This window comes from Alteromonas antoniana, assembly GCF_019249295.1.
GTDB classification, from domain to species: Bacteria; Pseudomonadota; Gammaproteobacteria; order Enterobacterales; family Alteromonadaceae; genus Alteromonas; species Alteromonas antoniana.
Genome location: NZ_JAESDH010000003.1, coordinates 168,568 through 226,238, shown reverse-complemented (window position 1 = coordinate 226,238; position 57,671 = coordinate 168,568). Strand labels below are relative to the sequence as shown.

The window sequence follows — 57,671 nt, the reverse complement described above, 5'->3', positions numbered from 1 at the left end:
GGCATTAATTTCCGCCTTGGCTTTCTCAAAATTATCAACTCCGTCAATTTCACTATCTCTGGGAAGTTGGCTGTCACCAGTTCTACGCATCTCATCCCAGCGAACCAGTGTTCTTAGGCTTTCTTCGCCAGGCTCGATAACGTAAGTCATTATCGCCCGACGGACGGCATCTGATTCAGATATTCCATCCTGGTTCACTCGCATATTTTTCTGTATTTTCAAGCATGACTCATCAACGGGTTGAGTGCGCATTCCCATTCTGGTTTCATACAGAGCTTTCTTCGCCTGATTTACGTTGTCGACATAGGAGAGTTTCTTTTTTCGGCCATCGGTATTGTCTCCCGTAATCAGCTCCAAGACTGACTCAACAGACATATCGGTAACCATTTTTTGAACAATACCAATAACTTCGCCAATCGCTGTACCAATCGCCTCTGCAATCGCCATTAAGTCACCTCCCGAGAGGTGACAGCCAATGAAGCCGCAGTCATTCTCTGCCTCTGCTTTTTTAATCTCAGATATTCTTCCTGAAAGGCGTTTCCCGCAGCTCGCACAACTAACAATTTTTTATAGAGCGGTGTGGGTTTTGGCTTCGCTGATAGTGATGCGATGTTCCATGGAGTAAGTGAATAGCGATTGGCCTCATACACCAACATATCTACATGTGAAAGACCATCGAAAGCTATCTCCTCAGCAAGCGCCCGCGCTTGGTCATCGGTCTGAGCACCGATGAATGTGTCAATAAAATCTTCAGACTTTATTCTTCGACTTACCAGTTGCGATAGTGCATTTCTTGCTTGATGCTTGACTGCGTGCAAATGCATGCTGTCGGGCTTTACCGGGTTCTCAGTGTCTGATGTAACACCTGTGAGCAATTGCAAAGCATCCATTGCGATTTTTTTCTCTTCAAGAGTTAGGCCTTTTCTACCGATAAGCACATCCATTTGAGCCATGATAGTTCGAGCACTACGAGTGAAAGCATCTACCTTTACTTCCTGGACCGTTTTACCCCCGACTTTTTCCCTGTTTTTCCCAGGTAGTTCAGAAATCTCTCGCGCTAGACTAGATTGCAGTTCTACACTTCTTTTGGTCGACGCATCGGATAGGCGTCCCATTGATTTCATGTCACATGCATCGTCTGGTGGATCGTAGTCCGCCATAATCTCTGCATTAGCTATGACATGCTCCCCCATATTGACGTAGTCTGCGTACTTTGCCTGTACAATTATCTCATCCTGATTGTTCTTATCATCGTTTTCTAACTGCTTTTCCAGCCACGATTTAACTGATTCACTAACATTGGCCAAATATCGCCATGCGTAAAATAATGCTATGCCAACGACCGCTGCCTGAAGGAGTTTTTTAATAACCGAAAGAAGGGAGTCGAACATACCGGCCTGAGCTGGCGCGGATCCAACTCCCACGACGCCTCCCAGTCCAAGATACCCAGCTCCTCGAAGAAACTTTCTACGCCCGCTTTTATTCACAGTGACCTTTGCCTTAAGGGTGTCTTCCGCGGTCACTGTGTTGCGACTTTTTTGAGCCATCTACAAGCCCCCCTAGTTGTGTGTTGAGGAATTCAGCTCCCGATTTCGTGAGGCTGACATGTAAACCGAGCGATTTCTCGAAATCCTTGTTGATCTCTTCGAAGGGGATGCCAGCGTGCTTTACTCGGTTTACTACAGTACGCTTGTTAGCCGTTGATCCATCGTTTTTGTAACCATCCTTCATTTCTGAAAGAGTGAGTAAAGCCTGTCTCTTATAAGCGCTTGCTAAAGATTGACCTGCTTTATCCAACGCTGATTGGAGTACCATCACCTTTGACGACCTTGACGGATTGAGCCCTTCACCGTCCATTATCTTTTCGTAAATAAATCCGGCCCCGCCGACTAGCATTTCTGCCAACCTATGACTATGTGCTTCAGGGGCCGTAAACCAGCTGAACCATTCCAACTCTGTGACAACAGGCTGCATGGCTTTCATGATGCTGCAGGTTATTGCGCTCTCAGACTCAGGGTTAAAGTCATCTTTCTCGCCGAGGCTTAGCAACCCGCTAAGCTCATTCATTTTTTCCCGGGTACTTGCTATGAGGTCACTAACCATGCCCTCATTACCTTTACTAAGGTCTTTGGGAAGCTTCCCAGTAACAGAGCTCAGAATGTGACTGAAAAGCTCTTTCGTTGTTTCAATATCAATTTTTTTTGCATGTCGATATTGATTGGATAAGTTTTCAGAAACTGTCGCAAGAATTTGTCTCAGGACCCACCTGTGCTTTTCAGACTCAATTGGCAATCCGGCGTGTTTGATTTCCTCGACCAGATGTGTCACCAACTCTGTAGATGAACGGACAATTTGTGTTAACTCGACCATCGAGTCTTCCATGCTTACCTCTGAGCGTGAGGTAATGACGGAAATCATTGGAGACCACACTTTTGCCGCGGTTAACATCAAATTTATTTTTTTATTGTCGCTGCTTTGTGCAAAAAGAGACTCTACCTCTTCTTCACGTTCTTCTTTGGCTGAGTTTTTCATCGCCTCGGCCAAAATTTTCTTCCTCGATGAATCGTCTGTAACCGGGGTTTCTTTTGTAGGCATAACTGTTTCAGCCTTTTGGTAACCACCACTAAGCGCATCATCCAGAGTAAAACTTTCGCTATTTACTACATTTCTCACGGCTTACTGACCTCCGCAGCACGATCAAACGCAGGATTGTCATAAACGAGTTCATCTGCAATTCCTTCCAATCCAGTTGGGATAATTTTGGAAAGAACGTCGAAGTGAATAATCGTACGGGGGGATTCGGAAAGAGATAGCGTTTGATCAGGCTCTAAGTTTTTTAAAGATGCCAACCATTCATCAGTTAACGGGGTCATATCTAAAAAGCCATCACAAAGCTCACCTTTAGTAGCTAAGTGCCTCGCCATCAGAGTAAGCAAAACTCGCTTTTTGTCGTCCTTAACTTCGGCAGCCAACGTCCCATCATTCGACACATCGCCGATGAAATAATGGTCTAGTTGCAACATTTCGCATAGCCCGTTCACATAAAACGCAGCAAAACTTGCCAAGCCAGGTGTGTCCCCCATTCTCGAAAATGAGGTCACTCCATCGATAGATAGAGCCGCGACCGGCCATACGTCTTCAAGCTGTTCCATAAGTCCTGACCTGATTTGTAAATGCTTCACAATAGTTATATTATAAGCATAACTCAACAAAGATGATACAAGCATGAACCACTTAGATCAAAAATTAGATAGAACAATGCTTCTACAATTTATTATGGAGTGTGAAAGTGTTGGTGAAGGGCATTGGCTTATAGCGCCAGCGGACTCTAATGTAGATCAGATGTTTGTTGTTACCGGCCCACAGAAACGAAGCTGGGTGATAAGAAGAATTGAGAACCACGTTCAGATGTATTGTTCTGACTCAATTTATGCATGGGCAAGCACCGTTAAGATGGCCTACGTTTCTATCAACTATGCTGCCAACTCCATTGACTTTAACTATGGCATAACCAACGACAACGAAATCACGACCTTTGGTATTCGTCTCCCGTGTACTGAGTTGACGGTCTCTCAGTTGAAAGAGACTGAAACCCTTCAAATAGCGCGAGCACCTGAAAATTTTGAAACATCTAACAGTGCGCAAACATCAGGGATAGCGATCCCAGTGCGCCACGCTTTCTTAGGAGAACCAGCATGAAAGAGCCGAAAGTAATTACAAACGGCGGCGAAGGCTACGCAAAAGTCCCACAGAGAACGATTAATGCTAGTAATGTAAGCGACGTCACAAAGAAATTTGGTGCAGTTTTGACAGATGCTAATGCTGAAATGATGAGCTTGGCGGAAGTACAACAGCATTTTCAGCAGGGGAATGACCAGTATCGCCCAAGCATGTAAAAAAAAGCCTAGAGGCTTTCTCTAGGCTTGCTCTAAAGCTAATGAAATTCTCTTCATGGTGTTAATCCCATATCATAATCATCTTGAATCTCCGCAAGATTGACAATGTCCTGCTCCAGGGAAAAGTTAAGACCGGATTGCCAAGAATCGCTCGTTACCCTTCCCTCCACCATTGCATAGGTGATTATCTCTTTTACGAAGTCACTATCATAGAATTCGTCATCTTCAAGCGAATGAAATGATAGGTCTTCGTCAGAGTAAACTTCAGCAATCGGGAGACCATTTGGGGTAAGACAAACTTCAGCTTGTGCGGTTATTGGTTTTCTACCAGGTACCGTAATTGTGATCTTACAAGATTCTGACATGCCGCCTCCTGGTAAATCTACCTATGACCTAATACCCCCTCATGTGGAGGAGATGAAATTATGTTTTTTCTAAAACAAAGCTTTTTTGAAACTGGCTGAACGCGCCTTTTAATGCAGGGGAACCTTCACTTTGTACGGCAGTTGCCAACCTGTTAAATTGATGCACATCGGAAACAAACATGAGGTTATCGAGCAAAGCTTCATCAGACTCTGCGGAATTTACTATTTTTCGGTTCAACCGGTACAGAGAAGCAATCACTGCTTTAGCATCATCTACAGTTGCGTTCTTTTTGTGCTGGCACTTTTGCTTCAACCACCGAAAACTAATTAATGGAAGGCGCAAAAGCTGCATCGAAGTCTCGGATAGATTCATCAACAATACGAATTAACTTGTCACTAATGGGCATCTTAGCATTATTACGCTCACCGTTAACGATCCGGATGACACGAAGATATGGTTTATCAATGCGACTCGTATCAAGACCGTTCACTGTGAAGAATGAGTCATTGTAGACGAACGACTTTCCCAGCCATTCCACATTGAGCCCCAAACTGTCAGCATTCGATAAGTAAGCGCTATGGTAGCAGTCTAGCCCGTTGAGACTGACGGATGAAGCTGTAACATTAATCACTAGGGTAGTGTTGGTGTTATCGACATTAATGGAAGGAACGTCCATGCCGTATTTATCTACAACAGCTACCAGAGCATCTTGTAGATCTTTTCGAACAGAAGCTCTTATCTCTTCTGAAATTATCGGACTTGTAGAACCAAGCATCTTGAGCTGCTGTTCAGTCACATCGCGAATTTTCGCCAGATCTGACTTTTTTTTCTGCGGATTATCTAAAACTTTAAAGCTCTTCGCTGACTCTGCCATATCTCACACCAATAATGCATATTATGTATCTTTTGAGCATTATATAAGCTTTAAAATTAAAAGCAATAAGGGAGGCTATGCCTCCCTTATTTAGTATTGATGAGGAGAGCTAGTTCAAAGCCTTATCCAGTGCACTCAATTCATCATCTGTAATCAAGAAATCGTCTTCTTCTTTTTCTTCTTCAGGAATATCCAGCGCGTCAGTTAAAGCAGACAAGTCATCTTCAGTTAATGCAGTGTCGTCATCAGGACGTGGAGCCTCCTGTTCAATTGCTCCTAACTCTGACTCGACTGCTATCGCATTGTTAGTCAGTTCTTCTTTCGACGGACCAGAATCAGCTTCAGTCTCGATGTCTCTCAACTGACCTACTGAGGGCGTTTCTTCTGCCAATTGTTGAAGACGCTCAATAGTCTCACGATATTTCGATGCGTTCTTCGCAACAGCATCGTGCTCAAAACTGTTTTCTGTTTTTGCTTTGTTACTAATTACATCCGTGAAAGTAGTGTCGTACAGGCATGCATCCGGAACCGATGGATGAGGGGATCTTGCGATTGGATTTTGCCCGACTACTTCAGACATCATGGCAGTAAACTTTTCAGAAACGATAGTCATGCCATCTTTGTTTACGTTGCCTACCTTTGCTTTCGCATCGACACTTCCGATCAAGATGTCTTTGAACTTAGTCATGCCCAAGGCGATCTTGTCTTCCCGGATACCATAGTTATACAGGCCATCGACGAAATTTTTCAGAATTTTCTTGAGGTCTGCTGAATTAGCATCAAGCGTTTTACCTTGCTTAAACTCTCCCACCAGCATAGTAGATGCACTTCGCGCCAATGCCATTGCGTAATTAGTAGAAAACTCACTTCCATCAACAGTGTTCACTTTTTCCTGGGTAAACTTATCGAATAGCTTTCTTTCGCTTGGCTTAAACTCACCATTTTTCATCTGGGACAGTGCACATGGCAGAGCGCCACTTATCCATGACCGATAATGATTATGAACAACGGGCCCTGCTTCTTTTCCTACCTGACCATTCGCCCGTAGCTGAATGCGCTTTAATACACCATCAATTGGCATATCCATTTCTATCAATTCCATCGCATCTTCGACTTCAACAGAAAGTTGCTCAGCAAGAAGTGAATGCGTCCGAGCTCCCGGCCACTGAGCATCACCGGTTTGCCCAGGATTTTTGTAATAATATTCGTCACCATAGTTGATGATGAAACTTTCCAGAATATCAACAATAGGCCGCCCCTCATATCGAGTGAGAATATGCTCCAGCCAGGTGTCCGGACCAGTTTTCACTTCAAGCTGCAAGCCACGCGTCACTTCGGCCACACTCGTTTTGCTGGTGTGGGTTCCGTCTAACTTACCGCGGTTACGAGTAGTTCCGATGAACTTGCCAGAAAGATCTATCGAGTTGCCACGCTTCTGCTGTAACATCGGCAGCATCGCATTTCGTACATTGGGTAGAGCATTACCCAAGTCATCCAGTAACAGCATACCTCCCGCAGCATACTTGATCGCCGAATACTTAAGCCCTGGCGCAGAAGTTGTGTACTCGTCCCCTTCCATTGTAGTTTTTGTGGGCATGCCGCCTGTTGAGGTCAGCGCAGATGTTTCACCAGCAAGTTCCTGACTTATGTATACAAATGTTTCAGGAAACTTTTTATTTTCTGAAAGAGCAACAATCTCAGAGTCGCTAGGGTTTTTTACATATTGCAGGCCAACACCGCGTGCGAACATCTCAGATGCCTTCTCAAAGCAGAATGTTTTCGCCGTTTGAGGAGGACCTACAAGTGAAATTGGTGATGACTCGCGTTGACGATATGTCGTGCCCCGCATTTGCTTCCAAAACTTTTCGATTCGCTTATCCAAGTCTCCGTTGTCACCTTTGTAATGTGAATGACAAAGCTCTTCCATTATCAATAGCTGTACGAAAAACGGATCCACTTGTTCTACATCAGATTGCGCTGCCATGGCGACCTCTTTTGTTGCTGCAACTTAATTATGCATATATAGTATGTTTTAAGTCATATTGATGGATCAAGCCATGCAAAGTCAAGAAAAGTTAAAACAATTGGATTTAGCCCAACGCTTTCCACCTCAGTCGCTAGCCAGATATGTAGCTAATTCGGACCCGAATGAGACAGCGCCACGCAACACTCTGGAGATTTCACTATACAAACTTAATGACACAGCGATGCCGGATGAAGTTGTAATGCTGAACGGCGCTCTTCGCACTCTTATAGAGAGAGGTCTTGATATAGACAGACAGGTTGAGTTGTTGCGGTTTAGTGGTGAAGAGTTCGAAGCGCCCAATGTATTGCAATGTGCTTCCAACATTTTGAACGTCGACCCAGGACTGATCACTACACTCATTGAACAGACTACAGACTTATCAAAATCACCCAATTCTGGTTACAACACGTTATTGGGCTGCATTCGAAGAGAAGACTATGTGAATTTCGAAAAACTGTACAACGAAGGCATGAGGTTCTCGCAACAGGACGGTGAGTATGCTCTAAAGACCTTGACCCTTACATGTAGTGCTTCTGATGCGCCAGAATTAAAGGCCTCAAAGATGGATGCCGGAAAGAAAATTTTGGAGATGGGAGTCAACCTGTACAACATCAGAGTTTTTAACGATGCTCCCTTCGAAAATGAGCTTACTAATCGTGGTCAGGCGAAACTCGCTGCCTTAGTTGAGTCGTTAAAAATAGAAAGCAGCATTAACCAGCAGAAAACAGACGCGGCGCCAGAAGACATCGACACCATCATTGAATCGACTTATCAGCGAGGACTTTAACCATGAATGACGTTGCAATCGGGAAAAGTAAAAAAACCGGTAAAGATGTCACTATGAGTCAGGGTTCGCTGTATAAGGGCGATCCCAAGTTGAGTGATATATTCTACCGATTTGTTGATTGGTACTGTGGGTACACGGAAACATCGGCATCTCGCCACGGTATCTATTCCGTAATGGGCAGAAGACGAAACTCGTACCTCTATGACCACCCTGCACTGAAAAATCTTTGCGGTACAGCCTTTACTAATGGCGATGCGATTTTCTTCAACGCTGACTTTTTCCAAGAACTACTTGCCCTAAGACACAATCCCAATGGCCCATCATTCAACACTCTTGAATTTGTATACACACATGAGCTGTGCCACATCATAAAGGAACACTTTAGCCGGATGGGCCAATACTCTATGGCTGATGCCAATATCTTCGGGGATATGAACATAAACCTCGAAATAATGCGTACCTTCCCGTGGGCATTGCCAGAGGAGTGGGCTAAAAAATTCATCGGGTTTAGAGATGCTGACCCTGAGACCGGGCGCAAATCTGATAAGGAGCGCTTTGATGATTGTTCGGAAGAAGCCATCGCTCGAGTTCTGATAAAAGACCGAAATGACATTTTAAAAGACAAAGGAATTAAACCAGAAGATGCTACAGATAAGGAAAAATCTGACGCGATGGCAGAGGCTTTGGGAGCGGATAAAAATCCGGGCGAAGACCACGATCATACGATAACCTCTGAAGAACTAGCAGAAGCGCTCATAGAGGCCGGTGACTCTGAATTAGCTAAAGCTCTGGGCGTTCACCCAGACATGACAGATGATGAAAAGACAGAGGCTATCCAAAAAGCTAAAGACAGGCTGTCTAACGACCTTGCTGAAGCACAGAATGAGCGAAAGCAGCAACAAAACAGGGCTGGTGCACCACCTATCCCCGGTGGCCACATGGAAGATTTCCTGGACACGCAATTGCGGGCAGACCGAAAACCAAAATTAGAGTGGAAGCTTGCGGTAACTGAAATGATAGCTGGTGAAGGGATGCATACATTGTCGGATGATGGTATCCCTGATGACATTTATTTTGTCGACCCGGCTACCACTGGCTTTGGGGATGAAGTTTACCTACCAGGTATCATCCCCTCTACACAGTCTGCGGGGAGTTACCTCTGGATTAATGACACGTCCGCATCGATGTCTGACATTATGATAGAAGACAACAACTCTGAGCTACGCGGTATATTCGACCAGTTTGACGATGACGAAACAAAAGTCTTTATGACCTCTGCAGATACTATAGCCAGAGGGATTGCTCTTGAGGTGAACGCAGATAACGTCGACGAGGTGTTACAAAAACTTGTCGTCTACGGACGAGGAGGCACGGACCTAACCAGCGGAATAAACTCAAGCATCAAACTTATTGAGGAGCAGTTTCCCGATTTTCCAATAAAAGGGATCATCTTTTCCACAGACTTAGGCGATGTGGCTCCTCGTAGAAATGATTTACCAACAAATCTCCCACCGGTGCTTTTCCTGACTCCTCCTGAGTGTTATAACGCCAACTTTGTTGTCGCTGTAGAAGATTATGCCAGAGTAGTGCCAGTAGACGGTGGTGTTGTTGCTGATATGGAGTTTGAGCCTGAATCCCTTCCAGTTCCGTAGAGCAGGCCCCTATTGGGGTTTTGTTAACTAGTGCCTATCAGGTTTCAAAGTAGAACCTGTCTATATCCGAAAAGAGCAAGAAACAGTGAGCTTGCTCTTCTCCGACCGTTATTGATGTGACACCATCCTCATTTGGACCATCAATTATTCCACCGCGATCTTTCGCCCATGTTGTCGCTAGCAACAGTCCTTGTGCGTAAGAGTGACGCTGTTTTCTCAGAAGCATAAGATAGCTATCCAGACCTAATGGATCATCGTTCAACGCTCTCATCCTTTATAACTTTTCGTAAATGCACTTAAAATGCCCTCGCTTCTCGATACGTCTCAAAGCGGAATACATCAATCTGAGTTCATCGTTCTTATTGCCGTTGAACGGTTTTTGCGTCTCATACATTGTGTTTCCAGGCACTCCGAAAACTTGTTCAATTCTCTTTGGGTGTGCCCAAAGAAGCCCCCACCCCTCTGGCAAATCTTCAATGTTTATTACACCCGGAGGGCACAGGTAAAACCGCCAGTCGCCGACACCGAGGGATGGGGATTTCCTGAATCGCTTTCGCTTATCGGCAAGGAAATCACTACGTGAGGTTTTGCATTCAATCAAAATTGAGCAATTACTTCTAAAACCTAAGGCATCAGGTTGTTCTCCGCTATGTGTTGCAGCCTGAAACTTGTCATTGAAAACGACGCCACAGTTGCGGCTTTTTAGCCAACGTTCCGCCCGAAGGCAAAGGTGATCATGCAATTCAGATGGCATTACTTACCCTCGGAATATACTTTAAATTGCCCGCGCCCAGCAGTTTTCGCCTCATACATAGCTTTGTCTGCTCTTTTCAGTGCGAGCGACACATCAACGACGTTGTCAAACACACAAACCCCTATCGAGACTCCGGCATTATGCTCAACACCATCTATCTCCAGTGGTAATTCAAGGGACCTCAATATTCTGGCTGCCACTCTTTCAGCGTCCGTTGGTAATTGAAGTTCATCCAGCACTACAGCAAACTCGTCGCCACCGATACGCGCTGGCAAGTCATGATCTCTCAACTGCCCAGCTATTCGCCCTGAGACTGCTTTCAAATACAGATCACCAACATCATGCCCGTAGAGGTCATTAACTTCCTTGAACTTATCTAGGTCTATGTACAGAACACCGGCGTACTTTTCATCGTCAAGGTTAAGATTCCCCAAAAAGCGATTGAAATGAGCTCTGTTGGCCAGACCGGTAACCGCATCAAAATTTGCCTGTTGATACGTTTTTGACTGCAACATATTTTGTCGATATATCGTTGATAACGCTTCACCAGCAGATTGCAGGCAAGCGAGATCAAGCCCATTGAATGCTTCTGAGCAGTTTGAGCTGATACTCAACGCTCCGGAATGCTCGCCAAGATCCATGGGGAGAATATACGTTGCTGCCGATTCCGAGCGATGGATATTTACTTTCTTAAGAGCCTCATGACTTTCCGATTTAGTCATTAGCAGTGGTAAACCGGTCTCTATGACTCTTGAGATTGGGCGACCATTCAATACAGATATAGGGAACTTGTCGTAACCCAGTGACATTTTCCCCTCTTCCAGAACGGCCGGCATTTCGAAGGTATTATCCTTGAGGTCCCATTTAATGACAGACATCGAGGTTATAGGGTTAGACATAAATACATTGAGCTCTTCCACCAGCTCACTCAAAAACCGGTCAATAACGCCTTCCTCAAATATATGGCTGGAAAGCTTAAGCATCATTTGAGATACCAGGTAGCGTTTATCATACTGTGCTATTTGATAGGCACTTTGCAAAATCGCCAGCTCTGCAGATAAGTCAGATACAACAGATTCAACAAAACTCGCACTGTGCTGCTTTAAGAAGTCTTCAGTATCCTGCGCGTCATTATTTACTTCCAATCTGACATGGAGCCCTTCGGCCAAGCTCATCGAAGAAATTACTATGTTTCGGCCTGCACCTACTGCTTCTCCAACTGATATGGTTAATAGTGTTTCGCAGGCACTTTTATTTTCATTTTGGCTAAATGTGATTGCCCAGCCACTTGCTTTACGCAATGTACGGTAATCTTTGGCCACCTGTATGATATGGGTACTCGCAAGATCGCCGGCCTTTATCGCCAGACAACTCTGAGGCGTAATAGCTACTTGTACCGAGCTGTTCATTTTTGTTTGTATAACTTGCTCTGATGACATGCCTAAACCTTATAATTGTTCTGTTGAAACAGCGTTAAACAACGTCTGCACCTGGTCTTTTGCGTATCCTGGAGTGAGTTCATTTATCATTCCCTGTATTGGACTAACACCGCTTTCGTCGACGTCGCACTTTTTCATCTTGATCTCGTTTAGTTCTCTCAAGCGCTCAGTGAAAGAGAACGTCGTTTTAGGCAGTTCGGGTAACGACATATCGCACACCATTGCTGCATCCTCGAAGGAGGAGGCGTAACGTTTTGGGTTTATCCCACCAGTAAGAACCGTGGCTTCCCCTGCTCTTCCCTCACTACTCTGTAGGCTTGGATACAAAACATGCGTGCGTACATCAGATGAGCGGCCATCCCTGAAACGAATATAAACCTGATGATCAGCGAAGAGCAGGTGTTTTTCCCCACCAGCTATGTCGCCTACATCTGGACCGATGACAAATCTACTACCCGCCAATGTGTGCTCACCAGGCTCAATAGCCTTAATGCAGTTCATATCTAACAGTGCAGGGTGCACCTGGCTCGCATCAGTGGAGGTGACAAAAAGCGGTACCCGCTCTTTGAGTTGCATAAGCATTAGGGCATGTCGAATTGATACCTGTTTAATACTTGTCCCGGTAAACAGGACACCTAACCCCTGACTTGAGGCATACTCCGCATACTCCATGAACACAGCCAGGCTATGATCCTCGAAAGATAAATCGTCACGGAAATTTGGCTTTCGCTTTTGGAGATACATGTCGTGAACAATCACGACTCCTCTACCTAAATTCATGAGTGCAACTCCTGCTGTGAAACGGCTTGGCCACACTGCGGGCAAAAATTTTCTTCACTACCCAGCGTTTTGATAAGCGAGCCGAGTTCATCGCCTACGTTCTGCTGGGCGCACGGTAATGCGACAGCCTGCAAAGACGCTATGGTTTGCAAATCGAAAGTCATATCCTGACTTTCTAAAACATCTATTAACTGCGCAAGAACTTTGCCCCGCTTCACCGCACTGCTCGTAGTGTGATCAAGCTCTATTAACGGTTGCAAGCTAATTGCTCTGTCACTCTCCAGTACTCGCAAAGCACGGTAGCCTTTGACTGAGACATTCTGAACTTCAGAGACAGCACTATCTAAAGAACGCAGTGAGAAAACTGTATCAGCAACAGACTGTAGCTTTGACTTACTCGAAAGCCAGTTAACGGTCTTCTCCAGATCGCTTGAAAAATTCGAAATGTCTGTCGTCGATATACACTCTTCGAGTGAATGAAGTTGTGCTATTGGCTGTAGTATTGAAAGCTGCTCTGTGGTTTCCGCCAACTCTTCACCTAGATAACGGACTCTGGCTCTGCAGTCTGTCAGCTTTTTCTGGTGCTCCGCCATCATTTTGGTTACAACCTCAAAGTCGTCGGAGAGCTGTAAAAAGTTAGCCCGTTCGTGCCCCTTGATGGCTGGATTAAGCAGAAAGAGAGAATCTCTTTGTTCAGCGAAGTGCAAGTCAAACTTATCGGGGCTTGCGATACCAAGAGTTTCACTTATGGCCTCGGGTACCTCACCGGGTTTAACTTCAAATTCTTTAGACTCGCCCGCTATTCGCAGAGAATAAACAGACTTCACGTTTTTTTTCGTTGAGAACCCCCAGCCTATAACCACATCATCTTCAAGACGGACTTCCACACGACAAGAGTCACATTGATGTCTCACATACCCGTCGCGCCCTACGTTGTAGGCTAATGCACTTAGGGCCCTGAGAACGACGGATTTACCGATATCGTTTGAGCCTGTTAATAGGGTTACGCCAGGAGAAAGATTGATTGTGGTATCCTGGTGGCTCATGAAATTTTGGATACGGATTGACTTAATTCCGGCACCATTAAGCCACTCAACGCCAAAGTGACCATTTGACTCAAGCAAATCGGCACTCAGCGCTCCTCCTGCTTGATTGGTCACATTTCCATACTCAGTAACTTGCAGCTGGTGACGTTTGGAAAGATGCACGTTATAAACATTTTCCCCAATAACATCAGAAGTATGGTGTGAGATATAAACAATCTGTACACCGACATCCGTACTGAGTCGATGTAACACGTTAACGAATCGTCCAACTAAACGCGGCTCAAGCCAACAATCTGGTTCATCGAGAAAGATAAAGCGCCGACTCGAACTTTGAATCACGCTAATTATCCGCATACCAACTGCTATGAGATTACAGACCGAGCCGCCTTTGCCTTCAGAAATATCGACCTTGTTGCCGTCCTCTTCGATATACAGGTCCAAGTGCACCTTTCCGCGGATCTTTCTGGTATCAAGAATAACGGTTTGGTTTGCACCCATCACATCATTAACCAAGGTAGTCAGAAGCTCTGAATAAAGCCTCACCGCGCCAACTTGAGCTGCTTCTGCCATGCTATTTAGAATGGCGTCGATCTCATCCTTCGCGTCGATATAGGATTGGTAAGAAGCCTTTTGCTCAACGTATTGAACCTTTCGCTCAATCAGGCCATCTTGCCTGCTAAATAGATCAGAAAGTCCCATGTTGCCGCCTACAGAACGCACGGATCATGCGAAGACAAACTATCGAAGTTACTAATAGCTGATGCATTAGGATTGATTGCTGAATCCGTCAATTTGGTGTCTTCTTTTGATGCCTGCTCGCCACCAGCGCAGTTAGATATTTCCTCTCGTATCTTGAGCTGGATGGCCTGTATCTGGTTCTTATAACGTTCGACTTTCTCAATGTCTTTCGGTGTTAAACGCTGTCTATTTTCCAGTTGGCCCACACACCATTCACTGAACTCGTTAGCTTCTTCGATTACGCCACGTAGTTCTTTTTCAAGCACTTGAATTTTCTCAAGTAAAGGTCTGAGCAGTTCCGGATCATCAACACCAAAGACTTTGATTGCATACTCTTTTGCCTGCTGGAGTTTTTCTGACCGCGCATTGTAGATGCCTTCCAATTTTGCCAAGCGAGTCTGAATTGTCATGGTAACGCCTTTTGTTATTTGCTAGTGATGCATATCTGATATATTATATGCCATATCACGACAAGTCAACGGTACTTTTATGGACAGTAAAACCCTGCTGATTAAGCACTTTGGATTCAGAGACTTCAGACCAGGCCAGAAAGACATTGTGCAAAGCATTCTGCAAGGTAGGGATGTTCTGGCCCTTATGCGTACCGGAGGCGGAAAGTCTATTTGTTTCCAGGTCCCCGCCATGGGCATGCAGGGCACATGCTTAGTTATCTCCCCACTGATATCTCTCATGCGCGACCAAGTGAACGGGCTAAAAAAGCATGGCATTCAAGCCGAGTGCATCAACAGTCAAATGGATTCCAGAGAACGAGCTTGTGTGCAAAAGCGGTTATTGGCTGGTGAAATCAAGTTTCTTTATGTCGCGCCGGAACGGATCCTTTCGGAAGATTTCTTTGACCTGCTAAAGCAAATATCAATCTCATTCATCGTGGTCGATGAGGCACACGTTATTACAGAATGGGGGGACGGATTTAGGCCTTCCTATGTTTTAGCCATGGAAAAACTTAATGAGCTGGAGAAGATAATAGGTCTGAACAGGAATGACACATCGTACCGGCTCCAGAAGTGTGCATTTTCTGCCTCAATTATTGAAGAGGCGCGAGACGTCATTGCAGAGCGGGTTGGGCTGGTTAGAGAAAAACGCTTTATCACTTCGTTTGAGAGAAAAAATATCTCACTGTCTGTAGTTCCCTATTCAAAAGATAGAGCATCTAAATTAACACAATTGATATCAAGCCTTAATGAAGCCCCCTCCGCTTCTACGATTATTTATGCTGGCTACAGAAGGGAGTGTGAAAATTTAAGCGAACGTCTGTCTGTTCGTGGATTTGAGGCAGCTTATTACCATGCAGGGATGCCCAAAGAGAAGCGAAACGCTGCCATGGCGTCATTTATGTCAGGTCAGACAAAAATTATTGTATGCACGTCAGCTTTCGGTATGGGAATTGATAAAAAGAATGTAAGACGCGTATACCATTGGTCTTTACCATCCTCTCTAGAAGACATGTATCAGGAAATGGGCCGAGCCGGCCGGGACGGAGATCAGTCTACCCATATTGTATTCTATTCCGAATTCGAGGTCAGAAGGGCTGGCGATGTAGTTCGGGATACTTACCCAGAATCAGATGCCCTAAGAAAACTCTATATGTTCATCAGGATCTTTAGTAATAAGAACCAAACCACGATTATAGAGGAGGACGCGCAGTTTTTGTCGGATATCATTGGATCTCCTGTAACAAAGGGAAATATCCCTGCTCTTTTCAACCATCTATCCCGCAGTGGCTACTTACAGCTAATACCCAGCTCAAGTGCTAATGCCAACCAAGACAATAAAAAACAGCGTGTATTTGAGATAGTGCAGGATAACAACGTCCCCAACTTTGAGAACGTACAGCGATTGGCTGAGGCAGCACGTGTTAAGTTTGACAAGCTCCAGACATACTTGAAGCTACAAAGTTGCCGAAATTACTTCTTACTGGAATATCTAGGTGAACCAGGCCTGTCGAACCACCCAACCCAGTGCACACACTGTGACAACTGCAAAAATTTGTCTGAAGACAAAACGAGCCTTTTGACAATAGAAAAAGTGAATGTGGCCAAGCCACCTGACTCAACAAACCAAAGTACTGTGAAGCGACTTACGGGATTAAGGGACGCATACGCAAGAAAACATAAAATCCCTGCGAATCGTGTCATGAGCAGTACTACCATCTCCAATATAGCAAACGCATCGCCAAGCACCGAACAGGAGTTGCGAGCAATTGGGGTTTCTGACATCGCCATCAAATACCTTGGCAGGACAGTGTTAAAGATAATCGAAGAACAAAGGTTGATTTAACCAGGCGCAGTTCATAAGGTACTATCTCAAAAATAAATAATGGAATGTAAATATTTTATTGACATGGTGCATTTATGATATATAATATGCATAACAGTTAAATAAAGGAATGCACACAATGACTTCTAAACTTACTCTTGTATCGGCTTTAGCACTGGCTTTTTCTGCTAATACTTCGGCCACCAGCGTAGCACCTCAAACCTCAGTCTTTGGGATTAATGCTGCTCCAGATTTTTCAGCGGTAGACACCAACGATGTTTCCGGGCTGGAACTATATGAATACCCTGATGCAACCGAAGTAGTTGAGACTGGTATCCTGTTTTTCTATACCCAGGATTTACTGGACTACTTTGAGGGCGACGTAACCCAAGTCTATGCTTTTGCGGAAGCGTCTGTTGAAACTAACAACAACGCCTTTGCAAACAGCGGTATCGGCCTCAAACGAACTATTGCTGGCGTAATCCCGATGCCAGAAGGGTTTGATAACGAATCCATGTATACCAATGGGGATGCTTTAGAGTTTTCAAATGTCCTGACTGATAACGCTGACTATGCAGATCAGCTTGCCGCGCTGGACGCTCAGTACGGTGAGTATGGCGCAACTTACTACGTGGCCTTAGCGCGACCTTATGATACGTCGTCTTGGGTAGGAAAAGCGATTCAGGGCGGCTGGGCAGCTATCGTGACCCCTTATGACGATGTGCAGCATAGTGTCTCAGTGCTTGCTCATGAGCTTGGTCATACAGATGGTGGTGAGCACTATCGCGAAAGAGAGTTTACCTACAGCTATCATATGTCGCCTTATGGGATCGGTGCGCAATGTGGTGAAGGCAATGCAACGTCAATCATGGCTCTGAATTTTGACCAACGTAAAAATATCTTCTCAGACCCACAACACAAAGATGCTGATTCTGGTGAGCTTTGCGGTGAGGTAGATGTGGCAGACATGGCAAGAGGCTACCGCGAAGGACTGAGCGATGGCTTCATTACTGGCAAAAACGGTATCTTTGCGAATTACCGAGTAGTCAACGCAGTGCAAGGTTCAGCCTCCCTTAGCGTGGACAACCTGATTGTCAGCGAGTCTGGCGATAGCGTTTCTGGTGTTGTTATTTGGGATGGCGTTACCACTGACCAAAATGCAACGCTGGAAGTGGTGGTGTCTGATTTCGGCACTGCTAGCCCGGCAGATTTTGACGGTGTGCCAGCAGTAGCGATAAAGTACGATGGTGAACCAACTTCACGCTTTACTATCGCGCTGTCAGACGATGATGAGGTTGAGGCAGATGAATCATTCACTCTTGCCCTGAAGTCTCTTAATGGCGTGGCTCCAAGCGCCAATACTCAAGAGGCAACGCTGACCATTGAATCTGACGATGTTGGTAACGTGGGTCTGGTTAGCTTTGCAGAGTCAGCAATTACTGTTGATGAAGGTGATGACGTTACTCTTACTCTGACGCGGGAAAGCGGTACGGATGGGGAATTGTCTGTTTCCTTAGAGCTGGTTTTCGGCTCAGCCGACACTGCTGATGTAACTCTGGAGACAACCGAGGTGCTATTCGCTGACGGCGAAGATACGAAAACCGTTGTAGTGTCTATCGAATCTGATAGTGAGGAAGAATCTGACGAATCATTTTCTGTACGCCTAAATGGTAGCAGTGAAGTGTTAGGGTCTACCACAGAAGTGACCATCACAGTGAACGACCAAACAGCCTCTACACCGACTCCACCTACTACGGGTGGCTCATCGAACAGTTCAGGCGGTGGAAGCATCGGATATGGACTGGCGCTACTTATGTTGGTGGCTGGGTTCCGCCGCAGAATCAAGTAACGCTTATCTAGCCAACCAAAAAGCCAGTCATAACGACTGGCTTTTTTTGTGTCTGGAAGTGATTAGAGAAACCTCGTGATGGTCAGGTCATCAACTTCACTCGCACCACTATCAAATACCTCTTTTACCGCGTCATCACCCAAGTCAAAATGCTTGCTGAAGTAGCGGCTATAGTTTTCCTCAACAAATAAGCAGAGGCTCGACAGAACCTTACCGGGCGAACCTGACTCAGAAAGTAGCGCTGGTGGATTGGCTCTCAGCTGTTGCACTCTCGCAACAGCTTGGGTTGCCGTCTCTTGTATTAGTAATTTGCTTTGCTGGGTATCGAAATCCAAGTACTCTACTGCGAACTCAATAAGCTTCTGATAGTCGAATTTGTCAGTGCCTCCAAGTTTCATTGCATGCCCCCTGTGAGTGGATGCAAGCTGGCCACTTAGCACTGAAGTATCAATGCAGACAACATCATAAGCCGGTGACAACGTATTGCTGATAATTTGTTTTGTTTCACTATCATAGGTGCGCAGCATACTAAGATTCTTGGCATGCATATCACTGTTATTGATCAGCATATTCGTCGTGAGAAGACGCAATAACGTGGCCCGGTCTTTATTCCAGTCGGTGCTCTCATGAGCTAAGTATTCTGCAATCTCTTCTGTGAGTACACTGTATTTACTGGTCGGCGCTACACCAAGTATGCTTGCGAAATCTTCACCCACTTTGAGAGTAGTTTCACCAGGCCGAGAAATGTCAAACCGCTCTATCAGATAGTTTGGCGCTTGATGAGGTTCAGTGACAATATCGTCGGTAATACTCGTACTAAACATGTCGCTTGCCATTGCAGCAATTGCATCCAAATCGATCTCATTCGACGGATCAGATAGTTCCTTCTTCTGCTCTATATTAGGCACAAGAGAAAACTGAGGTACCGGGATACCCGCACTCTGGGCTATCACCATTCCAAACCATTCACAGGTTTGTAGATTCGCCTGAGACTTGTCTGCCGGCATCTTGAATATATGCGTAAATTCGTTTCCAGAATAGGCTGGACGAAGAACCCCTTCACCATTTTCAATTGACAGGTTGCAGGTTATCTTATCAGCAAACCCTGACAAGCGATTAGCGCTGGTTTCGCTTTTCAATTTGTCATTCTGGTAGCGGTCACCATATAACGTGCCTATTCCCTTCGTCACGCCATTGAAAACTTGATCGCTAATGCAACAATCCGCTAATGAATACTTCAGCGTGGCTACCGCTGGTGGTAGAGCGCTATTTGGTTTACGAATACAGAGATCACCAATCAAGTTGGGCTCTGAGTCGGCAAAGGCTCGAAATGCCTGGTCCTTGATTGCATCGCGGCCTTCCGGCATAAGATTCTGGAGGAAGTTTGGCACCAATGAGTCTGTGCTTACATTATACGGTAGGATCCACCCCTCGTCCTCGACAACCAACCATCTATTCGTACTGTATTCTTCTAGTGAAGCGGAACGCTTGCCTTTCCAATAAAGAGTATATTTATCATCGCTAACATATCTTGCTGCTAATTCAGATAACCTCTGGTCCAGGTCTAACAGACGTTCTCTTACAGTCGGATCTTTAAAGTGACCTCTCATTCTTGTTTTGCTTGGCTCTGAATTCAAAACAAGGTTCGCAAGTCTGTCAGAGGGGTCACTGCTTCTTCCAGATAGCTCTAAAATAGTCTTTGCATCTTCCGGTGACAAAAAGTCGCTGATCCGCTCGCTATTTACACCTTGAGACCAAAACAATATTTGCTGGGCAATCGTTGCCTTTGTAAGAGAAGACTTAATGTCATATCCGACTCTCCCGGCAACGCTAAACTTTTTTCCCTCTGACTGTCGATACCTTGCCATATGCGCTTTTGGCAGCGTCAACTCCAACTGCACATCCCGTGGCGCTAATTGGTAGAGCTCATCCCCAATCGTCCCCAACTCATGTATTTCTGGTGCCACATGGGGCACCGGTGTACAGCAAAGTATATTGGTGTTTTTGCCTGAAAGTGGCATAGAACCGTAGAACGTTATCTTTTTATTTTTTCTATCTTTGAGAATATTCAGAACGAGATAAGGCGCATACTTATTGAGGAAATCGTTTATATCTGCAGCTATCGACAGGTTACCATTCCCTTTATCAAAAGGATTCTCAATTACGATAGGTGCATACTTACCGAAGCGGATGTATTCCCCGCTTTTTATCTTTTTCTCGATATCTAGGTAATGATGTCTCTTTTGGTTTATTACTCTTACGCCCATAAGTTATGCCCAAAACGTATAATTTTTGCATTATAGATGGATAATAACAATTTGTGCGGTTTTTCACTATCTCCTAACAAAAAAAAGCGGCCGGAGCCTAATGCCAGTCAGTTAAGCAGTTTTTTGAATAATTATGCGAGTAATATTCAGGTAAAGCTGCTTCACGCAGGTAGCGGCAAGAATAGCTAAAAACCATATAGCAAAAGGGCTACAGCCAGATTTTTATAAATCATCGCTGTAGCCCTTTATTTTACTGGCTTTTCCTTAACTGATCGGCATTAGGCCGGAGCCGCTTTTTTTTCAATCTGCCCGGTTATTTCAACTTTTTTGACGCTTCTGCGATTTCAGTACCGAGCTTCGATTCCGCTACTTCATGGGCGGCTATCTCACTTTCCAGCTCTGCAATGTACTTTTTGATATTTTCAGCCCGTTCCGGATCCGAATCGACTAGAGCTTTATAATTAATCTGGTTGTCTTCCAATGTTACTCGTAATTCACGAAGCTCATGAAAGTGCCCCATGTACATCACACACTTGTTGACGATTTCCTGCGCCTCTTCCTTTGCAGCATCTGTTTCTTTCGCATCCTTGATAATTTTCGTTGCCCGAGTCTTAACGTCCCGAATAACGTCTGTTTCCTTGTTCTTTACCCTAGGGAAGCCAGTGCTAAGCAAATTATTAGTACCGCGATACTTCCCTTCCTGCAGAACAATCTCTCGATATTCGTCCATCTTCCCGGCTTTGATAAACAGCCACATGACGTAAGTGAGGATCATTGTCGTGGGGCTTGGCGTTTTCTTCTTACCATCACTTGATGAGTAGCGTGTTGCCGACACCTGGTCACGACCTAACATCAGGGATAATTCGCGCTTGGAATTGAAACCACCCACTTCAATCAGTTCATCCATTTCAACATAAGGAAACGGTGGGCATAGGTTTGGATACTTATCATAAATCCGCATCAAAATTGCCAGAGGAGGATCAACTAGTTCATCGCCATGCTCCATGGTCAACTTGTTGAAACGATTTGGCGGAAGCTGGCCAAGATTATGACGCACGGTTGCTTGTGAGAACTTTCTACCATGAAAAATCCCGAGGCTTTCATCCAGCTTACTTAGCTTTTTGCCAAGCATAGTAGGGTCACCATCAAAAGCACTAAAGTCATTGGGCTTAAACAACCGTTCGACATCGTCAGGACTACTCCAGTCAATATCTGGTACATATCGAACAGGTTTATCTTTATCAGTCATTATTCTCTAAACTCCCTAGAGGTAGAATCGGATGCGCATTTCACTTTTTTAAGTGTGAGTATCACGGCGCATCAGATATAATTTATGCAATAGATAACATATTAATCGTTTGCATTTTCTATGCATTATAATATACGATATGCATAACATAAAGACATTTTTAATCATTTAGACTACAATATGCATAATAAGTAATGCGCCCGGAGGTGATAAGGAATATCATCGTTCCTAGCGTAGAGATTGATAAAGCATATTTAAAAAGGGTATATAACAATGAAATCTAAAGCGGTCAGTTCTGTTTATTTGGATGACAATGAACTAAAAACAGTCCTAAAAATAGAGGCCAGCAACGACACTTGGCTTCCTGGCCACGCAAAGCCCTTAGATGATTGCTTCGTATGCTACAGCGGATATTCGCAAGACAATATGCTTGCTATGAGCGAAGCAATGCAGGAGGCTCAAAAACAAAACAAAAAAGCCTTTATCTATGAATTCATGGTTGAGTCTGATCGCAACGAGATGTACGTGGATGCTGAGCAGGCACCTCTTGTAGATGGCATCGATCTCGCTCGTTGCGATAAGTCAGTTCTTGAGCAGATTACCGATGCAGCTGCTGATAATGGAATCGATATTCGAGAGCAAGTGACCACGATGCGCGGTAAGAACCCAATGCTTGATAAGCCCAGCTTGTTCAATGCGCTTGCAGAGCAACCTGAGATCCTTCGCATAGCAAGTAAAACAGTTTTACCGAAGTGCAGGTACTATAAGCTTTCATACTCTCATGACGGACGAGGCTACGCACTACTGTACATAATGGATAAAGGCGCCATTGAGATGGACAAAAATGGGTGTGTGAATGTAACGCTTAAGCTTACAAATCGTAAGTTACTAGAATTTCCAATGTTCGGAGACTAGAACAATCAGGATGAAAAAAGGGATGTCAGCAATACTGCGACATCCCTTTTTTTGTTAGTCGAGATCAATCGACGGCCCCAAGCTTAAAATGCTTTTCAAAGAATCATCTACCTGTACTCCTTTGTTGCCCGGAGTACCTGCATCTTCCCGACCCACTTCTGCTTTACTTTCAGTAAGCGCTTTTTTCGAAGCTATATTTTCGGTTTGTGGAATCTGAGTTGCGTTAAGCTTTTCTTTTTTGCTCTCATGAATATTATCTTTACTTTCGATGACTTGCTTTACCAAACCAGGCACTGCATTAGCTCCAGTATTTTGATAAAAAAGTTCACGATCAAGCTTTTCCAATAAAGCCTGCAAAAGCCACTTGGCACGCTGCCGCGCTGGAAGTGAACCTAGAAAACTTGATAGCGCGGTTTGCTGTGGCGTTTCAATGTTCACCGAAACTCTGATTTGTAATATGTCGTCTTTTCCCTTTTTCACAACACTAACTCGCGTGCAATGTGAGGAACAGACGTTTATAAGCACCACGCGCATTGGCATTAATTGGATCATCAACCTGACGGAGTTCACACATCCGCACCTTCTCTTTCATTACATCCGTGAAAAATAGTGGTGTGCCACCGACAGGAACAATGATATCAACGTCTTCAAGCCCATCGACAGTCGCGATGGTCTTTTCCATAATAATGTCAAAATGCCGCTCTATAACCTGCTGTTGCAGATCTCTTACATCCAGAACCCGACTAGCATTTTGTCTAAGCTCACCAGTCAAAAGAGCCTCTTGATACTTCTCCCTGCCCAGATCCCGGGTCAAACCGTGCTCCGCTTTAACCAGATCTTCTAACTCCGATATTAGCTTGTAACCGCCATGTTCAAACGTACCGCTTCGAGTGTGATCAACGACGCCACCCTCTTTGATGAGTACAGGGTCTGTTGTGCCTCCCCCCATATCAAGAACCAACACTGTAGCTTCCAAGATTTCCGGATTGGGTTTCCCTGTTACCTTTATGCCAGTTGACGAATGTTTGAAATCCATTTCTATCAACAGGTCATAGTAAGCAGCCTCGCCCTGAGCCATGATCCCATGCTTCGCGATGGTTACTGGCCTTCTATCGGTGGTAAAGTCCTCAACTACTTGCTTAAATGCCTTCTTCTTCCGGTCAACAAGATTACTGTTTACTTCCCCACTAGGCTTGTAGAAATACTTGAAGGGCATGCCGGTCATAATCGAAACCTCCTGCCCTGACATCCCCGCTTGGTGAAGCGCATTGTGGACTACCGCGACATTTTCGTTCGAACATATGTAGTCACGGTCCTGTGAGCGCTTGGAATCAGTCTTAACAAATCCAGTAGAGTAAACCTCTTCGCCAATTTGGAACGTAGAAGCAGCGTCACCACCGCCTTTAATACCGGTACCCTCCAATACGCTCTTCTCTCTGTTCAACCCTTTTCTTACAAGGCTCGGGGTAATTTGTGATACGACGTCGTTTTTTACCCGACCGTATAATTTGCAGCTGTAATTGCCATCATCCACACCAAAAATATTCATGTCTGTTCCCCCTGTTACTTGCACGCTGTAATAATCAAAGCTCTCTGATTCATCACAGTTGTAGCGTCAAGCAAACCAACCCCTTGAAAGTTGACCTGCCATGCATTTAATTTTTCAAATTCTTTCACTACGAGGGTACCTTTAAAGCTTCTTCCCCCTCTGGCCACTTCCTCAGCTGCTATTGTCGGTTCCTTCCCTTCAGCACATGTTGGGAATGAAATGAATTCTGAGTTGAAGGCCAAAAACGGCGATTTTGGAAAGTTTGTCACCCATAAAGACTCCGGGCCGGACACCTGTATGCGCCACTTATCGTAAAAGGAAACTTGGTTGTTCTGTTCATCGAAAGAGGCAACTGTCGCCCCCACTCCTTTGTTGAATCGCTGGAACACGGCCCGATCAACTGAGTCACGCTCCATCTCATCTTTTAGCGTTCCGTAAAAAGAGAGAAGGCTTGAGGAATTCATATCCTGATTTCTAACCATATTGCCCATGTAAACCCGCGAGAAACGCTCGCTCGCAGCGATATCCTTCATGAGTTGGTCATTTGAATATGGTTCGCTCTCCAAAGTCATCTCCATTTGCACCTCATCTAGCATCTCGCCAACTAAGGTGACTTTTTGGTCCACTACTGCAATGTCATTCATCATGACAAGCACCAGAAATGCAACGACTATAAGATTGAGTAGTCCAGAGTTATTAGCTAAGAATCGTTGGACCGATGGGGAAATATTCATTTCAATTCCTTATTTAAAGTTTTTTCTAAATAGTAATAAAGCAGCCAGTACCCATAAGTAGCCGACAGATCCCCCTCCACTGTGAGGACTTGTTTGGGCACCCTCGCCGCTTTCTTGTTGATTGTTACCACTCTCATCGCCCTCGTCGTCATCAGCCACTTCAATCTGGACATTGTTGACTTTAATTGGAGCGTCGTCGGGGGAAGCTATGGCTGCAGTGATCACTGCAGAAGTACCGGAGTATGTGGTGTTGTCGTATACAGTGACCGTTACTTCGACTTCAGCAATTCCTTCTGCGAAGTAAATGGTCTTGCGCATGTCTTGAACAGTAGTTCCACCACCGTTTAATTCGAGCTCAATGATTTCTGTGGAGTCACTGCCGTTTACTCGATAAATTTTTAGCGTAAAAGAACCGGCGTTTTCACGGATGTATGTATCAGAGGCTTCAATATAGAATTCGCCACGGGAAAATGGCTCTGAGTAATCTTCGTCATCATCTAACAGGATCACCGATTGCCTTGCGCCAATAATCGTGGCTCCGAGATAATTACTGGCAACTATATCAATAGACTTGTCCGGCTCGTCATACAGATCGTTTATCGTTGGGAATAGAATAGACTTTCGCGTTTCGCCATCACTGAAGTTGACTTGAACTGTTCCGCCAGGGAAATCTTGAGGAATAGTCGCGGCCTGACCGGTTGAGCCAGGCACCGCATCGACTATCACGAACGCATTGCCTTGGGTGTTTCCTGAACGAATCAGATTAACTTCAATATCCTGGCCCTCAAATACTTCCGAAGGTACAGACACATCGAAGGTACTGAGTTCACCGGATGCTCCGTCGTCAATAATAAGCTGCGACTTGCTATTTTCCTGCCTTATAGTTGTTTGACCAGGGTATTTAAGAAGAAGATCGAAAACTTCTTGGCCCTCGTTGAAGTCATCACTCACTATTTCTAAAACGATTTCTTTATTGGCCACTCCCGGCTCAAATTCTACTCGTACATTTTCTGCTACTGTATCCAGACCGGGGGTCGCGTTGCCTAACCCTACTATATGCATGTCAACATAAGCGACATCTTCGATATCACCATCTCTAGTGATATCAATTACAATGCGCTGGTCCTCTTCGTTGGCAATGTACGTTGTACGCCCAAAACCGATGCTACTACTTGGCGTCAAAGGTGTTCGGCGATTGACAGCCCTCGGAGCATTTACGCTGATAACGCGGCTATTATCTTCTACCCCGAGTGCGCCACAATATATGGTCTCAAACTGTTTTTCGGGATCTGAAAAAAATGGATGCGTAAACTGGTCTATGGTGGACCACATCACTGTGTTGTTTACACAGGTAGATGCGTGTGCATCAGGCTCCAGATTTCCTGTCGAAGATTGATCTGAAATTTCGTGACCGGCACCTAAATTATGGCCGATTTCGTGCAACGCTAATTTGTCATAAATGCCTTTCCACTGGCTGCTCTCTTCATCGCCAGCATACCGATCAAATATCGCGGAAAAGTCACCATTGAGAGTAGCCAATCCAAGGTACTCTATTTCGTCATCATCCCGATAGTCTCTGACAACCATAATCAGGTCAGGCTGATAGACATTGAGAAACTGGTTCTCGTAGCGGCTTTCAGCCTCGTTATAGATAGCATTCTTTATCTTTGAACCTACCCCCTCCTGAAGTACACCCAATTCATCTTCGTAAGAATTCCACGGTAAGTCAGAATAATGGCCAAGCGTAGGTGACACTTGCGCATCTACCAGGTTGACATGCTGAATGACGCCGCTCTCTGCTAACCCTTCATTAATCGCTTTGACCCACCGCTCAGCCCGTTGAGTAGCTCCTTTCAGCGTGAGAGTAGTGACATAGTCAGGTTGGAACCATATCTGGAGGTCGATATTAGATGGATTAGCTGAAGATTGAGGGATTACAGGCAATTCCGACACGAGTTTGTCACTAGCGTCAGGGGCATCGACTCTGTCTGTTATCGTTGCGTTCGCAAAAGTACTGCAAACAAGCCACGTAAACAATAGCCGTAAAGCAACATTCATGTCTTACTCACTTGGTTTTATTTACGCAAATTATGCATAAAGAATACATCAAGTGCAATAGCACGAAAAAGAAATACCCCTCGTGATGAGGGGTATCAGATATTAGAATCTTACGGAAACTCTGGACCTTCCCGATTCTGTAGTTGTGATACCAGAATCGGTATGAGTTATTCTTACCGTTGCGTCCAAGTAACACGAGATTTCAGCACCCGATGACTCAATATAAGCCCAGATACTCGTACCTTTGTTCGCGACGTCCACACAAGACCCCGAGACCTCGGTAACACTTAAAATTGTGATTGAGCAGTCACCATTGTCACAGACCCCTCCGCTAACAGCTTGTGGGAATATTTCGAGTGAGGACGCAGCCGTCGTGCTCATGAACGCAAGATTATTTGAGTGAGCCCATGGCTCCGTGACAGTCCGAACGTTTTTCGGTTGCATGAGGCCACTTCTCGTCCACACCTCCTCGACACGATACTCGACGTCATCAGCAAGATCCGATGGTGTGATTGGAACATTCGTATTGCTGTAAGACACCGTTCGGTTCATTTCTTTGTCATCACCTGTCGATGTGTTTTCTAAGGTGGCAACTACGGATTCACTGAAGCTTGAGCTTGCGGCTACAAACTTGCCTACCCGGCATGCGGCACTGTTACCTGTGTAGCCAGCGCTGAAGGTCTGGGAAGCGCACCCAGAAATGATATTAAGGTTACCCACATCCCATGTCAGGCTGCAGCCATCTGAACACTGCGTAATGTTCACCCTAAGCACTGACTCGTAAGAGCCCGAGGGATCAGATACGTTGCAATTAGAACAAGTTAAACTGGCCCCTGGCGGGTTGTATGCAAGAGTTGTGTTCTCATATTCCACCAAGGTATTCAGCGTTGTTACATCGCCAAATACATTGTTTTCAAGACTTGCGGTCAAATTTGCATTGAAAGTGGTTTCGGCCGAAAGGCTTTTGCCTACCCGGCATGTCAGTGTACCTGTGTAGCCAGCACTCAAGTTACGAGCACTACAGCCACTTATTGCATTTAATCCATCCAGGTTAAACGTAAGTCTACACCCGTCATTACACTGTGTTACCTCAATTTCAATCTCTGAAGTATAAGTACCGCTGGTATTTGCTTGATTGCAGTTTATACAGGTAAGCGCCATCTGCGGAGCGCGAGGAACCGTATTCGTATATTTGATCGTCGTAGTAATACTGTTTGAGAATGAAGATCGTCTGCTGTTGGCCATAGTGACCACAGGGTTGTATACAGATGTCGAGCCGGTCGATGCACTTCCTTTAACTCGACACGTTCTTGAGCCGGAGTATCCGGCTGGAAATGTTGCTGAACCACAGCCGCTAACCGGAGATAACCCATCCAAAGCGAAGTTCAACGTACAACCTTGCAAGCATTCAGTCACATTGACCGTAATGTTTGAAAAGAATTCGTACTGGGGTGCGCTTTGGGTACATCCAGCGCAATTGATGACAAAGTCCGGCTCTTTCTCTAAACAATAGCCAGTCACATTAATGCATCTATCCATTGCACTAAGCAGTGCTTCCATATTACTCGCATTACTATTAACGGATGATGTCCCTGTCGTGAAATCTCCTGTCGCATAATATGAGTCGCCAGAGTAGCTGGTAGCGTCAAAGCTACTGCTGATGGTTGTAGCGGTAATAGTACCTACATCGAAGTCATTGATATTGGCAGTACCCCCCCTTAATCGATTCGCAGAGAAGGAATCAATATCTGCATTCGTAGCCGAGATGCGACGTGTTGTAAGATCGTCGGTTGTTACACTGCTTGCATTCAGTGCGCCAAAATTTGCTGTATTCAAGGAGGCAGTTTCAACTGTGAGAAGTCTCGTGCTCGCGACGTCTGCAATGAGATCTTCTGACACCATGTTGTTATTCACCCATACATTAACAATCTCAGCTGTGCTGCCATTCAATGAATTAATCGTCGCGCTTTCTGCACCAAGATCCGCAAAGTCTACATTGTTAGTGTGTGCTGTTAGATTAGTCACCGACGCTGTATTAATGTCAGCTTCGTTTACCGATGCGACGCTCGCAACGACAGGACCGCCAGCAGTCATTACATCGCCGGTCAAATCATTGGAGACTGTGAGTGCGTTCGATACTGTCAATCGGTTATTGACAGTCAAGTTCGTAGAGTTAAGAGTGCTGAAACCTGCGGTCGAAGCATTTACTGAATTTGCCGTACCGGTAGTTGAAGCTGTAGATTGCGCAGTTAAATTTTCAAAAACACCTGAATCAGCCTCTGCATTCCTTGTTGCTATAGCTTGCGCGGTTAATGAATTAATATTACCGAAATCAGAGTTGACACTTCCCGCTGTTAGGGTGTTGATTTGGGCAGTATCAATATCTGCAGTCGCTGCATTGATAGTATTGGACTCTATAACGTCAACATCAAGAGATTCGCCAGTTGCATTATCAAAACTAACCTCATTGGAGGTAAGTGCATTGAACTCACCTGAACTTGCGTCGACACTATCTGCCACTGTGGATGTAGCTGTAACATCTCGAATCGACGCTGTGCTGCCAACAAACGTGTCAGCAATAGCACTATCAAAGTTTACTCCAGCAGATTCGATCAGGCCAATGTCCGCAAAATCGCCACCACCACTGGCCAGTCCTTGTTGTAACGTCAAGGTATCTCTTGGAGCGACAACTCCCGCAATAATATCTACGTCATTACCTCTTGAGACAATTCTGTTTCCACCAATATCAAGCTCGGAAGAAACCACGGTGCGCTGTGTTCTGAGAACGTCCACATCTAAAGTTTCTGACGTAACCCTGTTGGCCTCCAACGTGTCTAAGTTAAGTATCGTATTACCACCAAGACCTAACGTTGTTTCCATCTGTACCTTTTCAGGCGAAGTTGTGCTGTCATACCTCTGGAGCCGATCGGCAAATATGCTCGCTTCTGTTGGAGGTCTGATCGTGCTGGTCACTGTTGTACCAGCTACGCCAGGCTGAACAACCATTTGAGACACTTTACGCGCTCTTGTTGCATCTCCTACATTCACTGAAAACTGCAAGTTATCGCCAACTTGTGTGAATGTTATATCCTGCCCTCCATAGACCGTATTATCCCCGGGCTGGTAAGCAGAGATTTCTGCGGGCGTACACCAACGCCTCATATCGTCAAAACAATCTAATTGCGCAGCCTGCATTTGCTCTAACTGCATGCTGGTGGTGTTGACTATTTTCTCTTCGTAGGAAATTTGAGACTGCTGAATGCCGTAATACGACGCGACGCCGGCAGCTATAAACCCTAAGCTAACGTATCCTAATAGCGCGGCACCCCGCTGTTTAAGGCTCTGCATTATTGACACCCATCAGCAGCAACACACGATTCCCATAACGCATTTATAGAATCGTAGAGCGCTTTATTGCCGTTCACAGAGTTACCAGCTGCAGTTCTGAAATCACCAGTAGCTGTGTAGTTCCCACCGGAGAAATCCCCGCCGTTAATATTCGAGGCATTAACGGTATCCGCATCGATGCTGTTGATATTCAGTGAGGACATTTCCAAACGGTTAATGTTCGCTACATCAGTGTTAAGTGTTCCGGACACCGTCGCACTATTCGCGTCAAGGGATGAGGTAGTAGTAGTCCCCGACACGTTCATGCTGTTTGCAGTCGCCGTATTTAGGGTTGTAGACCCCGTTGCGGTGAAATTTTGCGTCGTCAAGCTGTCAATAGTAGCTCGATCAACATTAGCACGATCAGCAGTGATGGTCCCATTCACCCTTAATGAATCAAACGTTCCTGAAGTACTCGTGAAGGTATTAAAACTAATTCTATTTGCACTCAAGTCTTGAAAAGAACCGGTATCAACTGTTATGCGGTTCAAGATATCGAGGTTTCCAATTGTGGCCGTTGTGATGTTCGCGGTACCTGCGTTCATCCGATTCAATGAGGTGGTTCCAGATACAGTCAAATCGTCCGCCGTAACGTCATTAAGGTTTGCGTTTGTGGCGTTTAATGTTCCAACGGTAGCAGCCGTGATGGTACCGACCCCGGCATTAAGCGAATTTACGCTTAAACTGTTCGTAGTAAAATTATTGATGGAAGCGTTTGCGACAGTAGCAGTGCCTGTGACTTCGAATGTTCCAGTCGTAATATCATTGGAAGTAACACTGTCTATGTTTGCTGTTGTCGCTGTAAGCTGGCTTGCGGTCAGGTCCTGTATGTTGGCATTTGTTATAGTCGCACTCTGTGCATCCAATCCGGTTACAGTTGCAGTGTTGACCGTTATGCTTTGACCATTCGCGTCATTGAACGATAGTACCTGTGTGTTCAGGCTATCGATCTCACCAGTGCCTGCGGTAAGGCTGTTGGTATTTACATTTGTCGAATTTAGATTGTCCAGCGTCCCCGTGTTCGCATCAAGGCTATTGGTGCTGAAGTTATTAAAGTCACCTGTAGTTGCATCAATTTGGTTAAAGCCTGTCGCATTATTCCCATTCGAAACAATATCTCCGGCCATCACCAGGTTACCAGTGATGTTGGTATTATCAGCATTAATATTTAATGTAGTGCCCACAGAGGAGATACTGTTTGCCCCAAACTCCAACGTGTCTACAGTTTGCAATACATCGATTATTGCTAAATCCGTATCAATTTCATCGGCGACAATTGTTGTGGTTTCAAAATTGTCCACACCAACGATGTCGTTACCATTGACATCCAAATCTGTCTGCATCTGGTTTAATTCTGGGGATCCAGCTATTGCTGTCCTATGGAGATACTGTGATGCAATGGTTCCGAGGGCTGGAACCGGCACACCAACTGTTACAGTGTCACCCGCTACCGCCGCCCCGGGCAATTGATCGCGCATTGAAAGCGCCTTGCCGTTGTCATCGGTGTCGATGCTGAACTGATACCCCCGAGCAGCGGCCGCGCCAACATAGTTTGTTCCAAAAGGTGAAACCACGTCGCCCTGGTAGTAACCTCCATCGACAAGCTCCGTGATATCAGCAGGGGCCCGGCGATTTTCGGTATAGAACTGATTATAGGCATGCTGAAGCTCACCAATATCGCGCTCAGCTTTTTCCAGTTTAGCGACTTCGTTCTGGGTTTGTTGAAACTGAGCCCCATAATAGGCACTGACACCAAGAATAGAAGCTACAACTGCGAGCTCGGCTAAGGTGAAACCGGACTGACGGCTTCGTAAGTTAAGTGTGCGGCGGATTAGGTTGCTCATTCGGGCTACTCTTTTATGCAAAACAGTTATCTATAGTGCATTATAAAGACGCAGCGAGGTAGTTAGGTATAACTTTTTATAACAAGGTATTATTTGCAGTAGCTATCACCAAAGTATTCCTGCATTTGTTGCAGTCTTACTTCAGTGGGGGATCGAGATACTGGAGGCTTGAAATGATATACCACTGTTGTACCTATCGCTTCAGCTGAAGGATCGGCATCAGCTAATTGTTGCGCGATTGGGGCAGATGCCGCGGTCGTTCTGACCTGAATGTCGGGATTGTCCGTACCAGCTCCAACAATTAACACTGTGAATGGTAAATCCATTCTGTTTTCAGCTGCTCCGGCATTTAAAATAAACTCATCATCAATCAGGGACGAAACAGAGGGGGAGGACATCCCAGCCCCTTCATCGCAATGAAACGTATAGTAGGCTTGTGCGGCGCTGCCAACCACGTCAGCGGAGAATTGCACCGACTCATAATCCAATATTGCAAGCTCTGTAGCCTGGTCATTGACAATGTGGTAAGACAACACCGCGACTATCGCCAGCACGATAGAATATTGTGCTAGGGTATAACCGCGCTGCTGTCCCTGTTTAATCATCATTAGCCAGCGTTAAGAATCAGTGTTAGCGTTCCCGAGGCGTATGACGCTGATTCTGCGTAGCTACCATTTAGCTCATCTTCAAACCGAAGGCCGGCTTCATCGTCATCAATGCCCTGAAACTCAATTTCAACTTGTGTTTGGTCCGCGGTATCAACTGCCATAGTAATGTCACCATTCCAAGGGTTTGCACCAACACCAGCGTTTGCGCCTGTTCCCATGGTGTCCGGGATAAGTCCGCGTTCGGCAATTGCTTGCATTGAAATACCTGTTTTATCGCCATTTTTAGGGCCATATTTCTGCGCTGCTGAAAGAAGGGTGCTAACCTGCCTGAGCGCGTCGTCGACCTTGGCGTTTTGCTGACCAGCTTGAAGTGCGGGATAGATAAAGTACGCAGCTGCTGCCATAAGTACAGCAACAATTGCGAATTCAGTGAAGGTAAAACCTTTGTTTTTCTTAGTGGTGTTAACAAATGTAGAGGTAAGTGCAGTCATAAGTATTTCCTATTGTTGACTTATAGAGAGTGAAGTAGTCATGAAACCGATCATTAATGAACCCAGTAAAAAACCCCCTACTATCCATGCGAATAGTGTTAAAAGAGACTTTGAACGGGCCAAAGTAAATGCGATTTCTTTTTCGGCGTAACTTGACGCTGAAGTAAGCGCCCTGATTTTTGCTTCCTGCCCGTTTGCCTGTGACACAGCATGTATCCGACTCAGCAATCGTGGAGGCAACAAATTGACGTCAAGTACTGACCCCATATCAGCCACACCTTTGTGAAGCGATTCCTTCATTAGGGTGGTGTAATGTTGGGTATACTTGCCAGAATTCTCATGGATGATTTGTACCGCCTGATAATCTCCGCAGTAGGCAGTCTTTAAAACCGTGTACATTTTGATTAGACGGAGCGCTTCAAAGCCCTTGAACAATGACAACGGAAAACCACTGTCCAACTTCAGACGCAACGGATGTGTCACGCTGTTGCAAAAGATATTGTAGGCTTTAAGAATGATAGGGATTGCTAACAATGCCAGTACATTGTTGTGAACTTTGTAGCTTAGCTCATATGCAAACTGAGCTGGTGGCAACCACCCTGTGACGGGCTTGAACGAAGGAAATCCTAACCACTCAGCCTCGGCCATAGCATAATACCCAGCCAATCCCATGAATATGAGAAGCAACGGCATCTTCACACCAGCGAACAGCGACTTTTTAAATTCTTTGATCTGGGTAAACTGCTGTGCATAGATACTAAGCACTTCTTCGATATTGCCAGCTTGTTCTCCAGCCTTATAGATTTGAAGCGCATCTTTATCAAACCAGCGTTTCATGCCATCAGAAACTTCCTTACCTTCGTTCAAGGCTTTAAGGATATCTTTAGCCACCAACGCTTTAAGTGGCTTGTCGTTGGACTTCTCTACACCCGAAATAATGGAGTCTGCAGCATGCTTAGCACTTCCTGTTTTATAAAAGCTCGCAAAGTCGATGATAAAGTCCAATTGCTGTGACTTATTAAAAGTGAAGCGTCTCCATAGATACTTTACGTCCTTCACCTTATCCCAATGTATGCCTACTGAGTCGAGCATGAAGACTAGATCTTGAAGGTACCCCTTTAAAAACCGATTAGCCATTCGCGCCCCCGTTGGTTGAGGCATCGATTTTTTCCTCTACAGTCTGAAACCGCATGGCGCTATAAGAGTACTCTGAGGTGTGCGTGTTCTCGCTGTCTCCAAGTGCAGTAAACAGATCTGTCGGGTCTACGATTCCTTCCTGGACTTTACTTAAACCCACGTCCTCCATGGACCGCCATCCCTTACTCTTTATGTATGGCAAAACGTCATTGTACCGGTCCTCTTTCAACAGACGCCTGACTGTGGAATCAAAAATTACAATTTCACCAATCAGCTGGCGGCCCTTGATGCCTTTATAGTCGCAGTTTTCACATCCCTTCTGGCTTTTGATAAAAATCTCACCATATGATTCATGTGAATGGGGAACTTTGCAGTGTTCACAAAGTTTAGGTAGCAAACGTTGGCTCATACTTGCTGAAAACAGACCTTCCTGTGCTTGTTTTTGGAAAGACACGCCAATGGTGTTCAATCGCGGTAGCACAGCCAGTGAGTCATTTGCGTGCATGGTTGCAACCATTTTGTGACCAGATAGCGAAATATTGATGACGTCGTCTGCAACTTCCCCTGTACGAATTTCGGATATTCCGATCACCTTGGGGAATTGACGTAATGCAGCCTTCAGATAGGCTGGAATGGTAAGTCCCTTTTCAGGAACAACCGGCTCTTGCGTAACATGCGGGTGGTTGATGATATATTCGACCGGATCTTCAATTACAACAATCCGCCACTTTGGATTCATCGCTTCATAGAAGGCCTTGAGGGTGACTGACTTACCATGGCCAGTTGGCCCCACGATCAATATTATTCCTGTGGGCAAATCCTTTAGATAGTTTAGTGTTTTCAATTGCCCCGGCTCAAAACCAAGATCTTCCAAAGACAGCTGGAATGACTGATTGGTTTTGATGATTCGGACTGAAAGCGTATAACCATTATGAGCGTACGCCTTCTCCGAGCGCAGTCTCACCTCTTCTACGCGTCTTCGACCGTTCTTATCTTTGAAGTTGATTTTATAGGTAAGGTTTTTGTCCATGATTTGCTCATCTTCAAGTGAGCCCGTCATGTTTTCAGATTCTGTGTTGAACATGGCATTGACCATGGCTTTAGCATCACTCGATGCCAGGGTATTCTTTTTACCCATTGAGCCATCGGTTGAAAATGCATAGTAGGACATCGCTTTGTTGTAACAAATAACAAAGTCACTTGCTCCTTCAGCTAGGCCTTCTCCAACAACGTTATTGAACATCTCTTTTGCTGCTGTATAGCCGTCATCCCTATCGACTTCTACATCTTCATGATTGCCGTCATCTGATTCTGAGTCGTTTAATAACGCACGGATCGTTTCATCATCCGAAAGATTTTCTATGAAATCATTTAGCTTGAACCCCTGAGCGATGTTTTTGAGGTTTCTAATCTTTGCTCTGTTATTTCTCTTTGCCTCAGCCGTAGTCAGAAGAACTGGCTTAAATAGTTTCTCCCTATGCACAAGAAACATAATGAAGCATAGGTTACTTCCTGCACTTTGCTCACCGGCAAGTACTTTTGACTCCTGCAGTGTAGGCTCGAAAGCGACATATCCAAGATCAAGTAATTCGTTGACGTCCATCCTTGAGATACTGTCATCACTGATATGCTTCTGCTCTGGCTCTGGCTTTCGCTCTTCTGCATCCACCTCAATGGGATCAGAAGGAGGTTCTTTTAAGTGAACAACGGAACTATTTGAATCAGACTCCCAAGAGCGTGAAGGCTTATCTTCCGTCAAATCGATTTCAATTGCGTCGTCCGGATATTCTGTTTTATCTGTCATGGGTACTTCTCAAATCCTGTACAAATTAATAAACAGACACGCATTCTTCGGAGTCGCAAAGTTGCACATCTCTCAAACTCACAATCTTCACTGTGAATTTACCGGCAATCTTCGAGTTATGACGCACGTTGTACTCCTTTCCGTTCGCAACAAGTAAGGCTACAAGTTCGTCTGTTCCCATATCTGTCACGCCCAACAAGGAGAAAGCGGAAGCACTAGGCCCCTTTTCTCCCTCGGATTTGCCCTTGTCTCCAGCGTCAATGTCTACGCTGCCGCTCTGATATTTCGCATAAGGGGATGACGGGGCAGGCGCCGACTGAATATCATTGACTTCCCCGTCTTCGAGCGCCTTAAGACCTTCCTTGCCAAGTTTACTTAGCTTGAGATCCCATTCTTTTTCCTCGTATTTCATGCGGGCAATTTCAGTGGCTTTTGATTGAAGTTCAAACTCTTTAGAGATAGCCGGCAATCGCATCGTATAGTCAAGCGAGGTCAGCGCTGCTTTCTCGTCCGGCGACGCGCTAACATAATCATTCACTATGGACTCTAAATCTTTCGCTGTTGCAACTCTCTGCGGAGGAGGCACATCTGTAATGATTTCTGAAGGCTTACTCGGATCATCTGACGGAACAAATCTTGAGCCCTTAGGTATGTCCTGAGGCGGATTGGATTGCCTGGTTTCGGGAGCCCCCTGGTTTCTGGCACTGCGTTTGCCAAAAGAAACTTCCTCTTCACCGCCAATGATGCCCTGGTCGAAGGCCACAAAGCCTCCAAAGCCAATAGCGAGTATTCCTGCAAATATTATTTGCGTTGGGGATGATTTTTTTGGAGCTTTTGCTTTCTTATTGGCCATTACTTGTCTTCTCCGTGGATCCAAATCGTGAAGTTCCCAGTGATATAACCATCGGTAACAACATAATTTGCGCTAATAATTGATATGGGCATACCCTTAGTAATCTGAGCTAGGACACCCAGTTCCGAAATCGGCATTCTGGTGAAATCCAGTCCGACCCTCATTGACTTCCAGGTATTCTGCTTTCTATCTCTGACTTGAAAATCCATAAAGTTTACTTCTATCGTTGGAATAAGAAGTGTTATGGCGTCGCTCAGCAGTTCGTATGCCTCTCTCAGGTCCCAGAGAACAACCTTATCCTTTGGGTAAACAGGGGTATTTTGCCCTTCAAACACCACTACATTACCTTCTTTGGTAACATCCGTGACGCCAGGCAGACTTAGCTTTCTTGAAACAAGTGCGACGAGACTACGCAGTTCTCGCAGAGATCCTTCATCGTTTTTCATGTTATAGATGACGTTGTGGACCTGTGGGGTATGTACAACACGATGAATCGTCCACCCACGAGTAAACTGCTGAAAAATCATGTGATTATTGAAGTCCTGGGCAAACCGGTTCGATGCTTGAGGAAACATCGATGTCATATGCTTTTTATAATCTTCGTACTCATCATGGGTGACATGAACGACTTCTTTGGAGCGATCGACCTCGCTATCACTTAATGCCCAGCCACCTAAACCAAGTACTATTATCAGTGGTATGGCCCATCTGAGTAGAAGACCTTTCGGCTTCAAGCGCGGACCAACCTCTCCCTCTTTGACAAACTCACATGAATCAGAAGGAACATATGTTTCTGTCAGCGGAGCCTTCAGTATTTCCTGTGTCTCTTCAAAATCGCCAAGACCAAAGTAGTTCAATAACGAGTCATCAATGCCTGTCGTCTTAAGGCTAAACCGTCTTAATATTCCCTCTTCATCCTCGACTAATGACCGAATCTCTTCCTGGATATCCTCAATGCTGCTTAGTACGTCAGCTACTATTTGCCCTTTATCAAGGATTACCAGCAATACCTGAGATTCAAATCCATCTCGGAATTCTTGGGTTTCAATGTAAATAACAGAGTCCGCTGGGCCGTGACTCTGCTTGAACTGGTGTGCGAAATCCCAGTACTTCGTATCATTTGCAACCGTAATGCTGCATAAGCTAACGATAACCTCGTTGCCGTCCAGTATTGGACACACAAGATTTTGTCGCGTGTCACGCATCCTGGCTTCAATCATGGCCTTCGCGTCAGATACTTCAAATGTGTACCTTGCCGGCTCGATAATCCATGAGAGATTGTCTACATTGCGCGTTAACTCAAGCACAGTATTACTTCCTGATGATTCGTGGAGTAATTAGGATAAGAGTCTCGGTTTCTACAAATCGAGTGCCTTTTTCGCCCCCAAGACCAAGGGTCCCGCCAGTATTTTCAGTAACTTCCTGCCGACTGGTTCCCAGACCACCCAACAAGATCGTTTCGCCATCTTTAATGTGAAATGTCTGGTCAAATTCATTGGAATTTGTGGAAGGCGTTTGAATAGTCGCGTTACCAGATGATGCACTTTCGATTTCAACCAAGTCAGAAAATGAGTTGGCAACCTTCGCAAATACACTCCCCTCGTTTAAATCAATATCGGCTAACGCCCACAGCTGCAAACCTGTTTTGACTATCCCGGGAATGAGTATTTCAGTTTGACCAACATTTGCCGTGGCGGATGATCCGGCGCTGGCCAAGTAGGACCGGTCTGCGCTATCTACGATTTTCGAAACGCGATTATTGGTCACCACCAGTGAAGGATTAATGACATTCAGAACCGCGCCTCTAGACTTCAGAGACTCGATGAATGCTGTCGCGCCTGCATACTTCCCTTCTTTTTTAGTGTAAGTAAATACCGTAGGAGTTATAGAGCTCACTAATGAACTTGCGAAATTTGTGCTCAATGCCTGAATCCCTGATGAGGCAAGATCGTTCTTAATAACCTCAAAGTTCACAGCCACTTCGTCCCCTTGGCTTTTGACATAATCGACAATCATGATGTCAAATACCGCTTGCGCAGTGAGCCTTGTATTTTGCTGTTTGATAAAATTACGAACTCGGCGAACATTCTCCGGATAGTCACGGATGACTAAAGAGGTAGTCGAGTAATCGACAGTGACAGTTCCCTCTTGGCTCTTGAGCATATTGGCAGTTGTAAGAATGGATGCGAGAGGACTGTTTTCTTCCATCAGCAATGAAGAATACGAGCCGTCATCACTAATCCCAGTATCGGAAATAATTGTATTGCCCATACCCTGCTGACGCTGCTGAGAGTCCTTGGCGTCTTCTTTTCCGATTCGGTAGGACTCGATGCCCGGGAACGTGGATATATCAATGAAGTCAGTGATATATTTGCTCCAGGTAATGACATCCCCTTCTACCGTGTATCCATAGGCTGTTGCCAGCTGCACTTTATCTAAAGCCTCTCCCACGGTACCGTCATGAATCATCGAAAATTTCTTATCGCCATCTAGGCCGTCAAGATAACGCATGTTCACGCCGTGCTTGTCCTGCAACATCAACATGAACTGATTCAGGGTGAAGCTACGATAATTTCCGCGCCACTTTTTAAAATACCAATCAGGCTTTTCTTTCTCTTGCGCCTGCAGCTTTGGCGCATAAAAGGCATCGATTTCATTGATACGTGCCATAGGACCAAATTTCGGTTCAAATGTCTTTGCGCCCTCAATAGTATCTTTGGCGTTGTCCTGTATTTCTTTTCGTTTTTGGCTTGTTGCTACTTCGAAGGTAGAGCAACCCGTAAGTAACAAGGCAGTGATAAGAAAGCCTGCATTTACTGATTTCATTTATCACCCCCACGTACCACTATCACATTGTTTTTATAGACATCCGCAAAAGCGTCATAGCTCTCAAGTATCTCAGCGAAAATCTCAATGTAATCGCCTCTTTTAATTTCGATTTCATTGAACCACTGTACATTGTCATCGAGTTCCCACACGAGCTGTGGTGCATTATCAAGCTTGGAAACCAACTCACTCACTTGCGGGCCAAGAGGCCCTGGTCTCATTAAAAATTTGACACCCGCTTCTTCGACAACGCCGTTATCTACCATCTGTTGATCGGTCATCTCTCCGGGCGCACTAACAAACGATTCTCCATTTACCTTTGGACCTATATTTTCAGGTGAATAGCTCGCTGCGTATGCTTTTACTTGACCGTTAGTAACCAACTGCTCGAATTCACTACCTTGGAAGTTTCCGTACCACCCGTTGGTGGCAGTTAGGATCCCTCTTCCCTTTTTCTCCAGATCTGGATATTTATCATTCGGTAGCTTTGCAGAAGGGCAAAGACCACGCCGCTTGAATTTACCAACCTCAATAACGTTGTTCTGGTAGATGCAAGCTGACAGACCCAGTCCAGCCAACATCTCAATAGCAATTTGGTCTGGATTTGCACCAGAGATCTCAATGTCTGCAGGCAGGAATCCGCTGATTTTGTGTCTGAACACAACCTCGGACATTGGATACAATCTTTTTAGAAGAACCGTGACCTGCGTTTTCACATCACCTTGAGGCACTACAAAAGACATGGAACCAGCGCCATCAAATGACGCGTCAACCACCTCTATAGACTTAGCGTCACAGGCCACCAATGAGTAAAGTAAAGTGATAACAGCGAGAATTGATTTATTCATAATTGCAAACCCTGCAGGTGATGGTCAGTTCAACGACGTCATTTCCCTTATAAATTCGGAAATCATAGGCGTAGTCGCCGCCTTCATTTAAGATGGATTTCAGCTGAGCAGCATCATCCACAACCGATGATCCTTTAAGAGTTACCGGTTTGGTCAAGGCGGGTTTAGAGCTAAATCCGTGCTTGTTTAGTACAAGGGTGTGGTTCCAACGTTGCCAGAAGAATTCTTTTAACGTCTCTTCGAGATCCCCTGAGTGGACAGTACTGACAAAAACTGTGTTTTCGACGTTCACGTATGTTCTTCTGGAATCGACCAGCGACTGAGAGTTCAACTTTGTATTTGGGACTAGAGTTGCTTTCTTTCTGGCCAACTTCTCCCGACGAGCTCTCTCCGTATCATCTACGCGGGTATAAAGCTCATCTAAGTTAAGAAACTCTCTCGTCCTCGCTATACGGGAATTAATCATGATACTGCCGGGCAGCACGTTATCGTTTGGACGCATCGCGACGACAATTTTTTTATGCCCGTCTACAAGAAAACCGACGTTACTGGTGCGACCGATCAGATCAAGTGTATCCACCCAAAGCATGCCATCTGGCCACGACACCTTCTGCAACGAGACCTCTTCTTCCAAAAACCGCATTTTCCAATCCTTCGGAATAAGCATTTCTGCGGCAGAGGTAATCGACATCCCCTTGCCTGGTGCACAAACTTTACCTTCTCGCTCGACCATGTTGTCCGTCGTTAGGCAATCACCAGCCTGTGCCCCAAACGCGCAACTTAAGAGGACCAAAATTGGCGCTATCGCTAATTTCCGCATCACTAGATTCTTTTTAATTAAACTCATTATGCACATTGTATATCAATTGTTTCGTTGTGCAACTGTTAAAATAGACAGATATTGGGCAAAGACATGACGCTTATAGGCATGGTGGTTATGAGGATAATCTCCCCCTTCGTCGTAGTGATAATTGGCCGCCCCTTTCCAAACATCGCCAGCCTCTTTTATCTCTCGGGAGAGTAGGAACGCAGCGGCCATAATGTTTTTGCATGGGCTGGTAATCATGTCATCCAGCGTATAGCCGATTTGCATAATTTCCGTTTCTCGCACTGTATTTATTTGCGCAAATCCATGGTCAAATGTGCCGTCATTATTTTTCCTTAGCGGGTTCATATATCCCGACTCCCACATCAACACTGACAGAAGAATCAACTCATTCACTTCGAAAGTCGTAGAGGCAGCTGTCACGCAATGCTTGTACTTTGCGATAGGCCTGGCCCGCTCCAACTCTGAGTAAATTGCCTCTCTGAGTGAACCAGAGGTATCTACCTCTGCCAGCGAACAACTGGAAAATAATAAAAACAGAATGACGCTGAACGGGCTCAGGGGCTTAACAAAGATAAGTGCGCTCATCTCGCTCAACCCACAAAACTTTAGGAATAGAAACTTTTTCTGAATTAAATAGCAGTTCAGTATTGATTTGCTTTCTGCGCTTTATCTCGTTAGCAATCGCCGTTTCACAATATCCACCAGCCCAATCGACATATAACTTTCCAGCAGACTCGACAAAATACGTCTCTATCCCGTAGTTTCTGCCTAATTGGGCAACAATTTCAGACACTGATTGGTTGTTACTCAACCAGCTCACTCTAAGAGCCTGGAGTTCCTTGCTTATAAACTCGGTGCGCCACGGTTTGTCGATGACTAACTCAAGAACGTCTTCCAAGCGGACTTTATCGCCAACCCCTGACTTTGGTTGAGTAAATGGATTATCGATTACCGGAGTAGGTTGTTCGATTTTAGGCTCGTCAATAATTTGAAATCCGGCCTTGGCACTTTCTGTTGGTAAGCATACAAAGCAGATCACAATTGAGAGGTACTTGCTAGCCTCACGTAATAGCGAAAATTTTTCCGTAGGTTTAAGGGGGTATGTACTTCGACTCGCTCTTTTACGCCCTTTCATGAGGCGCCTTAATAATTCCATGGGGGTCATACCTTTTTTTATTGCAATAAATTTGAAAACTAAAAACACAGCCAACGCTTTCCATAAAAACGGAATGAAGAAGCCCGCGACAAAGGCGACAAAATCTTCTGGTTGTATAAACTTTGTTTTAATATTGAGTTGGTTACTCATCTGGGACCAATGCATAATGTCACCCACACCCTGAAATTATGATTTTGTGCACGCTTGCATCTATTTCCCCGGCAGCAAGTGCCCTGTCTGCATCCTGCCTCATAGGCTGGCCATAGGCTTCAACACATTTGTCTATCTCTGAATAGAACCGCTCTGCTGGCACATTCTCCAGGCGGTTCTTTACCTGCTCATCAAAAGCCAGATACTCCTGAATAGGTACCCGGTTATCTCCCATTTTTGCGAGATACTGGACGACTATGAGTGAAGTGTTGCGAGCAATTTCAAAAGCTCTCATCATTTCTCGATCTGCTTCAAACTTCTGTGCCATTCCTTTGATCACGCCACTCACTTTATTGGCATGAAAGGTCGTGTAGCATGCATTACCTATGTTTGATGCATCGTACATTTGGTCGATACTTTCCTTGTTGCGACACTCTCCGATAAGTATGTGAGTCGTGTTCATCCGTTTAGCATTTAAAATGCCTTGCTCAAACGTCTTGGTATCATGTCGCGGGCCCACCCAGTTTTGGGTGATAATATTTCTTCCTTTGTCCACATTATGAAAAAGGTACTCGGGCGGGTCTGAATATTCAGCTAACACTACATCGGGCCTGTCCATCCCCTTATAAGTAAGAATTTCATTTATAAATGCCGCCAGGAGGGTTGTTTTCCCGGAGCCAGTTTCACCAGCAATTATCACCAGACCTTGGCGCGGAAAGGCCGCATCTAAAATATTTTTGTCAACGTTGAGTTTTTGAACTGTGGGAATATCGTTCTCGATAAGCCGCATTGTGACCATAACCCCACTTGGGTCATAGTCACTTTGCTCTTTCGTTATGATCGTTCTCATCCGAACGGTATGCTTTCCCCTGAGGTCGTTCTCTATCTTTGAGAACTGAAAATCTCCAATATATTCAGAGCCTGATCTTACGTCGCCCCAAATCCCTTCATCGTAGTATCCGCACACGAAGTTCTTAACGTCTTGACGCGTAAGCCGGGGCTTGCTCGAAAGACGGTAGTTAGTACCCTGAGATCTAATAATGATTGGGTGACCGATTCTGATATAGATGTCCGAAAACGAATCTATTTGTAGTGCATGTCTGAACAGGTGAATAAAATCAATAAAGGTCAACTCTGGAGCAGAGAGTGTTTTGCAAAGGAACTTGTCTTCATCCATAGCTACTCAGTCCTTGGCAAAATCCAAAAAAGATGGAAGACGAGGTATGGATTCCCAGGCATCACGATTGCTGATTAGTTTTGGGTTCACCTTAACTTCAACTATCACTTCGTCTATGCTCATAGTGGAGCCACCGCCTGTGACAGCATAGAAATTGCTGGAAAACTGAGGCTCCGTTACCATATTGTTATCCCGGAGTATGTGATACATCAGGTACCCGTTATAATCGTCTTTGAGCCGCGCTAGCCTTCTCTCATATTGGTCATAAGCGTTTTCTACGCCTTTTTCCCATCCCTCTCGTACTTTTCTTTTCCAGATTGCTTGCTCTTTAGGGGTTTGTGGTAATACAGAGTGGCGATTAATTGAAGGGGGTGTGAGCTCTATCCGGAAATAGTCTCTCCACGATGGCATCACAGAAACGAATTTTGGTTGCTTTACAATATTTGGGATATATGCCGCTCGCCTGGCAGCGCTTTCCGTAATGACTTCCCTTCCCTTTTGAATAGTTATCTTTGCCGGTAAAAGGAGAAAGCCTTCTTTCATCATCATGACGGGGCGGAAGTCGACGAAAGGAGCATCTGCGAATCGCTTATCCAGATGTTCCAGAATAGCTTTCAATGTCACATATTTGCCCCCTTGAAAACCGTAGCTAATTGCCGCATTTTTTAAGCCGGTTTCAGACATAGATTCGGACACCGACTCATATTGCTCAGCTGAAGCACTGCTCAACTTTTCAAATAACAAATCCGCTTCGTTTTCGATGGTTTTTGCAAACGCTTGGCTGCTTACCAGCAACGCGAAAAAATAGAAGGCGTATCTCATAGATCGCAACCTCCCTCATACTTGATGGCAACAACACCGTTTGAATACTGGTTTGCTTTAGGTGAGGGATAGACACAAACCCATGCTTGGCCTTTAACCTGTGCTCCAGCGTCTCTTAGAATGTCGACCACAGGACGCATCGTCGTATCCATAGTGAGGTAGAGCTTCTTCCGCTTGCCGTATTCCTCAAATCGATAATTGGCCATTGCTGCGGCATCTGCCACAACTGCCCGCAGAGACGCATATGTTGTAGTAGTCATGGGCACTTCCATACCTGGCGGAACTTGCGCCATCTGCCGCTTAGCATATTCAGCTTCTTGAGGTGTCATTTTTCTAACTGCGAGCGCATTGGTTGTTTGTTCCATCACGCGAATACTTTGCTGAATCGAGGTAGCCGTAGCTAGTAACTCCTGATCAACTCTGCTTGTATCCAACAGAGCAGGCGACTCACTCTCTGTGCTCGCGCATGCTGAAAGAATCACGCAGAGCGACAAAGTCGCTAACAGTCCGTACAAATTATGCATATCATCTACCTGTTAAGTCATAATGGCGATTAATTTTAAGCAATGATAAGATGAAATGAAAGCTTAATTTTGCACAACGTATATATTTTGAGTACACAAACCCATGATGAGATTAGAGCAGATAGCTTTTCGGGTGATGAGATTTGATTTTGATTTGTCTCGGGTCGAGGGCTTGGCCAGTAACATGAGGCAGCAAAAACTGAACGGGTTGATAAACCGTTTTTATCGCGAGCTACATATTGTACCGCCTACCCATATTGATCAGACGCCTGAGCTAATGGACCAGTTTGTAAATTTTCTCTGTGACAGTGTCGCTCCCACTGTTTCAACGAACACATTTAAAATTTACCGGAATAGCTGCCTTCCAATAATTCCGTATCCGGACCTTGCAAGTAAGTTGCGCAATGTCTCTGGTGTCCACAGCAAAAATAGAAAATCCAGTAGACAGCCTAAAAGACAAAAGCATCTTCAAAGCCACCAGCTAAATACCATCGTCGAATATAACAATGAATACAGAACCAGGTCGACTTACGCAAAGGTATGCAACATCTTACTCCAGGCAGGAGTGGTAGTAGGACTTCGGCCGGGCGAATGGTACGACTCGATGTTAAGGCACTGCGAAGGGCGCTTAACTTTGATTGTGCGTACTGAAAAGCTCTATCGTGAAAAATTGGAAAATATCCAACGAGGGTCTAATGAAGATCTATCCCTTTTTCTCCCATATAGGGGAATTCCTCTTGATCATTTAGATGAGCATCAGGTCGGGATTGTGAGAAGTGCTTGCAGGATGATGAAAGACGTCAAAGACTCTGAACAGGACAATGATAAATTCATAAAAGAAACCGCAGATTGTCTAACCGATACAATCACGCAAATCTGGGGAAGGTTAAATAAGCCTGGTATCAACCTCTACTCAGCCCGCCATCAGTTCATTGCAAACCTGAAAGCGTCAAATATTGAAGATCGAACCGTTACATACCTGGCTGGTCAGCTTTATGATGGTACCAAACACCGGCACTATGCGGGAAAAAGGCGCGGAGAGCGTTCAGCTGTCCCTACTAACGTTGAGCACATACAGTCCTTTATCCAAAAGAACATTAATTCGAAATTTAAGTCTTCCGATTAGTAGAAATCGACCCCGCTGGCTTATCCAGGCGGGGCCTCAACAACATACACTTTTGTTCAAGGTAACGCTTACAACTTCGGCGCTATGAACTCATTGTCAGTGTCTTCGGTGAGACTGGACTTGTGGATGTTTGAAGCGCCAACAACTCTCGCATTGTGTGTTGCGGCATATTCCTTCATAGCAGACACCATTTTCTCAACCGGCAACACACTCACTACGTTGTTTGAATCAATGCGTTCGCCTTCACTTTTAAGGCAAAGGAATCCAAACCCAAATCCGGCCTGTGAGACTCTGTCATTAAACTCGACGACCTCTATCTCATTGCCTTTGATAATATCCTTTATCTCAGGCAAAGAACTAACATCGTGCATGAGAAAATCATTGGGCTTAAGAAATTGCTTTTGGTGTGCTGACAGCGTATAGACCTCACCATGGCAATCGTAAACCCACCCTTTCCGCCGATCGGGCATGAAAACAATTCGGGCTACGCTGTCCTGCACACCGATCAAATCTACCTTGGACACATAGATTTGATCTTTACGCATCAGGCAAAACTCCGTCTGAGACTAACAACTCCTTGTATTCTTCCAATTCTTCTTCAAGCTCGAAGTAGCCTTGGAACTCAGTGCCTCTAACAACTCCGGACACCAAGTCACCATCTTCGTCAAACTCCATTGAGAATACGACTGCAGATGCACCCTCGATGCTTTCAGTTAATGAGCAGACTCTATTAGTTGGGTCTGATATAAAGCGATAATTGCTTCGAGTACCCGTTTTAACAGTCTGCGTTTTGCTGCCAACAAGCTCAATCAACCCAAGCCACGTTAATGTTTCAGCCATAATATTCTCCTATTAGCTAGCAGCTGCCACTTGGCTGCCCCGTGCCGCCAAGCTTGTATTTTCGAAAGCGGAGTCAATGTAATCGTCATCCACCACCAATTTCCCACTGTTAATTGCTGAAATAAAGATAGTGCCATCCGAACCGGTCTTTAATCTGTGGTCGGTCTCGTTGTAAACAAAATCCAGAATACTTTCCAGGTTATCCATGGTGGTGGTTACCACATTATACGCTTTCTTTTGTTCAAATGTGGCTGACGAGCCAGCTGCTCTTCTGAACTCTGACGTTTTGAACTCCTTTCCGTGCTTCGCGTTCTTTGGAAAGGAGAAGAACACCTTGTCATCATCTACGTTGATCGTAAGGTTGATATTCTGAGTTGGAGAATAGCCAACCATGCTGGAGTCAATCGTAGCTTGCGTAATACCAATACCAGGACGTCTTTTTACCGTGTAAGCAAGATAGCCAAGTACATCATTTGTGGTCTCAAGATTCTGAGCTCGATACAGGATGTCATCGTACGCCACGTCCTTGGGCATCATTACACACGAAATACGCTCACCTTTTTCGTTAGTGTACGAACCCACGGTACCTGCTTTGAGGTCTTCAGAAAGCTTGATAGCCTCAATCATGTTCCCGAGCATAACCACCCGGCTTTCCCTTCTGTATTTACTCTTGGCTGTTGCAAACTCAAGCGCAAGAGGATGGCTACTTTCGAAAGCCTCTCCTGTGAACTTGATTAATTGCGAATCCGTACTCTCGTTTCGAAATTTTGTTTCCTCCTCCACGATATTCCGAAGCGACTCAGAGAGGGTATTATTATCTCCAGGCCGAACATATCTGACCGCCCAATCTAGTGGATTCTTAGAATAAATTCTAAGATCACAAATCACGGCCGGCTTCACATCACCAGTGAATGATTTAGCTTCAATAACCTGACCCACGAAAATTTTAGGTAGTAACTCCTTTAAGGTCTCTGCTTTTTGTATATATGCTTGGATCTGGCCAGCAGTGGCGTCCGGATCACCGTCCCGAAACTTTCGCTTATTCTCGTTGATGAAGTCACATACCTTATCCACTAGCTCGTCATAGGTGGCACAGCCGCGTTCTTCCATTTCAGTTGCAAGCATGGATTTGCTTTCTTCAATACGCTCCATCAGCGTTTCATCTGTATAAAGGGCTGGTGGACTATATTCAATTTCCCGCAGCCGCAATGGCTGATCCCAGACACTCTCGTAGTGGGATTTTTCTACACCTTTAATTACATCTTCACGATTGGTTTCGGCATTAAAGTTATAATCGTGCTTACCGAGCGCATTTTGCCCTCTCGCTGTCCGCGCTTCTAACTCCAGGTTATAAGCTGCAACGACTTCTTCAAGTACGTGTTTCTGCATCGCGTGTGGCAATCGCGCTAGCGCATCTTTGAACCGGGTGGCGAACCCATTAAACTGATACTTATCATCACCTTTAATGAAGTCTGAAGGTTTCAATCTCATCCGCTGCATTACGTCCGCATTTTCCAATACGTAGTTCATGCAGACTTCATCGCCCACCTTGTTGATAATGTCGGCGCTAATAGTTCGCTTTGCGTCGGACTCGCTTGAACCGGTAACCGATGCTGAGAATTGCTGCAATCTGGAATTATGAATGGCAACCTGTAGCTGAGCTAATGGCAGATCGACTTCGACATAGCCATAATGCGGAAAGCTCACCTGCCCCTTTCGATTAATGCGGTTTTCTACCTGCCTCGCTTTAAGAATGTCGTCCATCATCTCCAGCGTAATCATGAAGCGCTCCCGCTTGTCTGCGAACTCAGGGCTTGCATGCAGTGATATACCGGTCGAACCTGACTGGTTCACTACCAACGCATCTACCTCACCGCTGTTGTACTTAGCGATTGCTTCAGGCTTTGCCATCTTATTTAGCGACTTGTATGTGTAGCCGCCCTCTGGATGTGCAACAAAGCCTTTTGACCGACCGGTAATCTCTTCAATTGCCAGGCCGTTCTTTACGGCAGCATTTTTCACGATATCTATCGGAGCGTAGTGAAGCTCTGGTATTGCATCTATCGCTTTATTAATCTTCGATACAATTTCTTGCAGGCGAGTGCTTACTTCAGAGGTTGGCGCGAGATCTCCCAATGGAATAGAAAATTTCGACTTCCCTCCATCTTTCATCACTTCCAGGCGCATCACTTTTTCCGCAGTTTGCTTAAGCACGTCCTTAAATTGAGGGACGTGAGTGAATACCCATTCGTCCCCTATCCGCTTTGGTAGGTTCTCAGCTCCGGATTCGGTTAGTTCCTCACCGCGTTCCTTGGCCTGGGCTAGCGCAATTTTTTGTTGCACATACTCATTTAAGAATGAGGAACCGGTATTGTTTAGACTTATGATCGGTTTACGGTTTTCTTTTATCTGCTCGAACATTGAGTGGACAGTAGATAAAGTCCCCAGGGCCGCAAGATACATTTTTAAGAGATTATTGAAACGAGAGGTAAAATGAGACGAGCCCACCTGCAGGCTTGTAGAGTTTTTAGACAAATGCCCGCCGTAGCGTGAAATGGTGTCACGAAGAGCTGTCTCTCTTTCTTCTGCGAAAATATGCTCCTTCGCCTCACCAGATAAAGATGCCAACAAAGAAAAGACTTCAGACGCTTTATCCTGAATACGGACAGTTTCCTCAATAGGACGAACATCTTTTATTTTGTGATATGTCGCCTTAGAAAGGTCTTCTTCTCGACGAATGTACATTCCAGCCTCAGCAAGCATTTGTACGAACGACGTCGTCACATTTACGCCGCCTTTGGCGAGAATATGACGGAATTGCTCCCGATCATCGACAATATCGATAAGCCGATGGTAGAAAGACAGGTTCTTTATGTGACGTGCTGATGTACCAGTGGCCATAAGACAGCTTGGTACGGAATCTAGCAAACGCTCAACCACATCATTGGTATTACCTGTAAGTGAGGCCCCGTTGTGGATTTCGTCTGCTGCAATCGCCAAACGACGCCGGGAATTTTTTCTGAAATATTCAATCACTTCATACTGACTTGAGTCCTTGTAAGCGTAGGACGAGCGTCGTGCTGATTTTATCTTGTGACGCGTGGGACGCATTTGGTTGTATGTAACGAACAGCATATTAAATTGGTCCAGATCCATCTGCCCATCCAGTAGTACCCTGTTCCGTTCGTGCGAGCCTTTGTCCAGCGGCTCACCATCCTTACTGAACGCCGTTTTATCGTTATTGATGACGTATGGATTGATCAGGTGGTCCGATTCAATATCTTTCAAGTCCCGCATGATGTCAGTAAACAATGTATCGCTTTCAGTAATAAAAACAGGAAGCTCATTATTCAGTATTTTGTATCTGATATACGCAGAGATTTGCCTTCCCTTACCTTGCCCGGGCGCGTCCCCCAATAGAAAGGACTTTTCGTTCATTTCATTGTGGATCATTTGAGCAATCGCAGAGACCTGTTCACCGTTAAAACAACGATGCAATTGGTCTTCGGTCATCTGTAGCTTATCCATGACAAATTCATCGATATCGCCAACTGCTTGTACTAACCGAAGGTGCGCTTTCCGTGTAGCCAATTCGAGGTCCCGGTTTACCATCGCATCACCCGAGTCAACTTTTGATGAGTGCTTGTAGGGCAGCTGAAATTTGTTTGCTACAAGCTTGGCACCGTTCAGCTCTGTTTGCCCGAGGATTTCGCTTAACCGTTTTACTTCTTCGCGTTTCGACGATTTTTCTTCTAATGTGTCAGCTGCTTTTTTATCAAGCCAGACGTTAGATAGGACCCGGATCGCAGCGTGCTCATTCGATATACGAATGCTTTCTGGTACTTCTGCATCCATGTCTGGGATAAGCTGTCTACCGTCGACATATATTAGCCTTACGTTATTACTCTCTCCTGAACGTCCCAGCAGACTATTGTCCATTTCAACGATATCTTTTACTTCATAACGTGGGTACAACCACTCCAGAAATGACTTAAACTCCCCGTCAACAGCCCCGTTTTTGTTCATCGGCTCCTGTATGGCCAGAACAGCCGCACCATCTTCAGCCATGGAAATCAGTGACTGAGCAGTATCATAGAGATCTTGGCGTGTATATTTTACGCCGTCATAACTCTTCGCGCTGTCCATTGTCTTAAATGGCTCATTGGTGACCACCAGGCTATAATCATCATCGCTTTTGAAGTTACGTGAATCTGCACTGTAATCGACATTGCTATCACCTGGGCGAAATACATCTGCCACAGTTGGTCTCACACCATAGTTGACCAAATGGCTCTTCACATTCACAGATTTAGGGAATGCGCTTTCAAGAACTCCACCATTTGACGCAGTAATCATGACAGTTTGCGCAGACTTTGCTTCTGCAATGTCGCTGATCACTGCCGATACTGAAGGCGGTAAAGCGACTACCGATGCGTCTTGCTCCAAATATGCCGATGGAATATAGGGCTTGCGTTCAAATAGGCTGTCTACGGCCTCGTTGAACTCTGTTTCTGAGTCAGCGGCGTTACTCATAGTCTCCAACGAGTTTGTCAGAGCAAGTGTAATTGCCGATTCTACGCGACGAAGTACTGAGCTGCCGGCATCAAATTGCTCTTCAGCGTACTCGTCAAAATCGATATCAAAGATAATACCTGTTATCCGCTTCAGATCATCAAAATGGAAAATCTTACCGTCGATGATTTCGCGGGCAAATGGCTCTACTGCTTTAATGACCGCGAGATCAGGCGAAGTTATCTTTCCGGCTAACAAAAACTGAGCTTTATCAGATTTAAAGTTCATACGAACGATGCCGCCATCCGCTTTCTCAACAACACGCCCTTCGGGAGTGTCGTAAACTTTATCGCCGTCGACGTTAACTCCCAGCAAAAGGTCCTGTGAAAGCTCAACTTTCAAAGATTTAATATCCTTTTGCATTTTAGATTCAACAGCTTCTTCATCATTCGAGCTACTCTGGGACTTCGCCCAGGCCGCCAGATCCGGCACCAGCACTTTTTGAACAGGCAACATCACAGCCTTTGACTCAGGCAGCAATGACTGCAGTTGCTTGAAGAAGGACCCGTTCAATTTATCATGGCTGGCAAACATAACGGTTTTGCTGTTTGGCCGCGGCACAAATCCCAGTTTTTCCAGCTTATCGTAACTATCATCGCCTACCCCCCATGCTACGAGGTATTTTCGTTCGTTTGACAGTTTGGTCATCACAAGTTGGATGCCATAAGCAGACATGTCGATCCATTTTGTTTCTTGTATATTTTTTGGGGAGTCGGTTGTCGTAGCCATAAATCCTTCCACTACCTAAATTTCATTCTTAAAAGGAAAAAGGCCGCTATCGCGGCCGAGTTATTAGCGTTTCATTCCCTCAGGTACATCGAGCTCCATATCACTCATAAGGGCGTCGAGCTCATCGATTTCAGATTCTGAGAAGTCTTCATCCATATCGGTTTCCGGAGCCTCAGCGTTTTCCGCCTTTCTTGATTGGGATTGCTCTTCCGTATTTCCTTTACTTTCAGCCGGCTTCGGCTCAAAGTTCTTTGTTGCCAAGTTCTGGAAAGTCTTTCCTTCGTTTGTTGCTCCATTGTCAGCAACCGATACGCCGAGGATGTACTCGTTCCCGTCGTTATCTTTCCCTACTTTGGTCGAGACCATAATAGGACGTACTTTATGGACGGTGACGGCGGGCTTGTCTGTCTCGGGATCTGCTTTTTCGATTACCTGCGTATACCAACTATTTACCGCATCCATGGGCGCTTTTTTGCCTTCCTCACGCGCAGGTATCTTGTCTCCATTTTTATCAAAAAGACGCATACCTTGGAGTGACTTAGGACCCATGTTAAAACGGGACCCCGGAATGATTTCTGCCTCGATTTTTGCACCGTTTTTGAAGAAATTGGCATCAATTGCCTGTACGAGGCTATCGCGTGAAAGCAGGTCAAATCCCTTTTTCATGCGATCATCGTCCAGGACATATTCACCCTTCTCTTTATCGAAGTACGTCGTCATGTGGGACGCGACGTCATACGCTTCGCCTTCATATATAAAGCGAACTCGACGAATCATTTGGGAATGAATCGGTTTATCCGTGTCGGCTTTCAAAGACTGCACGAGTGCATCTTTCAGTTCATCAAGTGAACCTACACTTACTAATTCAGCGTTTTCAGTGCGGTACAAATCTACATAAGCGTAATTCCGCTCTCTTCCACTTCGCACAACCAATCGTCCCATACCCTGTTGCGCGATACGCATACCTGAACCGGGTCCAGCTTTGTCGAAGTTTTTAATGAACTGAGAGATGGTTTTCCCGCTCTCATGCTGCAGCGTATTGAAGTATTGCGCTTCATAGCATTTGTATTCTTTGTCATTCACGGTTTCTCGCGTAAGGAAATCACACTTTTCAAGCTCAACAATACCGCCCGGGTGGATCCGATGCTCATGACGCTCATCCATCACTTCAGAGGGTGAAGCCTCTTTCGCTTTCAGACCTTTTTCACTGAGACGCACCATCACTGGGTCGCCGTGCAGTTTGTTTTGAGTAATTCGTTGGCCTACAAAGTAGTCATGGCCATCCAGGTTGATCGTGCCTGCAGCTTGCATAACAATGCGTTGCGGCCCCCCCCCACTGAATGTTTTTTGGGCTTGTTGTTTGTGTGCATCTTTTAACGCCTGCTTTGGGTCGAAGCTCATGGTCACTCTCCAGAGTTATGCAAAAATAATATATTTTGTGCTACATATAATCGCAAAGGGCTAGAAAATATGCAAGCATTGACCTACAATTTTATGCACAAACGCTAACTAATAGGCAAAGCAATGTCCGTAAATCTCAGTCAAGCTCACCGAATCATTGATGCACTTCCTCAACGAAAATTTATGAAAGAGCAAGATATCCAGAAGTGGCTGGAAAACATCATGGCCAACGAGCCGGAGCGCGTTGTCTGGCATGCCAATCGTTTACGGGGTTTTGGAGGAAGCGAAATCGGGGTGCTGGTGGCTGACATGCGCAACCGAAAAGCATCATCTCTGGATACTTCGTATCACACATTCAAATCAGCCAGAGAAATAATACAGGAAAAACTTTGTATCACGCCGCCGACCCGTGATGAGGATGACAACTCTGACGACATAAAGCGCGGCATTATTGGTGAGCCTTGGCTGATTGAAAGATTGCTTGAACAACTGAATCAAGAGACTGAGGAAACAGTAACTGTAGATCACGACACGATGAACGCTATGAAAGGTACAGTCGTCAATAGCGAACATCCTTGGTTGGTAGGAAATATCGATCTATCGCTAATCTGTGGCAATACCAGGTTGCTTACCGATATTAAATGGCCGCGAGCTGGAAGCGCCGCTATAAACTCACGCGTTATCCCATTCACATATGCTTGCCAGTTCGAACAATATCGGCTTGTAGCAAAATCTCTACCGGTCCCTGTAGACTTCAATAACGCCATCTTGGCCAGCTTTGATTCAGATGAGTTTCGATTTCATTTAGGCGCGGTACCACATGACGCGGAACTGAGCGCTGACATCCTCAAAGCCGGTGACTACTTTTGGAATAACTTTGTATTAAAAGGCAAGCTGCCTGACTTCGTTCCGAGCAAGACACCGTCGATGTCTGTTGATGAGTTCGACCCAAGTATAAAGCAAGGCCTCGACCAGCTTCATTCTTTGAAAGTGCTACAACGCGAATTAGGCAACCAAATTGAATCGCTTGAGCACGAAATGTCTGAGCGCATGCTTAAAGAAAAAATTGTTGAGCCAAAAGGTAAAATCGCCGGCGCACTTGGCACCCTGACAATCAAATCTAAATGCCAATACGATAATCAGAAAATGATCGGGATTGCCAGGAGGAACAAACTGGAGTTCGACATCGAATCTCCAGAGTGGCAAAAAAATCTTCATGGCCAGTTCTTAGAGCTTGATTCAGTTTCTGCCAACGAAATAATGGAAGCCACAAAGCCGAAATTTAATTTCACATTTCCGTTGTCGAGAGCTAAGAAAGGCGTGGTTGCTGAAACGATTCATGACCTCAAAGACGTAGCGAGTGATCTCACAACGAAGTTTGTCGATACTGCTGTGGCTTTTATCAACAGGGAGAACCGTCAGGATGAGTTGTCAGAAGCCCGGGACAAGTCGGTCTCTTACGCCGAGTCTAAACTGGAAAAATCGCCTAACGGTTTAAAACGCAAAATCCCTGCTACCCAGAAAGCTGACACTAATTCAGCTGAAATTTCTTCAAAATCCGCCTCTCCAACGGCTACAAACGCACAGGAAACTGAAGAGTATGATGATTCATACGAGTCGACTTTATCTATTCTCTAAGGATATGTTAAATTTCACACTGGTATGCACAAAGCATATACTCATTTCATAACGCAGAGGTAACTTTGAATGAGCAACACCGTCCCCTATGCACCGAGCTTCATGCCGCAGAGTGTGGCTAGCACTGATGACAACGGATTAGTTACTGATCAAAAGATGATTGATCACATGATGTTAGAGGCTAGGGTATCAAGAGAGCAGGCGTTGATTATGCTGAACTGTCTATATCAGTCATTTCAGCATAATTTGCTCATTGCCGGGAAAGCACAATTGAAAGATTTGTTAGCAGTCAATTTAGATGCTGAACATTTCCGACCCTCCCATGACATTATTACCAGTGCAGGCGTGAACCGCACTTACAAAGCAAAAAAGCCGAAAGTGAAGCTTCGGACAACACCATCACAAAAACTGATCACCAAAGTAATTGAAGTCCGGAAGTTGAAGCAACCTGTTACTTCCGTGAAAAAAGAGCCGGCTTAGCATTGAAGCCATACTGAATCTCGTGCGCCAAGTTCGACTCTCAGAAGTGATTGATGTGTTTCATATTTGTCTCAATTTAGTCTGAAGGTGAAGGCCAATCGCTTTTTTGCTCTCGCTTTTTCATATGAAAGCCGATGACAGCAATGATGCCTCCAACTATTGTTAACATAATCAGATACCCAAAGACACGCAAATACTGGGTCTAAAGGAAAACGACGGGCAACGCAAATGAAATCCAAGTCTAATGCGGTTATAGAGTAGTACTGAAGAATGAAACGTCGTAGGTTATCTTTGTAGCGTAAAATGATAAAGTTTCCCTAAAATTATCACTTTCTATGTAGCGAATTTTTATAGCTAACTCAATTTCCAATCAGGCTACTCAATAAACCCACAGTTCTTAGGAAGCCTTTTCACACCTTAGCGAAAGAGAAAACATGTCAAATTCAGATATTAAATTACGTGATCACGTAGCGGAAACAATGTTCAACTTCAGTCAGTCGTCTGCCGAATATAACAGCGATGTGAACTCCAACATGATGCTATTGGCGCTTTCCATTCTTGGAGCATTAAAGGTGGACGATACAGACGTCTACGAAGCGGCTATGGAGCAGTTAGGTGAGCGCGAGAACCAGAGACCTGGTGGCGCTCTAAAACGTCATTGAGACCTCATATGCATGCTTTTGAGCGCCGAAACCTAGCAGAGAAGCCTCGGCGCCACTCATTATTGCTACATTGATGGACCAGGATAAGAGTCGTCAATATATCAGATTGAACGTCTTCACATGGTTTGCTACGCATCATTTCAAACACACAGGGTTGCTTGGCTTGTAGATTAGCCGCTGACGAAAAACAAATTAGCGCTAGGTTTGATAATCGCGAGCCTATTTCTCTTGTTGTTTTACCAATGTAGAGCACTTTTCAGTCACGGTTTTTCTTCAAAATCGATGGTCGATATGGCTGATTTTATCGCATCAGGAACAGCAAACATAAAATCAATACCAAAATATTTTTCATCGTAATCAAAAACCCCGCCATTAGCGGAAAAACCTTCTAACCACGGCGGTAGCATATCATCTTGTGTAAGATCAATAATTTCCCTGAGCTGCAATTCTGTGTAAGTTTCGTGAACATCATCAAAAACAATTTCCACCCAGCCCTTGTGATGTATAGTGG

Annotated in this window: 52 protein-coding genes (2 of these 52 only partly in view); 11 read left to right on the top strand and 41 right to left on the bottom strand. The window is 45.1% G+C overall.

All coding sequences use genetic code 11. From position 1 onward, the window contains the following. The 4 genes in view from JKP77_RS03730 to JKP77_RS03715 are tightly spaced (each overlapping or abutting the next) and all read right to left on the bottom strand, a layout consistent with a single transcriptional unit that may run on beyond the window. Positions 1-447, bottom strand: the 5' portion of a protein-coding gene (locus tag JKP77_RS03730; RefSeq protein WP_218309884.1) for a hypothetical protein. 438 nt of this gene lie to the left of the window's left edge; 447 of the gene's 885 nt are visible here — the first part of the coding sequence; the start codon lies at positions 445-447; the stop codon falls past the left edge of the window. Next, the gene (locus JKP77_RS03725; protein ID WP_218309883.1) at positions 447-1,547 is read right to left on the bottom strand and encodes a hypothetical protein; all 1,101 of its coding nucleotides are present in this window, start codon (positions 1,545-1,547) and stop codon (positions 447-449) included. The genes JKP77_RS03730 and JKP77_RS03725 overlap by 1 nt, the downstream gene beginning before the upstream one ends. Next, a complete protein-coding gene (locus tag JKP77_RS03720; protein ID WP_218309882.1) occupies positions 1,501-2,673 on the bottom strand; it encodes a hypothetical protein in 1,173 nt (390 codons plus the stop codon). Before JKP77_RS03720 ends, JKP77_RS03725 begins: the two co-directional genes overlap by 47 nt. Further along, positions 2,670-3,152 (bottom strand): hypothetical protein, encoded by a 483-nt coding sequence (locus tag JKP77_RS03715; protein ID WP_218309881.1) that lies wholly within the window; start codon positions 3,150-3,152, stop codon positions 2,670-2,672. The genes JKP77_RS03720 and JKP77_RS03715 overlap by 4 nt, the downstream gene beginning before the upstream one ends. Before the next feature lie 73 nt (positions 3,153-3,225). Between JKP77_RS03715 and JKP77_RS03710 the strand changes: the two genes are divergently transcribed. Together JKP77_RS03710 and JKP77_RS03705 are read left to right on the top strand one after the other, a co-directional pair. Further along, positions 3,226-3,699: a hypothetical protein gene (locus JKP77_RS03710; protein WP_218309880.1), complete on the top strand. Its 474-nt coding sequence runs from the start codon at positions 3,226-3,228 to the stop codon at positions 3,697-3,699. After that, a complete protein-coding gene (locus tag JKP77_RS03705) occupies positions 3,696-3,896 on the top strand; it encodes a hypothetical protein (RefSeq protein WP_218309879.1) in 201 nt (66 codons plus the stop codon). Before JKP77_RS03710 ends, JKP77_RS03705 begins: the two co-directional genes overlap by 4 nt. 53 nt (positions 3,897-3,949) lie before the next feature. On the opposite strand, the gene JKP77_RS03700 is transcribed toward JKP77_RS03705, so the two are convergent. From JKP77_RS03700 to JKP77_RS03685, 4 genes are all read right to left on the bottom strand, one after another. Next, positions 3,950-4,261, bottom strand: coding sequence for a hypothetical protein (locus JKP77_RS03700; RefSeq protein ID WP_218309878.1), 312 nt, complete (start codon positions 4,259-4,261; stop codon positions 3,950-3,952). Positions 4,262-4,319: 58 nt separating this feature from the next. Next, a complete protein-coding gene (locus tag JKP77_RS03695; RefSeq protein WP_218309877.1) occupies positions 4,320-4,613 on the bottom strand; it encodes a hypothetical protein in 294 nt (97 codons plus the stop codon). Next, entirely contained in the window at positions 4,585-5,136 is a 552-nt protein-coding gene (locus tag JKP77_RS03690) for a hypothetical protein (RefSeq protein WP_218309876.1), read from the bottom strand. Before JKP77_RS03690 ends, JKP77_RS03695 begins: the two co-directional genes overlap by 29 nt. Positions 5,137-5,245: 109 nt before the next feature. After that, positions 5,246-7,120 (bottom strand): hypothetical protein, encoded by a 1,875-nt coding sequence (locus JKP77_RS03685; protein WP_218309875.1) that lies wholly within the window; start codon positions 7,118-7,120, stop codon positions 5,246-5,248. Positions 7,121-7,193: 73 nt separating this feature from the next. Between JKP77_RS03685 and JKP77_RS03680 the strand changes: the two genes are divergently transcribed. Both JKP77_RS03680 and JKP77_RS03675 read left to right on the top strand, forming a co-directional pair. Continuing rightward, positions 7,194-7,949, top strand: coding sequence for a hypothetical protein (locus JKP77_RS03680; RefSeq protein WP_218309874.1), 756 nt, complete (start codon positions 7,194-7,196; stop codon positions 7,947-7,949). A 2-nt stretch (positions 7,950-7,951) separates the two neighbouring features. After that, the gene (locus JKP77_RS03675) at positions 7,952-9,601 is read left to right on the top strand and encodes a DUF2201 family putative metallopeptidase (protein ID WP_218309873.1); all 1,650 of its coding nucleotides are present in this window, start codon (positions 7,952-7,954) and stop codon (positions 9,599-9,601) included. 37 nt (positions 9,602-9,638) lie between these two features. On the opposite strand, the gene JKP77_RS03670 is transcribed toward JKP77_RS03675, so the two are convergent. From JKP77_RS03670 to JKP77_RS03645, 6 genes are read right to left on the bottom strand one after another with little or no spacing between them, the layout of a single operon-like run. Beyond that, the gene (locus JKP77_RS03670) at positions 9,639-9,872 is read right to left on the bottom strand and encodes a hypothetical protein (RefSeq protein ID WP_218309872.1); all 234 of its coding nucleotides are present in this window, start codon (positions 9,870-9,872) and stop codon (positions 9,639-9,641) included. Positions 9,873-9,875: 3 nt separating this feature from the next. Continuing rightward, positions 9,876-10,355, bottom strand: a complete 480-nt coding sequence (locus tag JKP77_RS03665; protein WP_218309871.1) for a hypothetical protein — start codon at positions 10,353-10,355, stop codon at positions 9,876-9,878. Further along, a complete protein-coding gene (locus JKP77_RS03660; protein ID WP_218309870.1) occupies positions 10,355-11,794 on the bottom strand; it encodes a GGDEF domain-containing protein in 1,440 nt (479 codons plus the stop codon). Before JKP77_RS03660 ends, JKP77_RS03665 begins: the two co-directional genes overlap by 1 nt. A gap of 9 nt (positions 11,795-11,803) precedes the next feature. Then, positions 11,804-12,574 (bottom strand): hypothetical protein, encoded by a 771-nt coding sequence (locus JKP77_RS03655; protein ID WP_218309869.1) that lies wholly within the window; start codon positions 12,572-12,574, stop codon positions 11,804-11,806. Then, the gene (locus JKP77_RS03650) at positions 12,571-14,319 is read right to left on the bottom strand and encodes an AAA family ATPase (RefSeq protein WP_218309868.1); all 1,749 of its coding nucleotides are present in this window, start codon (positions 14,317-14,319) and stop codon (positions 12,571-12,573) included. Before JKP77_RS03650 ends, JKP77_RS03655 begins: the two co-directional genes overlap by 4 nt. A gap of 8 nt (positions 14,320-14,327) precedes the next feature. Then, positions 14,328-14,768 carry a hypothetical protein gene (locus JKP77_RS03645; RefSeq protein ID WP_218309867.1) on the bottom strand — a complete coding sequence of 147 codons (441 nt, stop codon included), beginning with the start codon at positions 14,766-14,768 and terminating at the stop codon, positions 14,328-14,330. A gap of 79 nt (positions 14,769-14,847) precedes the next feature. On the opposite strand from JKP77_RS03645, the gene JKP77_RS03640 reads away from it, so the two are divergent. Next, positions 14,848-16,656, top strand: a complete 1,809-nt coding sequence (locus JKP77_RS03640; protein ID WP_218309866.1) for a RecQ family ATP-dependent DNA helicase — start codon at positions 14,848-14,850, stop codon at positions 16,654-16,656. Between the two features lie 118 nt (positions 16,657-16,774). After that, entirely contained in the window at positions 16,775-18,484 is a 1,710-nt protein-coding gene (locus tag JKP77_RS03635) for a Calx-beta domain-containing protein (protein WP_218309865.1), read from the top strand. 62 nt (positions 18,485-18,546) lie between these two features. Here JKP77_RS03635 and JKP77_RS03630 read toward each other — a convergent pair whose 3' ends face one another. Continuing rightward, a complete protein-coding gene (locus tag JKP77_RS03630; protein WP_218309864.1) occupies positions 18,547-20,751 on the bottom strand; it encodes a type II toxin-antitoxin system HipA family toxin in 2,205 nt (734 codons plus the stop codon). Positions 20,752-21,064: 313 nt separating this feature from the next. Further along, entirely contained in the window at positions 21,065-22,000 is a 936-nt protein-coding gene (locus tag JKP77_RS03625) for a hypothetical protein (protein ID WP_218309863.1), read from the bottom strand. A 273-nt stretch (positions 22,001-22,273) separates the two neighbouring features. Between JKP77_RS03625 and JKP77_RS03620 the strand changes: the two genes are divergently transcribed. After that, a complete protein-coding gene (locus tag JKP77_RS03620) occupies positions 22,274-22,915 on the top strand; it encodes a hypothetical protein (protein ID WP_218309862.1) in 642 nt (213 codons plus the stop codon). Positions 22,916-22,969: 54 nt separating this feature from the next. Here JKP77_RS03620 and JKP77_RS03615 read toward each other — a convergent pair whose 3' ends face one another. The 20 genes from JKP77_RS03615 to JKP77_RS03520 form a co-directional block, all read right to left on the bottom strand. After that, positions 22,970-23,395 (bottom strand): hypothetical protein, encoded by a 426-nt coding sequence (locus tag JKP77_RS03615; RefSeq protein WP_218309861.1) that lies wholly within the window; start codon positions 23,393-23,395, stop codon positions 22,970-22,972. A gap of 4 nt (positions 23,396-23,399) precedes the next feature. Continuing rightward, positions 23,400-24,464: a ParM/StbA family protein gene (gene parM / locus JKP77_RS03610; RefSeq protein ID WP_218309860.1), complete on the bottom strand. Its 1,065-nt coding sequence runs from the start codon at positions 24,462-24,464 to the stop codon at positions 23,400-23,402. 14 nt (positions 24,465-24,478) lie between these two features. Next, positions 24,479-25,198, bottom strand: a complete 720-nt coding sequence (locus tag JKP77_RS03605) for a hypothetical protein (RefSeq protein WP_218309859.1) — start codon at positions 25,196-25,198, stop codon at positions 24,479-24,481. A gap of 9 nt (positions 25,199-25,207) precedes the next feature. After that, entirely contained in the window at positions 25,208-27,256 is a 2,049-nt protein-coding gene (locus tag JKP77_RS03600) for a Calx-beta domain-containing protein (RefSeq protein WP_218309858.1), read from the bottom strand. Positions 27,257-27,358: 102 nt separating this feature from the next. Continuing rightward, entirely contained in the window at positions 27,359-30,604 is a 3,246-nt protein-coding gene (locus JKP77_RS03595) for a hypothetical protein (RefSeq protein ID WP_218309857.1), read from the bottom strand. Next, on the bottom strand, positions 30,604-32,487 hold the full coding sequence (locus JKP77_RS03590; RefSeq protein ID WP_218309856.1) for a hypothetical protein: 1,884 nt from the start codon (positions 32,485-32,487) through the stop codon (positions 30,604-30,606). The genes JKP77_RS03595 and JKP77_RS03590 overlap by 1 nt, the downstream gene beginning before the upstream one ends. A gap of 89 nt (positions 32,488-32,576) precedes the next feature. Beyond that, positions 32,577-33,095, bottom strand: a complete 519-nt coding sequence (locus tag JKP77_RS03585) for a hypothetical protein (protein ID WP_218309855.1) — start codon at positions 33,093-33,095, stop codon at positions 32,577-32,579. Next, positions 33,095-33,586 carry a hypothetical protein gene (locus JKP77_RS03580; protein ID WP_218309854.1) on the bottom strand — a complete coding sequence of 164 codons (492 nt, stop codon included), beginning with the start codon at positions 33,584-33,586 and terminating at the stop codon, positions 33,095-33,097. Before JKP77_RS03580 ends, JKP77_RS03585 begins: the two co-directional genes overlap by 1 nt. Positions 33,587-33,595: 9 nt before the next feature. Continuing rightward, positions 33,596-34,723, bottom strand: coding sequence for a type II secretion system F family protein (locus tag JKP77_RS03575; RefSeq protein ID WP_218309853.1), 1,128 nt, complete (start codon positions 34,721-34,723; stop codon positions 33,596-33,598). After that, a complete protein-coding gene (locus JKP77_RS03570) occupies positions 34,716-36,527 on the bottom strand; it encodes a GspE/PulE family protein (RefSeq protein WP_218309852.1) in 1,812 nt (603 codons plus the stop codon). Before JKP77_RS03570 ends, JKP77_RS03575 begins: the two co-directional genes overlap by 8 nt. A gap of 25 nt (positions 36,528-36,552) precedes the next feature. Next, positions 36,553-37,380, bottom strand: coding sequence for a hypothetical protein (locus JKP77_RS03565; protein ID WP_218309851.1), 828 nt, complete (start codon positions 37,378-37,380; stop codon positions 36,553-36,555). Then, positions 37,380-38,687: a hypothetical protein gene (locus JKP77_RS03560; protein ID WP_218309850.1), complete on the bottom strand. Its 1,308-nt coding sequence runs from the start codon at positions 38,685-38,687 to the stop codon at positions 37,380-37,382. The genes JKP77_RS03565 and JKP77_RS03560 overlap by 1 nt, the downstream gene beginning before the upstream one ends. 4 nt (positions 38,688-38,691) lie before the next feature. After that, the gene (locus JKP77_RS03555; RefSeq protein WP_218309849.1) at positions 38,692-40,206 is read right to left on the bottom strand and encodes a hypothetical protein; all 1,515 of its coding nucleotides are present in this window, start codon (positions 40,204-40,206) and stop codon (positions 38,692-38,694) included. Further along, the gene (locus tag JKP77_RS03550; RefSeq protein WP_218309848.1) at positions 40,203-41,054 is read right to left on the bottom strand and encodes a hypothetical protein; all 852 of its coding nucleotides are present in this window, start codon (positions 41,052-41,054) and stop codon (positions 40,203-40,205) included. Before JKP77_RS03550 ends, JKP77_RS03555 begins: the two co-directional genes overlap by 4 nt. After that, complete coding sequence (locus JKP77_RS03545) at positions 41,047-41,901, bottom strand: hypothetical protein (RefSeq protein WP_218309847.1); 855 nt, start codon at positions 41,899-41,901, stop codon at positions 41,047-41,049. Before JKP77_RS03545 ends, JKP77_RS03550 begins: the two co-directional genes overlap by 8 nt. 15 nt (positions 41,902-41,916) lie before the next feature. Beyond that, positions 41,917-42,468, bottom strand: coding sequence for a lytic transglycosylase domain-containing protein (locus tag JKP77_RS03540; protein WP_218309846.1), 552 nt, complete (start codon positions 42,466-42,468; stop codon positions 41,917-41,919). Further along, on the bottom strand, positions 42,446-43,189 hold the full coding sequence (locus JKP77_RS03535) for a hypothetical protein (RefSeq protein ID WP_218309845.1): 744 nt from the start codon (positions 43,187-43,189) through the stop codon (positions 42,446-42,448). The genes JKP77_RS03540 and JKP77_RS03535 overlap by 23 nt, the downstream gene beginning before the upstream one ends. A gap of 19 nt (positions 43,190-43,208) precedes the next feature. Next, positions 43,209-44,366 (bottom strand): ATPase, T2SS/T4P/T4SS family, encoded by a 1,158-nt coding sequence (locus JKP77_RS03530; protein WP_218309844.1) that lies wholly within the window; start codon positions 44,364-44,366, stop codon positions 43,209-43,211. 6 nt (positions 44,367-44,372) lie between these two features. Then, on the bottom strand, positions 44,373-45,188 hold the full coding sequence (locus JKP77_RS03525) for a type IV secretory system conjugative DNA transfer family protein (RefSeq protein ID WP_218309843.1): 816 nt from the start codon (positions 45,186-45,188) through the stop codon (positions 44,373-44,375). Beyond that, a complete protein-coding gene (locus JKP77_RS03520) occupies positions 45,185-45,712 on the bottom strand; it encodes a DotD/TraH family lipoprotein (RefSeq protein WP_218309842.1) in 528 nt (175 codons plus the stop codon). Before JKP77_RS03520 ends, JKP77_RS03525 begins: the two co-directional genes overlap by 4 nt. A gap of 103 nt (positions 45,713-45,815) precedes the next feature. Here JKP77_RS03520 and JKP77_RS03515 point away from each other — a divergent pair, with 103 nt between their 5' ends. Further along, complete coding sequence (locus tag JKP77_RS03515; protein WP_218309841.1) at positions 45,816-46,838, top strand: hypothetical protein; 1,023 nt, start codon at positions 45,816-45,818, stop codon at positions 46,836-46,838. Positions 46,839-46,906: 68 nt separating this feature from the next. Here JKP77_RS03515 and JKP77_RS03510 read toward each other — a convergent pair whose 3' ends face one another. The 4 genes from JKP77_RS03510 to JKP77_RS03495 all read right to left on the bottom strand — a co-directional run bounded on the left by JKP77_RS03510 (position 46,907) and on the right by JKP77_RS03495 (position 54,380). Continuing rightward, the gene (locus JKP77_RS03510) at positions 46,907-47,383 is read right to left on the bottom strand and encodes a hypothetical protein (protein ID WP_218309840.1); all 477 of its coding nucleotides are present in this window, start codon (positions 47,381-47,383) and stop codon (positions 46,907-46,909) included. After that, the gene (locus JKP77_RS03505; RefSeq protein ID WP_218309839.1) at positions 47,376-47,678 is read right to left on the bottom strand and encodes a hypothetical protein; all 303 of its coding nucleotides are present in this window, start codon (positions 47,676-47,678) and stop codon (positions 47,376-47,378) included. The genes JKP77_RS03510 and JKP77_RS03505 overlap by 8 nt, the downstream gene beginning before the upstream one ends. A gap of 12 nt (positions 47,679-47,690) precedes the next feature. Continuing rightward, positions 47,691-52,979 (bottom strand): strawberry notch-like NTP hydrolase domain-containing protein, encoded by a 5,289-nt coding sequence (locus tag JKP77_RS03500; protein WP_218309838.1) that lies wholly within the window; start codon positions 52,977-52,979, stop codon positions 47,691-47,693. A gap of 63 nt (positions 52,980-53,042) precedes the next feature. Beyond that, a complete protein-coding gene (locus JKP77_RS03495; protein WP_218309837.1) occupies positions 53,043-54,380 on the bottom strand; it encodes a hypothetical protein in 1,338 nt (445 codons plus the stop codon). A gap of 183 nt (positions 54,381-54,563) precedes the next feature. On the opposite strand from JKP77_RS03495, the gene JKP77_RS03490 reads away from it, so the two are divergent. The 3 genes from JKP77_RS03490 to JKP77_RS03480 all read left to right on the top strand — a co-directional run bounded on the left by JKP77_RS03490 (position 54,564) and on the right by JKP77_RS03480 (position 57,160). Beyond that, positions 54,564-56,018, top strand: coding sequence for a hypothetical protein (locus JKP77_RS03490; protein WP_218309836.1), 1,455 nt, complete (start codon positions 54,564-54,566; stop codon positions 56,016-56,018). A gap of 69 nt (positions 56,019-56,087) precedes the next feature. After that, a complete protein-coding gene (locus JKP77_RS03485) occupies positions 56,088-56,498 on the top strand; it encodes a hypothetical protein (RefSeq protein WP_218309835.1) in 411 nt (136 codons plus the stop codon). Positions 56,499-56,932: 434 nt separating this feature from the next. Then, the gene (locus JKP77_RS03480) at positions 56,933-57,160 is read left to right on the top strand and encodes a hypothetical protein (RefSeq protein ID WP_218309834.1); all 228 of its coding nucleotides are present in this window, start codon (positions 56,933-56,935) and stop codon (positions 57,158-57,160) included. A 260-nt stretch (positions 57,161-57,420) separates the two neighbouring features. Here JKP77_RS03480 and JKP77_RS03475 read toward each other — a convergent pair whose 3' ends face one another. Continuing rightward, positions 57,421-57,671, bottom strand: the 3' portion of a protein-coding gene (locus tag JKP77_RS03475) for a hypothetical protein (RefSeq protein ID WP_218309833.1). 52 nt of this gene lie beyond the right edge of the window; the window shows 251 of its 303 coding nt (coding positions 53-303); its start codon lies off the right edge, out of view; its stop codon occupies positions 57,421-57,423.

What these genes read in the sequence shown, in the direction of transcription:
- JKP77_RS03725 (WP_218309883.1), bottom strand. Translation starts at nt 1,547, where the DNA reads ATGGCTCAAAAAAGTCGCAACACAGTGACCGCGGAAGACACCCTTAAG.
- JKP77_RS03715 (WP_218309881.1), bottom strand. Translation starts at nt 3,152, where the DNA reads ATGGAACAGCTTGAAGACGTATGGCCGGTCGCGGCTCTATCTATCGAT.
- JKP77_RS03710 (WP_218309880.1), top strand. Translation starts at nt 3,226, where the DNA reads ATGAACCACTTAGATCAAAAATTAGATAGAACAATGCTTCTACAATTT.
- JKP77_RS03705 (WP_218309879.1), top strand. Translation starts at nt 3,696, where the DNA reads ATGAAAGAGCCGAAAGTAATTACAAACGGCGGCGAAGGCTACGCAAAA.
- JKP77_RS03700 (WP_218309878.1), bottom strand. Translation starts at nt 4,261, where the DNA reads ATGTCAGAATCTTGTAAGATCACAATTACGGTACCTGGTAGAAAACCA.
- JKP77_RS03695 (WP_218309877.1), bottom strand. Translation starts at nt 4,613, where the DNA reads ATGCAGCTTTTGCGCCTTCCATTAATTAGTTTTCGGTGGTTGAAGCAA.
- JKP77_RS03690 (WP_218309876.1), bottom strand. Translation starts at nt 5,136, where the DNA reads ATGGCAGAGTCAGCGAAGAGCTTTAAAGTTTTAGATAATCCGCAGAAA.
- JKP77_RS03685 (WP_218309875.1), bottom strand. Translation starts at nt 7,120, where the DNA reads ATGGCAGCGCAATCTGATGTAGAACAAGTGGATCCGTTTTTCGTACAG.
- JKP77_RS03680 (WP_218309874.1), top strand. Translation starts at nt 7,194, where the DNA reads ATGCAAAGTCAAGAAAAGTTAAAACAATTGGATTTAGCCCAACGCTTT.
- JKP77_RS03675 (WP_218309873.1), top strand. Translation starts at nt 7,952, where the DNA reads ATGAATGACGTTGCAATCGGGAAAAGTAAAAAAACCGGTAAAGATGTC.
- JKP77_RS03670 (WP_218309872.1), bottom strand. Translation starts at nt 9,872, where the DNA reads ATGAGAGCGTTGAACGATGATCCATTAGGTCTGGATAGCTATCTTATG.
- JKP77_RS03665 (WP_218309871.1), bottom strand. Translation starts at nt 10,355, where the DNA reads ATGCCATCTGAATTGCATGATCACCTTTGCCTTCGGGCGGAACGTTGG.
- JKP77_RS03660 (WP_218309870.1), bottom strand. Translation starts at nt 11,794, where the DNA reads ATGTCATCAGAGCAAGTTATACAAACAAAAATGAACAGCTCGGTACAA.
- JKP77_RS03655 (WP_218309869.1), bottom strand. Translation starts at nt 12,574, where the DNA reads ATGAATTTAGGTAGAGGAGTCGTGATTGTTCACGACATGTATCTCCAA.
- JKP77_RS03650 (WP_218309868.1), bottom strand. Translation starts at nt 14,319, where the DNA reads ATGGGACTTTCTGATCTATTTAGCAGGCAAGATGGCCTGATTGAGCGA.
- JKP77_RS03645 (WP_218309867.1), bottom strand. Translation starts at nt 14,768, where the DNA reads ATGACAATTCAGACTCGCTTGGCAAAATTGGAAGGCATCTACAATGCG.
- JKP77_RS03640 (WP_218309866.1), top strand. Translation starts at nt 14,848, where the DNA reads ATGGACAGTAAAACCCTGCTGATTAAGCACTTTGGATTCAGAGACTTC.
- JKP77_RS03635 (WP_218309865.1), top strand. Translation starts at nt 16,775, where the DNA reads ATGACTTCTAAACTTACTCTTGTATCGGCTTTAGCACTGGCTTTTTCT.
- JKP77_RS03630 (WP_218309864.1), bottom strand. Translation starts at nt 20,751, where the DNA reads ATGGGCGTAAGAGTAATAAACCAAAAGAGACATCATTACCTAGATATC.
- JKP77_RS03625 (WP_218309863.1), bottom strand. Translation starts at nt 22,000, where the DNA reads ATGACTGATAAAGATAAACCTGTTCGATATGTACCAGATATTGACTGG.
- JKP77_RS03620 (WP_218309862.1), top strand. Translation starts at nt 22,274, where the DNA reads ATGAAATCTAAAGCGGTCAGTTCTGTTTATTTGGATGACAATGAACTA.
- parM (WP_218309860.1), bottom strand. Translation starts at nt 24,464, where the DNA reads ATGAATATTTTTGGTGTGGATGATGGCAATTACAGCTGCAAATTATAC.
- JKP77_RS03605 (WP_218309859.1), bottom strand. Translation starts at nt 25,198, where the DNA reads ATGAATATTTCCCCATCGGTCCAACGATTCTTAGCTAATAACTCTGGA.
- JKP77_RS03600 (WP_218309858.1), bottom strand. Translation starts at nt 27,256, where the DNA reads ATGAATGTTGCTTTACGGCTATTGTTTACGTGGCTTGTTTGCAGTACT.
- JKP77_RS03595 (WP_218309857.1), bottom strand. Translation starts at nt 30,604, where the DNA reads ATGCAGAGCCTTAAACAGCGGGGTGCCGCGCTATTAGGATACGTTAGC.
- JKP77_RS03590 (WP_218309856.1), bottom strand. Translation starts at nt 32,487, where the DNA reads ATGAGCAACCTAATCCGCCGCACACTTAACTTACGAAGCCGTCAGTCC.
- JKP77_RS03585 (WP_218309855.1), bottom strand. Translation starts at nt 33,095, where the DNA reads ATGATGATTAAACAGGGACAGCAGCGCGGTTATACCCTAGCACAATAT.
- JKP77_RS03580 (WP_218309854.1), bottom strand. Translation starts at nt 33,586, where the DNA reads ATGACTGCACTTACCTCTACATTTGTTAACACCACTAAGAAAAACAAA.
- JKP77_RS03575 (WP_218309853.1), bottom strand. Translation starts at nt 34,723, where the DNA reads ATGGCTAATCGGTTTTTAAAGGGGTACCTTCAAGATCTAGTCTTCATG.
- JKP77_RS03570 (WP_218309852.1), bottom strand. Translation starts at nt 36,527, where the DNA reads ATGACAGATAAAACAGAATATCCGGACGACGCAATTGAAATCGATTTG.
- JKP77_RS03565 (WP_218309851.1), bottom strand. Translation starts at nt 37,380, where the DNA reads ATGGCCAATAAGAAAGCAAAAGCTCCAAAAAAATCATCCCCAACGCAA.
- JKP77_RS03555 (WP_218309849.1), bottom strand. Translation starts at nt 40,206, where the DNA reads ATGAAATCAGTAAATGCAGGCTTTCTTATCACTGCCTTGTTACTTACG.
- JKP77_RS03550 (WP_218309848.1), bottom strand. Translation starts at nt 41,054, where the DNA reads ATGAATAAATCAATTCTCGCTGTTATCACTTTACTTTACTCATTGGTG.
- JKP77_RS03545 (WP_218309847.1), bottom strand. Translation starts at nt 41,901, where the DNA reads ATGAGTTTAATTAAAAAGAATCTAGTGATGCGGAAATTAGCGATAGCG.
- JKP77_RS03540 (WP_218309846.1), bottom strand. Translation starts at nt 42,468, where the DNA reads ATGAGCGCACTTATCTTTGTTAAGCCCCTGAGCCCGTTCAGCGTCATT.
- JKP77_RS03535 (WP_218309845.1), bottom strand. Translation starts at nt 43,189, where the DNA reads ATGAGTAACCAACTCAATATTAAAACAAAGTTTATACAACCAGAAGAT.
- JKP77_RS03530 (WP_218309844.1), bottom strand. Translation starts at nt 44,366, where the DNA reads ATGGATGAAGACAAGTTCCTTTGCAAAACACTCTCTGCTCCAGAGTTG.
- JKP77_RS03525 (WP_218309843.1), bottom strand. Translation starts at nt 45,188, where the DNA reads ATGAGATACGCCTTCTATTTTTTCGCGTTGCTGGTAAGCAGCCAAGCG.
- JKP77_RS03520 (WP_218309842.1), bottom strand. Translation starts at nt 45,712, where the DNA reads ATGCATAATTTGTACGGACTGTTAGCGACTTTGTCGCTCTGCGTGATT.
- JKP77_RS03515 (WP_218309841.1), top strand. Translation starts at nt 45,816, where the DNA reads ATGATGAGATTAGAGCAGATAGCTTTTCGGGTGATGAGATTTGATTTT.
- JKP77_RS03510 (WP_218309840.1), bottom strand. Translation starts at nt 47,383, where the DNA reads ATGCGTAAAGATCAAATCTATGTGTCCAAGGTAGATTTGATCGGTGTG.
- JKP77_RS03505 (WP_218309839.1), bottom strand. Translation starts at nt 47,678, where the DNA reads ATGGCTGAAACATTAACGTGGCTTGGGTTGATTGAGCTTGTTGGCAGC.
- JKP77_RS03500 (WP_218309838.1), bottom strand. Translation starts at nt 52,979, where the DNA reads ATGGCTACGACAACCGACTCCCCAAAAAATATACAAGAAACAAAATGG.
- JKP77_RS03495 (WP_218309837.1), bottom strand. Translation starts at nt 54,380, where the DNA reads ATGAGCTTCGACCCAAAGCAGGCGTTAAAAGATGCACACAAACAACAA.
- JKP77_RS03490 (WP_218309836.1), top strand. Translation starts at nt 54,564, where the DNA reads ATGAAAGAGCAAGATATCCAGAAGTGGCTGGAAAACATCATGGCCAAC.
- JKP77_RS03485 (WP_218309835.1), top strand. Translation starts at nt 56,088, where the DNA reads ATGAGCAACACCGTCCCCTATGCACCGAGCTTCATGCCGCAGAGTGTG.
- JKP77_RS03480 (WP_218309834.1), top strand. Translation starts at nt 56,933, where the DNA reads ATGTCAAATTCAGATATTAAATTACGTGATCACGTAGCGGAAACAATG.